General features: G+C 40.4%; 62 protein-coding genes, 1 tRNA gene and 1 pseudogene (1 of these 64 cut by a window edge). 9 read left to right on the top strand and 55 right to left on the bottom strand.

The window, feature by feature from the left end; translation table 11 throughout:
* Positions 1 to 475: 475 nt before the first annotated feature.
* The 16 genes and pseudogenes from ACFSCZ_RS20145 to ACFSCZ_RS12565 form a co-directional block, all read right to left on the bottom strand.
* Positions 476 to 1,183 (bottom strand): LPD25 domain-containing protein, encoded by a 708-nt coding sequence (locus ACFSCZ_RS20145; protein ID WP_417774582.1) that lies wholly within the window; start codon positions 1,181 to 1,183, stop codon positions 476 to 478.
* A 69-nt stretch (positions 1,184 to 1,252) separates the two neighbouring features.
* Positions 1,253 to 2,197: pseudogene (locus tag ACFSCZ_RS20150) on the bottom strand (ImmA/IrrE family metallo-endopeptidase); the annotation flags it as partial.
* A gap of 66 nt (positions 2,198 to 2,263) precedes the next feature.
* Positions 2,264 to 2,824, bottom strand: a complete 561-nt coding sequence (locus tag ACFSCZ_RS12500; protein WP_380774260.1) for a hypothetical protein — start codon at positions 2,822 to 2,824, stop codon at positions 2,264 to 2,266.
* Positions 2,821 to 3,117: a hypothetical protein gene (locus ACFSCZ_RS12505; RefSeq protein ID WP_380774261.1), complete on the bottom strand. Its 297-nt coding sequence runs from the start codon at positions 3,115 to 3,117 to the stop codon at positions 2,821 to 2,823. Before ACFSCZ_RS12505 ends, ACFSCZ_RS12500 begins: the two co-directional genes overlap by 4 nt.
* A 22-nt stretch (positions 3,118 to 3,139) precedes the next feature.
* Positions 3,140 to 3,397, bottom strand: coding sequence for a hypothetical protein (locus ACFSCZ_RS12510; RefSeq protein WP_380774262.1), 258 nt, complete (start codon positions 3,395 to 3,397; stop codon positions 3,140 to 3,142).
* A 281-nt stretch (positions 3,398 to 3,678) separates the two neighbouring features.
* A complete protein-coding gene (gene mobP2, locus ACFSCZ_RS12515) occupies positions 3,679 to 4,902 on the bottom strand; it encodes a MobP2 family relaxase (protein WP_380774263.1) in 1,224 nt (407 codons plus the stop codon).
* Positions 4,903 to 4,911: 9 nt separating this feature from the next.
* Positions 4,912 to 5,367 (bottom strand): hypothetical protein, encoded by a 456-nt coding sequence (locus ACFSCZ_RS12520; protein WP_380774264.1) that lies wholly within the window; start codon positions 5,365 to 5,367, stop codon positions 4,912 to 4,914.
* Positions 5,364 to 5,693 carry a hypothetical protein gene (locus tag ACFSCZ_RS12525; protein WP_380774265.1) on the bottom strand — a complete coding sequence of 110 codons (330 nt, stop codon included), beginning with the start codon at positions 5,691 to 5,693 and terminating at the stop codon, positions 5,364 to 5,366. The genes ACFSCZ_RS12520 and ACFSCZ_RS12525 overlap by 4 nt, the downstream gene beginning before the upstream one ends.
* Positions 5,694 to 6,106: 413 nt before the next feature.
* Entirely contained in the window at positions 6,107 to 7,159 is a 1,053-nt protein-coding gene (locus ACFSCZ_RS12530) for a hypothetical protein (protein ID WP_380774266.1), read from the bottom strand.
* Between the two features lie 24 nt (positions 7,160 to 7,183).
* Entirely contained in the window at positions 7,184 to 8,302 is a 1,119-nt protein-coding gene (locus ACFSCZ_RS12535) for a peptidoglycan DD-metalloendopeptidase family protein (RefSeq protein ID WP_380774267.1), read from the bottom strand.
* A gap of 19 nt (positions 8,303 to 8,321) precedes the next feature.
* Positions 8,322 to 8,963, bottom strand: coding sequence for a hypothetical protein (locus ACFSCZ_RS12540; protein WP_380774268.1), 642 nt, complete (start codon positions 8,961 to 8,963; stop codon positions 8,322 to 8,324).
* Positions 8,964 to 8,965: 2 nt separating this feature from the next.
* The gene (locus ACFSCZ_RS12545; protein WP_380774269.1) at positions 8,966 to 10,915 is read right to left on the bottom strand and encodes a VirB4 family type IV secretion system protein; all 1,950 of its coding nucleotides are present in this window, start codon (positions 10,913 to 10,915) and stop codon (positions 8,966 to 8,968) included.
* A gap of 3 nt (positions 10,916 to 10,918) precedes the next feature.
* Complete coding sequence (locus ACFSCZ_RS12550; protein ID WP_380774270.1) at positions 10,919 to 11,569, bottom strand: hypothetical protein; 651 nt, start codon at positions 11,567 to 11,569, stop codon at positions 10,919 to 10,921.
* A gap of 5 nt (positions 11,570 to 11,574) precedes the next feature.
* On the bottom strand, positions 11,575 to 11,907 hold the full coding sequence (locus tag ACFSCZ_RS12555; protein WP_380774271.1) for a DUF5592 family protein: 333 nt from the start codon (positions 11,905 to 11,907) through the stop codon (positions 11,575 to 11,577).
* Entirely contained in the window at positions 11,904 to 14,462 is a 2,559-nt protein-coding gene (locus ACFSCZ_RS12560; protein ID WP_380774272.1) for a pLS20_p028 family conjugation system transmembrane protein, read from the bottom strand. The genes ACFSCZ_RS12555 and ACFSCZ_RS12560 overlap by 4 nt, the downstream gene beginning before the upstream one ends.
* A gap of 46 nt (positions 14,463 to 14,508) precedes the next feature.
* Positions 14,509 to 15,027, bottom strand: coding sequence for a hypothetical protein (locus tag ACFSCZ_RS12565; RefSeq protein ID WP_380774273.1), 519 nt, complete (start codon positions 15,025 to 15,027; stop codon positions 14,509 to 14,511).
* A gap of 188 nt (positions 15,028 to 15,215) precedes the next feature.
* Between ACFSCZ_RS12565 and ACFSCZ_RS12570 the strand changes: the two genes are divergently transcribed.
* Positions 15,216 to 15,296, top strand: a complete 81-nt coding sequence (locus ACFSCZ_RS12570) for a putative holin-like toxin (RefSeq protein ID WP_380774427.1) — start codon at positions 15,216 to 15,218, stop codon at positions 15,294 to 15,296.
* Between the two features lie 198 nt (positions 15,297 to 15,494).
* Here the strand turns inward: ACFSCZ_RS12570 and ACFSCZ_RS12575 are convergent, their stop codons facing one another.
* The 11 genes from ACFSCZ_RS12575 to ACFSCZ_RS12625 form a co-directional block, all read right to left on the bottom strand.
* On the bottom strand, positions 15,495 to 15,731 hold the full coding sequence (locus ACFSCZ_RS12575) for a YdbC family protein (protein ID WP_380774430.1): 237 nt from the start codon (positions 15,729 to 15,731) through the stop codon (positions 15,495 to 15,497).
* Positions 15,732 to 15,768: 37 nt separating this feature from the next.
* The gene (locus tag ACFSCZ_RS12580; RefSeq protein WP_380774274.1) at positions 15,769 to 18,021 is read right to left on the bottom strand and encodes a VirD4-like conjugal transfer protein, CD1115 family; all 2,253 of its coding nucleotides are present in this window, start codon (positions 18,019 to 18,021) and stop codon (positions 15,769 to 15,771) included.
* A 174-nt stretch (positions 18,022 to 18,195) separates the two neighbouring features.
* Positions 18,196 to 18,378, bottom strand: a complete 183-nt coding sequence (locus ACFSCZ_RS12585) for a hypothetical protein (RefSeq protein WP_380774275.1) — start codon at positions 18,376 to 18,378, stop codon at positions 18,196 to 18,198.
* Positions 18,379 to 18,435: 57 nt separating this feature from the next.
* Positions 18,436 to 18,939, bottom strand: coding sequence for a hypothetical protein (locus ACFSCZ_RS12590; RefSeq protein WP_380774276.1), 504 nt, complete (start codon positions 18,937 to 18,939; stop codon positions 18,436 to 18,438).
* A 1-nt stretch (position 18,940) separates the two neighbouring features.
* Entirely contained in the window at positions 18,941 to 19,864 is a 924-nt protein-coding gene (locus tag ACFSCZ_RS12595) for a DUF6731 family protein (protein WP_380774277.1), read from the bottom strand.
* Positions 19,865 to 20,032: 168 nt separating this feature from the next.
* A complete protein-coding gene (locus ACFSCZ_RS12600) occupies positions 20,033 to 20,257 on the bottom strand; it encodes a phage distal tail protein (RefSeq protein ID WP_380774434.1) in 225 nt (74 codons plus the stop codon).
* A gap of 304 nt (positions 20,258 to 20,561) precedes the next feature.
* Entirely contained in the window at positions 20,562 to 21,419 is an 858-nt protein-coding gene (locus tag ACFSCZ_RS12605) for a toprim domain-containing protein (protein WP_380774278.1), read from the bottom strand.
* Positions 21,416 to 21,544: a hypothetical protein gene (locus ACFSCZ_RS12610; protein WP_380774279.1), complete on the bottom strand. Its 129-nt coding sequence runs from the start codon at positions 21,542 to 21,544 to the stop codon at positions 21,416 to 21,418. The genes ACFSCZ_RS12605 and ACFSCZ_RS12610 overlap by 4 nt, the downstream gene beginning before the upstream one ends.
* Positions 21,545 to 21,564: 20 nt before the next feature.
* Entirely contained in the window at positions 21,565 to 22,536 is a 972-nt protein-coding gene (locus ACFSCZ_RS12615; protein ID WP_380774280.1) for a hypothetical protein, read from the bottom strand.
* 48 nt (positions 22,537 to 22,584) lie between these two features.
* Complete coding sequence (locus ACFSCZ_RS12620) at positions 22,585 to 22,818, bottom strand: pilin (protein ID WP_380774281.1); 234 nt, start codon at positions 22,816 to 22,818, stop codon at positions 22,585 to 22,587.
* A gap of 3 nt (positions 22,819 to 22,821) precedes the next feature.
* A complete protein-coding gene (locus ACFSCZ_RS12625) occupies positions 22,822 to 23,076 on the bottom strand; it encodes a hypothetical protein (RefSeq protein WP_380774282.1) in 255 nt (84 codons plus the stop codon).
* Between the two features lie 552 nt (positions 23,077 to 23,628).
* Between ACFSCZ_RS12625 and ACFSCZ_RS12630 the strand changes: the two genes are divergently transcribed.
* Positions 23,629 to 24,624 (top strand): CHAT domain-containing protein, encoded by a 996-nt coding sequence (locus tag ACFSCZ_RS12630; RefSeq protein WP_380774283.1) that lies wholly within the window; start codon positions 23,629 to 23,631, stop codon positions 24,622 to 24,624.
* A gap of 210 nt (positions 24,625 to 24,834) precedes the next feature.
* On the opposite strand, the gene ACFSCZ_RS12635 is transcribed toward ACFSCZ_RS12630, so the two are convergent.
* The 5 genes from ACFSCZ_RS12635 to ACFSCZ_RS12655 all read right to left on the bottom strand — a co-directional run bounded on the left by ACFSCZ_RS12635 (position 24,835) and on the right by ACFSCZ_RS12655 (position 28,644).
* A complete protein-coding gene (locus ACFSCZ_RS12635) occupies positions 24,835 to 25,305 on the bottom strand; it encodes an ArpU family phage packaging/lysis transcriptional regulator (protein WP_380774284.1) in 471 nt (156 codons plus the stop codon).
* A 76-nt stretch (positions 25,306 to 25,381) separates the two neighbouring features.
* Positions 25,382 to 26,347 (bottom strand): hypothetical protein, encoded by a 966-nt coding sequence (locus ACFSCZ_RS12640; RefSeq protein ID WP_380774285.1) that lies wholly within the window; start codon positions 26,345 to 26,347, stop codon positions 25,382 to 25,384.
* 765 nt (positions 26,348 to 27,112) lie between these two features.
* A complete protein-coding gene (locus tag ACFSCZ_RS12645) occupies positions 27,113 to 27,694 on the bottom strand; it encodes a Rha family transcriptional regulator (RefSeq protein WP_380774286.1) in 582 nt (193 codons plus the stop codon).
* 344 nt (positions 27,695 to 28,038) lie between these two features.
* A complete protein-coding gene (locus tag ACFSCZ_RS12650; RefSeq protein WP_380774287.1) occupies positions 28,039 to 28,356 on the bottom strand; it encodes a DUF771 domain-containing protein in 318 nt (105 codons plus the stop codon).
* Positions 28,357 to 28,407: 51 nt separating this feature from the next.
* A complete protein-coding gene (locus ACFSCZ_RS12655; protein ID WP_380774288.1) occupies positions 28,408 to 28,644 on the bottom strand; it encodes a helix-turn-helix transcriptional regulator in 237 nt (78 codons plus the stop codon).
* A gap of 158 nt (positions 28,645 to 28,802) precedes the next feature.
* Here ACFSCZ_RS12655 and ACFSCZ_RS12660 point away from each other — a divergent pair, with 158 nt between their 5' ends.
* Positions 28,803 to 29,213: a helix-turn-helix domain-containing protein gene (locus tag ACFSCZ_RS12660; protein ID WP_380774289.1), complete on the top strand. Its 411-nt coding sequence runs from the start codon at positions 28,803 to 28,805 to the stop codon at positions 29,211 to 29,213.
* Between the two features lie 224 nt (positions 29,214 to 29,437).
* On the opposite strand, the gene ACFSCZ_RS12665 is transcribed toward ACFSCZ_RS12660, so the two are convergent.
* Entirely contained in the window at positions 29,438 to 29,824 is a 387-nt protein-coding gene (locus tag ACFSCZ_RS12665) for a GNAT family N-acetyltransferase (RefSeq protein ID WP_380774290.1), read from the bottom strand.
* 354 nt (positions 29,825 to 30,178) lie between these two features.
* On the opposite strand from ACFSCZ_RS12665, the gene ACFSCZ_RS12670 reads away from it, so the two are divergent.
* On the top strand, positions 30,179 to 30,682 hold the full coding sequence (locus tag ACFSCZ_RS12670) for an ImmA/IrrE family metallo-endopeptidase (RefSeq protein ID WP_380774291.1): 504 nt from the start codon (positions 30,179 to 30,181) through the stop codon (positions 30,680 to 30,682).
* Positions 30,683 to 30,746: 64 nt separating this feature from the next.
* Positions 30,747 to 31,853 (top strand): site-specific integrase, encoded by a 1,107-nt coding sequence (locus ACFSCZ_RS12675; RefSeq protein ID WP_380774292.1) that lies wholly within the window; start codon positions 30,747 to 30,749, stop codon positions 31,851 to 31,853.
* 136 nt (positions 31,854 to 31,989) lie between these two features.
* On the opposite strand, the gene ACFSCZ_RS12680 is transcribed toward ACFSCZ_RS12675, so the two are convergent.
* Positions 31,990 to 32,061, bottom strand: a tRNA-Arg gene (locus ACFSCZ_RS12680).
* Between the two features lie 224 nt (positions 32,062 to 32,285).
* Between ACFSCZ_RS12680 and clpP the strand changes: the two genes are divergently transcribed.
* The gene (gene clpP, locus ACFSCZ_RS12685; protein WP_380774293.1) at positions 32,286 to 32,882 is read left to right on the top strand and encodes an ATP-dependent Clp endopeptidase proteolytic subunit ClpP; all 597 of its coding nucleotides are present in this window, start codon (positions 32,286 to 32,288) and stop codon (positions 32,880 to 32,882) included.
* A 66-nt stretch (positions 32,883 to 32,948) separates the two neighbouring features.
* Here clpP and ACFSCZ_RS12690 read toward each other — a convergent pair whose 3' ends face one another.
* From ACFSCZ_RS12690 to hprK, 11 genes are all read right to left on the bottom strand, one after another.
* The gene (locus ACFSCZ_RS12690; protein ID WP_380774294.1) at positions 32,949 to 33,206 is read right to left on the bottom strand and encodes an HPr family phosphocarrier protein; all 258 of its coding nucleotides are present in this window, start codon (positions 33,204 to 33,206) and stop codon (positions 32,949 to 32,951) included.
* Between the two features lie 30 nt (positions 33,207 to 33,236).
* Positions 33,237 to 34,196, bottom strand: coding sequence for a DNA-binding protein WhiA (whiA, locus tag ACFSCZ_RS12695; RefSeq protein WP_380774295.1), 960 nt, complete (start codon positions 34,194 to 34,196; stop codon positions 33,237 to 33,239).
* Between the two features lie 23 nt (positions 34,197 to 34,219).
* Entirely contained in the window at positions 34,220 to 35,197 is a 978-nt protein-coding gene (locus ACFSCZ_RS12700) for a gluconeogenesis factor YvcK family protein (RefSeq protein ID WP_380774296.1), read from the bottom strand.
* The gene (gene rapZ, locus ACFSCZ_RS12705) at positions 35,194 to 36,087 is read right to left on the bottom strand and encodes an RNase adapter RapZ (RefSeq protein WP_380774297.1); all 894 of its coding nucleotides are present in this window, start codon (positions 36,085 to 36,087) and stop codon (positions 35,194 to 35,196) included. Before rapZ ends, ACFSCZ_RS12700 begins: the two co-directional genes overlap by 4 nt.
* 713 nt (positions 36,088 to 36,800) lie before the next feature.
* On the bottom strand, positions 36,801 to 37,751 hold the full coding sequence (gene trxB / locus ACFSCZ_RS12710) for a thioredoxin-disulfide reductase (RefSeq protein WP_380774298.1): 951 nt from the start codon (positions 37,749 to 37,751) through the stop codon (positions 36,801 to 36,803).
* Between the two features lie 149 nt (positions 37,752 to 37,900).
* The gene (locus ACFSCZ_RS12715) at positions 37,901 to 39,412 is read right to left on the bottom strand and encodes a tetratricopeptide repeat protein (RefSeq protein ID WP_380774299.1); all 1,512 of its coding nucleotides are present in this window, start codon (positions 39,410 to 39,412) and stop codon (positions 37,901 to 37,903) included.
* A gap of 404 nt (positions 39,413 to 39,816) precedes the next feature.
* Positions 39,817 to 40,341 carry an acyltransferase gene (locus ACFSCZ_RS12720; protein ID WP_380774300.1) on the bottom strand — a complete coding sequence of 175 codons (525 nt, stop codon included), beginning with the start codon at positions 40,339 to 40,341 and terminating at the stop codon, positions 39,817 to 39,819.
* Positions 40,338 to 40,991 (bottom strand): pyrophosphatase PpaX, encoded by a 654-nt coding sequence (ppaX, locus tag ACFSCZ_RS12725; protein WP_380774301.1) that lies wholly within the window; start codon positions 40,989 to 40,991, stop codon positions 40,338 to 40,340. The genes ACFSCZ_RS12720 and ppaX overlap by 4 nt, the downstream gene beginning before the upstream one ends.
* Complete coding sequence (locus ACFSCZ_RS12730; protein ID WP_380774302.1) at positions 40,991 to 41,929, bottom strand: nucleoside recognition domain-containing protein; 939 nt, start codon at positions 41,927 to 41,929, stop codon at positions 40,991 to 40,993. Before ACFSCZ_RS12730 ends, ppaX begins: the two co-directional genes overlap by 1 nt.
* A gap of 27 nt (positions 41,930 to 41,956) precedes the next feature.
* Positions 41,957 to 42,766: a prolipoprotein diacylglyceryl transferase gene (gene lgt, locus ACFSCZ_RS12735; protein ID WP_380774303.1), complete on the bottom strand. Its 810-nt coding sequence runs from the start codon at positions 42,764 to 42,766 to the stop codon at positions 41,957 to 41,959.
* A gap of 33 nt (positions 42,767 to 42,799) precedes the next feature.
* Complete coding sequence (gene hprK / locus ACFSCZ_RS12740) at positions 42,800 to 43,738, bottom strand: HPr(Ser) kinase/phosphatase (protein WP_380774304.1); 939 nt, start codon at positions 43,736 to 43,738, stop codon at positions 42,800 to 42,802.
* A 263-nt stretch (positions 43,739 to 44,001) separates the two neighbouring features.
* Between hprK and ACFSCZ_RS12745 the strand changes: the two genes are divergently transcribed.
* Together ACFSCZ_RS12745 and ACFSCZ_RS12750 are read left to right on the top strand one after the other, a co-directional pair.
* Positions 44,002 to 44,340, top strand: coding sequence for a hypothetical protein (locus tag ACFSCZ_RS12745; RefSeq protein WP_380774306.1), 339 nt, complete (start codon positions 44,002 to 44,004; stop codon positions 44,338 to 44,340).
* 305 nt (positions 44,341 to 44,645) lie between these two features.
* Positions 44,646 to 45,239, top strand: a complete 594-nt coding sequence (locus ACFSCZ_RS12750; protein WP_380774308.1) for an NAD(P)H oxidoreductase — start codon at positions 44,646 to 44,648, stop codon at positions 45,237 to 45,239.
* A 320-nt stretch (positions 45,240 to 45,559) separates the two neighbouring features.
* Here the strand turns inward: ACFSCZ_RS12750 and ACFSCZ_RS12755 are convergent, their stop codons facing one another.
* From ACFSCZ_RS12755 to uvrB, 4 genes are all read right to left on the bottom strand, one after another.
* The gene (locus ACFSCZ_RS12755) at positions 45,560 to 45,916 is read right to left on the bottom strand and encodes a phage holin family protein (RefSeq protein WP_380774310.1); all 357 of its coding nucleotides are present in this window, start codon (positions 45,914 to 45,916) and stop codon (positions 45,560 to 45,562) included.
* Positions 45,917 to 45,919: 3 nt separating this feature from the next.
* The gene (locus ACFSCZ_RS12760) at positions 45,920 to 47,092 is read right to left on the bottom strand and encodes a DUF4097 family beta strand repeat-containing protein (protein WP_380774312.1); all 1,173 of its coding nucleotides are present in this window, start codon (positions 47,090 to 47,092) and stop codon (positions 45,920 to 45,922) included.
* Positions 47,093 to 47,165: 73 nt separating this feature from the next.
* On the bottom strand, positions 47,166 to 50,051 hold the full coding sequence (uvrA, locus tag ACFSCZ_RS12765) for an excinuclease ABC subunit UvrA (protein WP_380774314.1): 2,886 nt from the start codon (positions 50,049 to 50,051) through the stop codon (positions 47,166 to 47,168).
* Positions 50,052 to 50,058: 7 nt separating this feature from the next.
* Positions 50,059 to 52,035, bottom strand: coding sequence for an excinuclease ABC subunit UvrB (gene uvrB / locus ACFSCZ_RS12770; protein ID WP_380774316.1), 1,977 nt, complete (start codon positions 52,033 to 52,035; stop codon positions 50,059 to 50,061).
* 176 nt (positions 52,036 to 52,211) lie between these two features.
* Between uvrB and ACFSCZ_RS12775 the strand changes: the two genes are divergently transcribed.
* On the top strand, positions 52,212 to 52,625 hold the full coding sequence (locus ACFSCZ_RS12775; RefSeq protein ID WP_380774318.1) for a PH domain-containing protein: 414 nt from the start codon (positions 52,212 to 52,214) through the stop codon (positions 52,623 to 52,625).
* 238 nt (positions 52,626 to 52,863) lie between these two features.
* On the opposite strand, the gene ACFSCZ_RS12780 is transcribed toward ACFSCZ_RS12775, so the two are convergent.
* From ACFSCZ_RS12780 to ACFSCZ_RS12805, 6 genes are all read right to left on the bottom strand, one after another.
* Entirely contained in the window at positions 52,864 to 53,112 is a 249-nt protein-coding gene (locus ACFSCZ_RS12780; protein WP_380774320.1) for a DUF2164 domain-containing protein, read from the bottom strand.
* 12 nt (positions 53,113 to 53,124) lie between these two features.
* A complete protein-coding gene (locus tag ACFSCZ_RS12785; protein ID WP_380774322.1) occupies positions 53,125 to 53,349 on the bottom strand; it encodes a hypothetical protein in 225 nt (74 codons plus the stop codon).
* Positions 53,330 to 53,857, bottom strand: coding sequence for an RNA polymerase sigma factor (locus ACFSCZ_RS12790; RefSeq protein ID WP_380774324.1), 528 nt, complete (start codon positions 53,855 to 53,857; stop codon positions 53,330 to 53,332). Before ACFSCZ_RS12790 ends, ACFSCZ_RS12785 begins: the two co-directional genes overlap by 20 nt.
* The gene (locus tag ACFSCZ_RS12795) at positions 53,844 to 54,218 is read right to left on the bottom strand and encodes a hypothetical protein (RefSeq protein ID WP_380774326.1); all 375 of its coding nucleotides are present in this window, start codon (positions 54,216 to 54,218) and stop codon (positions 53,844 to 53,846) included. Before ACFSCZ_RS12795 ends, ACFSCZ_RS12790 begins: the two co-directional genes overlap by 14 nt.
* A gap of 75 nt (positions 54,219 to 54,293) precedes the next feature.
* Entirely contained in the window at positions 54,294 to 54,974 is a 681-nt protein-coding gene (locus tag ACFSCZ_RS12800; RefSeq protein WP_380774328.1) for an HAD family hydrolase, read from the bottom strand.
* 763 nt (positions 54,975 to 55,737) lie between these two features.
* Positions 55,738 to 56,905: the 3' portion of a BCCT family transporter gene (locus ACFSCZ_RS12805; protein WP_380774330.1), read on the bottom strand. The gene runs 386 nt beyond the window's last position; 1,168 of the gene's 1,554 nt are visible here — the last part of the coding sequence; its start codon lies beyond the right edge, outside the window; the stop codon is at positions 55,738 to 55,740.

Consider the following 56,905-nt stretch of genomic DNA (forward strand, 5'->3'; position numbering starts at 1 on the left):
TTGATTCGACACCAACTACAGTAGAGAAGATTTGAATGGCTGGCAAGGTCTTTTTTCTTTTAAATAAAATGCAAAGTTATGTACGTTTATGTTTCATAACTCTGCACTTTTATTTTGCACTACACAGATGCCATTTTTCTACCTGTAACAGTAGAACAATTGGCTTCCTGGATTAGATGTGTTGGTCAAAACCTTTGAAAAAACAAACATTCTAGGTATCATATATACTTCAATCTTAGGCATTATTTTTCCTTCACTATAGTTAATAAAAGGAAAAAAGTCTTATGAAAGATTAAATTTTCCTACGAAAGTTATAATTTGAGCCTTGTTCATCGATGAAGACGTCACCATTGAAGGATAGATACTTCGTATCTTGTCATTATAAATGAGTAAATTTTCTTAGGCTTCTTCCCTTGATTCGTAAATTCCATGAATCCCTTCTTCATCTTTTCTTTGCCAATCTTGAGAAAGTCCCTTATCGTTCCATTTCTTGTATAACTCTTTTTCTGTTCATATTTATCCAATCCTTTTTCTCCGTTTTTAGCAACTCATTCATTACTTCATTTTCCAACGCCTCCCACAATTCCGGGGACAAATTCTTTTCATTCCTTACTTGATGATGGGGATTTAAATAATACCCATCACCAATATCAAGGCGATCCATATTAACCACAGATACTTTTCCTTTATCGTCCAGTTCTTTTGGAAACAGGAGATGATAACGGGTTTTAAAATATCCTATATCCTCACGTACATTTTCCTCTAATCTTTCCATCTTTAAATTCCCCTCTGCATAAGGCATAATTGTATTGGATTTCAATTGATGTGACGCTTCCGACCATTGGATCAATATACTTGGCCGGTCCAATGCATTTGAATCTACAACGGCATACTGCTCTTTGAATGCGTCATTGAAAACATGAAGGAAATCTTTTTTTTTCAAATTTCCTAAGTCTAGCCCCTTTTCCATGGTAATTTCCTTTAATTCATTCATTGAAACATAGCGTTCTTCCGTATTTGATAAATGGCCATATTTAATCAAAAGAATATCTGCCTCGTTATTCGCCACCTCTCTTTCATGCATTCTTTTATAGCCGATAAATTGTTCATAGGCTTCTTCATCAACAGATTTTAAGTAGGTCAAAAACTTTTCATTTTCCCATTCCACAACATTAGAAGTCATCCTATAATTCTCTTGAATCACCAACGCTTCCTCATAAGGATCTGCCTTTTCATGACTAAGCGTCTTTCCTTTTTCCCGTTCCTTGATCAATTCCTCTTCAATGACAGAAATAAAATCATGTGCCGTTTCCCGTACTTCTTTTAATAACCTTTCTTGCTCTTTCAGTTCTTTTCCAGATGTCCAACCATGCAAATACGGTAGAGAATATTCACTTGTATCCAGTCCGAAATAACTGGACACTGTATAAGCAACCATTTCCGCCTGAAATTCTTTTTCCTGTGTAGTATATTGATCATGTGTTTCCTCTGTGTGCAGCACGGCATGTGCCAGCTCATGAGCTAATGTTTTAACATTCTGCAATTCACTGTTTCGGGGGTTTAATGCAACTTCTTTCCGTAATGTATAACTGACGCCTTTAGCAGCACCTAATTCCCCATAGGGTTTTACAATTTTGATTCCATTTTTTTCGGCCACTTTCTCAAGCGCTTGATACATTGATACATAGTTTTCAACGGAGCCTTCCAGCCACCGGTTAGGAAAAATATCCGGTAAATCCTTTGCGGTCGCGTTTGTCTGTGATACATCGAAAACATGGCCAATATCAAAATAGGTACGAGTATACGTCGGTATTTCTTTCTGATTGATTTGCTCTTTTTCCTCTCTGGTTGCAAACTTAAGCTGTACCTCTGTACCTCCCCGTTCAAAATAGGTGGTCCTTTTTGGTACCAGCACCTTGATCCCTTTCTCCCCTTTTTTCACAGTAAACCCTTTGTCCTTCCAAAATTTATAACTGCCAACAGCTTGAGCTCCCATAAACTGGCTTTCAATTAATGAACAGTTATTGGATGAATAATGATGGAACTTCGCCATAAAACTTAAGTATTCTTTTATGCTTTCAGGGCTTTGAAAATATTCCGTAATTCTTTTTTCCATGTTGCTGGTTAAATCCTCAATTTCTTTCCGTTTCTCTTCCCATGTTTTACGCTTATAGTTACTTCTTTTCGTTTTTCCCATTACAAATTAATCTCCTTCCGCTTTGATGAAAAATAAAAAAAGAGCCTCTTTTTAATGAAGAAGCTCTTATCTGCCCAGCTCAAATTTGGTTTTAAGCTGTTTTGATTTCATTAAAGATGGCTCACCATAATATTTTTTAAATGCAAGGCAATCTTTGACGTTTAATGGCTCAAAGTCCAATTGGATCATTTCCAGTTCATCCGTTGAATAATAACCGTTCGTCGAAAAATCCGGGACGTAACCCTCCAGTTCATCTTCCGTTAAAAGATAGACGGTCATTTTATGGCAGCCATGGTCATGCCACCCTCTCAGCTCCAACTGGCCTTTTTTATCATAACCGACCTCTAACGCATCCATTTCAACGGGTCCTATTTGGCCAATGCTTTTAATAAGATCCATTTCTTTCGGATTTCGGGCATCAATTAACTTTCTCCCGTTTTTCCCGCCGTTCCATCGGTCTATCCTGCCGATAAGAGCAACGCCCGCTATAGAAAGCTCACCACGTTGTTCTAATTCTTCCTGAAAAAAATGATTGAAATGCCTTTTCTGTTTCATATTCTCTTGATGAGAAAGGCGCTCGCCGGGAAGTCCGCCTTCTTTAAAATTGGAGTACAGTACTTTTTTCATTTTCTTTCCTCCAACATTTGATCCTGATTTTCACCGGTTCCTGCCAATTCATCCAAAAGGTTTTCCGGTACCTTTGCCTCTAGTAGGATACTTTTTGTTTCCATGTGGATGGGAATGAGGGCTGTTTCATTCTCTTCTATTATTTTTCTTAGGTTGTTTACAGTAGAACCAGCCGCATTTACCGCAACTTCTTTACCAATAATTGAAAAAACAACTGTTTCCCCGCGTATTTCCTTTATCAAACCTAACACCGCATCCATTTGCTTGCCATTTTGCTCAACTGTAATTTTCATAAAAATCTCTCCTACCTAATATTTATCGTAATATCTCGAGTTCATCATCTTTTGGCTTTGTTCTTACATTCGCCTTCCAGCGAGCTCCATTATTGATTTTCAATTCATTAGTAATGTTCTTTTCAATCGAAGAAAAAGGAACTCTTTGTTCTGCTGCCATCAACGTTTGATTTTGCAATTTAAACGACACTTGTAATTCATCACATTGATCCATTGCTAACCGGATCGCTTTGTCACTCTTACTTTTTTCATATTGGTCACCCTCATTCCTAGCCTTCAATTGATTTATTCTCCAAAAATGCATGGACCTCAATGATGCAACTTGTTCAATGATTAAAGAATGTTTCATAATAGACCACAGCCTTTCCTATTTTTGAAAAAAGAAAAAAGGACTCCTGATAAGAAGTCCTAAAAATTGGAGAGTAGGAAAGTGATTCTCACACTATTATTTTATCAACGAAATTTGTTATTAACGTACGGATGAAGTACGCAATGTGTTCTATTACATCCCAACGAGGTTTCGATTCGCCTTCCAAATAGCTTACTTAATGAGTCAGGTTTTCAACGTTCATACCCATCCAGCATCCGATCAAATTCTTCAATGTTTCGATCTTTTTGGTATTCATGATAAGATTTTCTCATATGAAACTGTAAGTTTCGGATGGCCCGATCCAAGTTACATTTTGATTGCCACTTTTTCTGATAATAACTTTTTTGATGTGATCCCTTATAAAGGGGAAGGGACTCTTCTTTTTTGGCAAATGTTTTCATTTCTATAAGTACGGCATTGCCCATCCGTTTTCGTAAATCATCTAATTTTGTTTGTTTGTATTTTTGATAATTGCTTCCTTCTCCGTATAACTCTTTCATGATCTGGACTTCATCATCCAACAGCTTTTGAAATTCTTTCATGTCTCTTTTATGGTACGTCTTTAGATATACATCTACAATTTCGTCAATATAAGGCCGAGCATCATTGATCGTCTGATAACCGTATTGCCATTGGCGTTTATCTTCCGGAAGCTTTAACAACGCTTTTTGAAACAGCCGTTTTGTTTTCCTGAAGCTTGCCAAGTCTACGGTGTTTTCTTTTTTATCGTGCACGGCCCCACGAATAATTTCGTTGATTCGATTACGGCTTTCGCTTCGATCCATTATCATATTGGCTACTTTGGATTTCATTTTATCCAGGGTTCCCTGCTTCCGTTTGGCCCGGTATTGCTCTTCCCACTGATTAGTTTCTTTATTATAAAGCCGTTTCTTTTCACGGGAAGGAAAAGGCTCCACGGTTGCGATATGAACATGGATATTATCAGTATTATAATGAATGGCCGCTGACCACACAGCCGTTTCTTTCATTTGTTCAGCATCAAGCATCACTTTCATTGCTTCACGGACCACATTCTTTATTTTTGCTTCATCCAGTTCCCCTGTTTTAGAGATAAATATTCCCTGCTTTTCCAGCCAGGTATTATCGAAACTGATGACATCTTGCCATAATGGAGAGCCGTTTTGTTCTGCTTTAGTAAAGGCATCTTTTAATTCTATCTTCTTGTTTTCATCCAATTGATCTGCGTCATTTGTAAAAAGGGACCCTTGTTTTTCATCATCCCCCATGTAATTCATATACGAATGAAAGACTTGAAAATCATTTAATTGTTTCGAATCGCGGTCCACCTTTAATACTTTTTTTACGTCTTCCCGGTCAATGTAATCAACATATTTTTTATATTCAGCAGAACTTGGCATTACAAATTTGCTTTTTAAGACAACGGCAGGAGTCATAAAAAACACCTACTTTGTTTGGTTATTATCTTTTTTCCTCTTGCTTTCCCAATCTAATTTCCGCTGCCGGTTATGGGCTATTCGATTTTTTACAACCACTTCAGCTTCCGTCAATTCTTCCGTCTTATACTTTTCTGTGGTGGCCAATTCTTTAAACTCATTTACAATAAAATAATGGTTCCAAAATTCCAACTGCATTTGGACATTTCGATCAATGACATTACCAGTGACCCTTATTCTTTTTAAGTCCTCCTGCATTCCCGAAAGATTCTCAATCAGTTTTTGATCAACCAATTTTTCAATTGCTTCTAACAGTGCAACCCGTTCCTTTTCCCGATTCTCAAAAAATTGCTGAACCATTATTTCAATCGCGTTTGCTTGAGAGGTATTTTCTTCAAAGGATAACTGCTCAATTTTTTGAACGGTATCACTTGTTAAACGGTAACTCTTTTTTAGTTTGGTCATACAATTTCACCTTGTTCCGCAACAAATACTTTCATAAATTCATTGACTTCTTCCTCATTCACATCCATCATCATCATAAAGATGGATTTCATTCGTTGTATCTCTTCGTTATTTTCTTTCATCATATGAATATTTCTTTCCAACACGCTGCCAACCATTTTTAATGCCTCTTCAAACCTGTTTCTCTCTTCCAGAAACACGTCCATATGAGCCAACTTTTCAATGTGTAATTTCAAATACTCATTCCGAGACAAGTTCTTTTTCTTTGCCAATTCATCAATTTTTTTCACCGCAACAACGTCAACGTTTCGCACCTTAATCTCCATTTGTTAAATCCCCTTTCCATGATAGATTCGGTTAAACAGTAGTTGTCTTTTTATTTCCGGCAATGAAAAAGGTTCTCAGATCATGTCTTTAAAGCACATTTTTTTGATCATCCGAACAAAACAACGTTCAAAGATAATAGAAGGAACATGCACAGACATTGCATGTTCCTTTGAAAACATCCCGTACTACGGGACTGTGGAATGAAAAGAGCATAAGGGAAAAATGCCCCCACCAAGGGTGTGGGATTAGGCAGAGCCTAACTTTTCCGTGGGGTTACAAAAAAAGCTAAAGACATACGTTTGTCTGACATTTTCGCTCTGTTTTATAGGATTCCAAAACGAAAATTGCCCCTAAATCACCTAAAACCACACATTTGTCCGACCAGAAAAAAGAGCAAAAACAATAGACTCCGTTAATCCGACTTCGAATCAGCAGACTTTTGTTGATTAGTTTTCACTTTTTCCGGTGGAGGCTGTGCTTTCTTTGGGGCTTCTTTTTTATCTATTTTGGAAGCATTGTTTGATTCCAATTGATCGTTCTGTTTCTCTATTTGACTCTGTTTTGCTTCCTCATCTGGACGAAGAGATTCCAATTTCTTATACAATTTTTCACGTTTCTCTTTTAGCTTTTCAACCTCCTGTTGAGACTTCTCTTGGTCTTTCTTTCCGTTTTCAATCGCTTCTTTTTTTGCGGTAATTTGTGCCATGGACTCCTGCTTTTCTTCTACCGTTTGATACTCCATATTTTTTTCAAGAGTAGCAATTTCTTTTTCAATGGAAGAAATAAGCTTTTGCTGCAAGGGTATTTGATCTTTCTCTATGGCAAATAACTCCTTCTCCACTTGCATAATTTCACGATTAATTTGTTCTGTTTGGTAATCAATGGGTCCTTTCGTTTCTAAATTTTGATTTATTTTGATCTTACGATAATCACCTGCTATGACCAATTCTTTTGGCTTTGGAGCCTTATATACGATTTCATCTTCGTCTTGATCCAAGGTCCCTGATGACTCCATTAAAGTGGCTTTCATTTCATTCTCAAGAATCATCCGATCTCTCTTTTCTCTTACAAACAATCCAATCACGCGGAAATCTTTTGGAACTTTTTTAACCTGAACAACCATATTTTCCTCATCTTTGTAAACAACTTCGACGGGGTAATTTTGCAACGAGTCTTTCTCTTTTGCTACAAAAGAAAAGGATGGTTTAACTTGATCCGATCCGGTATGTTTCGTTGTAATCGAAATTTCCATAAGTTCTCTTTTCGGATTATACTCCCACTTATTTAAGATTAAAGTTGTCTGATCCAGTCCGTTAATTTCTGTATGAAAAGGCGTTTGTACGATGGAATTATCATCATACATCCAAGCTTTGGACGTAAAAAAAGTGATGAAGCAAATGCCTATCACACACAGGAAAAAAACATAAAATTTATTTTCAAGACTCCATTTCATTTTTATTTTCAATGGAATAAACACTCCTTATCTACCCTACTTCTTTCCTAGCAGCTCTTTTATATAAGGCATCGGATCCACTTGTTTATTGTTTATTCGTATTTCAAAATGCAGGTGAGCTCCTCTTGAATCACCAGTGTTTCCAATTTTGCCAACCACTTCTCCGGCTTTTACTTCTGTTCCTTCAGGTATGCCTTTTTCCAGCATGTGACCGTACAGTGTTCTCATCCCGTTGCCATGATCAACAACAACCACATTGCCATATCCTCCATATCCACTTCCCCGTTGTCCAAAAGTGGAGACAACCACTCTACCATCCATAAATGCGACAATTGCTTTTCCTGAATCATTACCGCCTGCGATATCAATACCTTTGTGTAAGCCACCTGAACGTGGGCCATAACCAGATGTGATGTTCTTTGTATGGGGCACTGGCCATGCTTTATCACCAATGACTTCCACTGGCCCAACATCTTCACAATTCATGGTAAAACCACCCAGCTTTGTTGCTATGGTTGTCACATTCGGAACCCAATGTTTATTAAGGCCAGTCGGATCATTTGCAGCACCGATCGGGGCATAGACGTTCCCCAATTTGTCAATCGTGTTTAATCCATCTCTTATGATCCGGTTATATAACGTCTTTGCCATGGCACCCAAGCCTTCTTCAAGAGTAGAAAAATGATACAGCCTTGAACTGCCTGTTTTCGGGTCCATTAATCCTCCAGGATTATTTTTGTTCACCACAGCATTCGATGTTCCAAATCCTGTTTCGTGTAATGCAACCGCCGCAAATAACACTGGGTCAATTCCTTTTTCACCTGATAAAGAAATAATTGTTTCCTGGCTTCCGGCTAATTTCCCGGCTCCCTTAAAGACGGTATCCCATTTCCCTATATCAACTTCTCCCGTTTGTGAACAAGAAAATCCTCCACCTGAAGGCGAGGATTCATTGTTCGATGAACCGGCTGCTATACCAACAATAAGAAGAAACAATAGGAAGAAAACAGCAATAAAAACAAATCCTGAAAATCCTAGCATCCCTCCAATCCATAAGGCAATCTTTGTTTTCAGAGCTTGACCAATAGATCGTAAAATACTATCCATATTTTCTTTGGCTGATTCTCTGACTTTATAAAAGCCTTGAGGTGCCACCTTCGCCCCCTTTCTTGTTTCATTGTTTACTAGATGAATGGTTTTCTTCAGATGGTTCCACTATTTTATGGACCACCCAACTCTTTTTGTAAGGTACCACTGACACATAGAATAGTTGGGTTTGTTTTCCGATATTACTATCGTCATGAACCACATCCCAAGTTGCCACCACTCCAAATCTCATTTCATTTTGGCTTTCTCGTGATGCTGCATGTATGTCCAATTCAGCCACTTTGCGGGAAACCCCATCCCCGGAAGGCAATAATTCTTTTTTTATTGCATTAAAAAAAGACGAACTGGAATAGGGTTTCCATTTCGTCTTGTCGGTGTCTTCTTCCAACCATAAAGTTACAACCTTCTCGGCAGCTTCCTTTCCTTTTTCTACTGCTTCATCACCAAATTTTGAAGCATATTCTGATTCAAAGTCAGGTTCTTCTTCAATGGTTTCACTATCTTTCTCTTCCGCCTGTTCCGTTTCTTGATGGGTTGTTTCTTGCCCTGTCTGGCTGATTAATGAATCATCGGGGAAAACCGTATTTGTAAACGAGCCATCAAATTCAGGACTTTCTTTCCTGCCGAATTGATTGGTTATAATTATCCACAAAAGCACAACACCAATAATGAACACAATGGTAAACTTTGTTTTCGTCGCTTTATCCATTGTTACATTCCTCCACGGAACAGTGCCAATTCTTCATCGGAAGCTTCCACACTAAACAATAAATTTCCCACACCGGTAATCGAAAGCAGGCAATCTCCTTGCTGAAACTGAGGGACTTGAGCAATTTCGGATTCACTCATTTGACCTTCAAAAATGGTTCTCAATGCATCCAACGTATTTGAATCCTGCTGCATGATGAATTTGTATTGGGTGAGTTCAAACAAGGTACGTATTTTTGTGACCACCTCCGTATCCGAATGATTCGGAACAAAGTCTCGGATGGATTGACTGGCAAGGAGCAGTCCGCCAAAATACTTTCTGGCTTCCCTTGCAAAGTCTGTTAAAAAGCCGACGGCCAACATATTATCCGCATTGACCATCCGATGGGCTTCATCAATAATGACCATAAATCGGACGGCATCATCCTCATCAAAGTTCTCATCTTCATAAATAGCTTTCATTTGCGGAGCACCAATTTGAATGAGATTATCCCAGATGAGTGTTAAAGCATTATACATTTGGGCATTAAAGACGCTTTTCTCCAACCGGGTTAAGTTCCGGATGGAAAAGAAGATCACCTGTTCATTCGTGAATTCCGGTAATGTCGTATGGCCATTAAATAAATAGGAATAGCTATGAACCAAGTTATCTATCACCAATTCAATTTTTTCTAATCGATTTGCACGGGATACGGATAGTTCGCGCCGGATGATTCTCTTTTCAGGGACCTCGTACAGTTCATTTCTTAAATACGAGAGGAAATTGCTGAAAATGGGATACTCATTATTCTCCAGGTTTGTTACTCCGGTTGTATGAATTTTTTCTGTAAAACCAAGATGTTGATAGAAAGAACGAAGGATTTTCTTGAACTCCTCAATCTCTTCCATTGATGGATTATTTGCTAAAAACTCATAGAATGTGGCTACTTTTGATAAGTGCTGCATAAAACTTATTTCTTCATTTTTAACTGAATCCCCGCCATCCTCTACTTGATATATTTGTAAAGGATTGATTACTCCATGGCTTCCATCTAAACTAATGGTTTGACCGTTCAATGCATCAACAAGTGTGGTAAATTCCCCCGTTACATCAAAGCCGCGTATGAAATTTCCACGGCAGGCATTGTCCATTGTCAGCTTTTTTAACGCTGTTGACTTGCCCGCACCCATTGTACCCACTACAACCCCATTATAAAAACGGCGCTTTTTGTCTTTGTGAAACAGATCAAAGAGAACATTTCCGCCGGTGAAAGAGGCACCTAAGTAACTGCCTTTTGGATCATTTAGTTCTGAAAAGTGGAAAGGCAGCCCAGCTGCGAGTGAAAGAGCCGGGATCCCCTTTCCTTCCCTTTTATTAGGGAAATCCTGCTGTTGATCATACGGCAAAAACATTGATTGCCATTCCCAACTGGATTCATTTAAAAATATTTGCCCTTTAAATCCAAGTGAGTTTAATTCCGTTATCACAGATTGAATCTTTTGCTCCAATTCCATAAGCGTGACAGCATGAACAAACAGACGAAGATGAACAAGTTTGACTACTTCACCCATTTGACTGATATCCTGATAGAGCCCTTCTAATTCGCGATAGCTGTTTTGTGCATCAATCCGTTCCGAGTCATGTTTTGAACTCTGAAAACGAACCTGTTGTTCCAGCATGCTTTTATTAATAGAGCTGACAGCTTCATCTTTATCCATTGTTGCTACATCTTTGATCGTGATCACGTCCCGCATGGCCATGATTTTTTCTAACCATAATTCATTTGCTGCACTTGGGTAATCCCAAATATGAATGCACGCTTCATACCCGTCTCCCTTTTGAATGTATTTATCTTTAAAGTTAATTCCACCCATCGGTTGAATGGCCGCCAAGAAGGAAGGATCAAGCTTAGGCTTTTCTTCCTTCGATTTTACAGTTTCTGCTTTTTTCCCTTTGATCACTTTCAATTTCATCACCTACAGTTTGGAATTTTGATTGTTCATTACAAACAGCACGTCTTTTTTCTTTTCAATCGGCAATTCTTCTAAAGGAAACGTCTGCTGCATTGCCCGAATGAATTGTTTCTTTTGATCATGTAATTGTTGAGGAGTATCGGCATATAAAAAAAGAAAGAACTCCCGGTTAGTACGTTCTTTCTCCAAGTAATCCATTTCAAATAATTTTCGTTCAATAAATTGCAAACGCAATGGATCGATGGTTTTCTCTTTTTTCCTTAACCAATAGGCTTTTTGTTTTTCCGTATTTGCGGGAAAGTTTAAAGCGACTTCTTTAAATGCCGGAAAATAACTTCTTAACAACCGTGCTTGGGATAATAACATAAATTGCAAATCCCCATCATTCATGGAGTACAAATCTTTTGTGGTAATCTGCAAAATGTCCATCACACCGTTTTTCATTAAAATGTGATCTTCATGTATCTGTAAAAAAGGCAGAACTGAAGGGGTCTGTCTTAATACTTTTTCTTTCCTTACTTGTTTCTTTCGTGTTTTTTCTCTTTTCTTAAACCTAAGACGCTTCAACCATTCTTTTTTCTTCTTTTGTTTTTTGAAAGGAGCAGGATGAACCATTGGCGTAACGACCTCTTGTTCTTTTTTCAATTCTCCCATGGCTTTTATCTATCCTCCCCGTAACGCTCTTCTTGAAGCAATACCTCATTCAAAAGCTTCTGGTTATCCAATGAGTGGTATGCTTGTCTGTTATGTTTAAAAAGCAAATAGAAGGACATGTAGTTTTTCAAACCCGGATTGTTTCTGGATGGCAGGACAATCCACAACAATATTGCCCCACTCATAACGAAATATGGAATTGTAAAAACGCTGTGAACTAAATCACGCAACATAGTAAATATAAAAAAGAAGCTAATCAACAAAATGATTAGCTCCTTCATTTCCAATCCGAAAAGTTTAGGCTTTGATCTGATCTCTTTAGGTATTTCATACTTCATTCGTTATGCTTCCCCTTCCTGTTCATGCGGTGTCCTGGTGGTATCTTTATTTGGTGAACAGCCGAATTCATGGACTGCTTCAAATTATTTACACGGGTATGTGTTGCACTTTTCGTTTTATCTATACCTGTTTGCAAGGTTTGTGTAGGATGAACGACCGCTCTTGCAGTTTGTATGGCTGCATTTCCGGATCCTCTGCCTAATCTTCGGATACTTTGCCCAAGGCTAAAGCCTGAATTTCCCGCACGTACAATTTGCTCCTTTGCCTGCTGGATATGCCGGTTCCCGCCAGCCAATGTATTTGTATGGTGGACCTCTTTATGGCCATACGATTTACTTTGTTTAGAAAGCCCAGAAGATGGAGCGGTAGTGGTATGGTGTACTTTCTGGCCGCCTGGACTGGATAGGACGTATCCGCTTTTCTCATCATCTGATGGTGTCTCTACAGTTCCTTCCGTGTAAATTCTATCTTGATTGCTCCCTGTTGGTAAAATACTACTATGGCTCGGTTGAGCAGAGACATTTGAGCTGGTTAAATGTGCACTGTGGCTTGATTGCATATTTTGTGAAGTTTCCATATCGGCTGCTGATCCAGGAACTAAAATTCCGGATGCTGTTTGGGCATATCCAGACGGTATATTTTGTTGACGTTGTCCTTGACCTATCCCCACCTGTGAAGATGCTTCCACTGATTGCCTCTTTGATTTTAAAGAAGTCCCTTTTCCTGCAGAAACCGGCCCCTTCATTTGTCTTTCTGTGCCCTTGATGTTAGAGGACTGGATTTTCGAGATTCCATTTTCTTTTGCATGCACCGATGATTGTGAGGGAATTGCACCGTTTACATAAGGTTCGCTTGAATTTTGCTTAGATTGAGAAGCCGAATCCAACTGCTCATTACCAGAAGCAGATATTCCATCTTTTATACCCTCATCCGCCATTTTTGGTGAATCCCCGTTTCCCTTCATTTTTTCACTACCATGCTTAGAAATTTCTCCTTTTGCGGCTATTCCAGGCATTGGCTTGACAGGGACTCTTCTTGACCGTCCTGCCATTTCTTCCGGCGTTTTACTGGCTATACCTGACACTGTACGCCTGGCAAAATTCGCTCCGCCTGCTAAACCTGTCGTAGCCTTTCCTGCAAGCCCAAGACCTTTCTCTATTCCTTTCCCGACAGCTTTGGTACCAGTACCGGCTAGTCTGGCTCCTGCATACGCTCCCAGCATGGCTTGATATCCGCTTCGTAAACCGGCATCAATACCAAGCATCCGCTGAACAATATCCGGTGCATCAATTAACGCCCAAGCACCGGCAATAAGCAAAAGAAGAACACCCACACCGCCAATGCTCCCCTTCAACCCGTTTGCCCACGAAGAATACAGGATAAATAATTTTAACAGCATGGTCATAATAAAGATAACCGCAAAGGTGTTCATGATTTCGACCAACACCTTCTTTGTACGTTGACCGCCGGTTAAGTCAGTTGCGGCAATAAACATCCCAAATATTTGGTGGAAAGCTAAATCAAAGATGGAACGACCGATTTTGATTACTGTAATCACTAAGGCTAGTGTGGTCACTAACAAGGAAACTATTAGTACACCCCAGTTCACATGATATCGATAATAACTTTCACGCCCCATTTTGGTAGACGGTACTGTATTTTTTTCTAACTCGACGATGGTAAAGTCATCGCCATACCCAGTGGAAATTGATTGAGTTTTTAAGGCCTCATATGCTTGCGGTGGGTTCTTGTCTTTCAATTCTTTAACCCAATTCTTTGTTTTCCACTTGAGTAATTTGGCCTCATCCTCGTGGAAATCTAATTTTTGTGTAACGGGTAAATACGGTAAACTTTTTTCAGATAATCGATTGGCATACGTAAAGTCTGTTGTCCCTATTCGACTATCTTCTTTACTCATAGGTTTAGGAGGTAAATACTTGTCGCCGTCTTTTTTATTGGAAAATTCAAAATTACCTTCCGCATAATATAATACATCTGCTACATTACTTTTCACGAGTTCATTTGCTAATTTTTTATTTTCAGGATTTATTTGTTCTACCCCTAAATTTGTAACTTTTCCCATATTGACCATTAGATCAGGAATAACTACAATAACACACAGTGCCAAAATTACATTTATAATTACTTCATTTCTCTTTTCTATTTTATTGAACATAAATTGAAATCCAAGAACAAAAAGTGCAATAAAAAATACGCCCCATACCACGGGTCGTGCCATCTCCATAAATTCTTGGATTGGACCAGATGAATAAAAGTCATTCAATGTGATCACTTTATCAATAATTCCTTCAACGAAACTATTCAACCAGGCTAGTGAGAAAATCGCACCCGCGCCGATTAATCGAATAAAATCTTGTATAAACCACCCATGATCTAAGTGCAAAATATACTCCATTTCTTTATGCAGCTTAATTAATTGTTCATCCGAAGTTTTCCTCTCTGCGAACGCTACATCAAGGTTTAAAAAGACGAAGGAGATAAATACAACTAAAATAGAAAAGAAAATTAATAAAGGTTTTTTTTTAATACTCATAAATATCACCTTCCAATCAAAAAAGAACCTACCACTGTAGATTCTTTTATTCGTGTTCCAAATTTATATTATTAGTTTGTGCGTATTCCAAAATATTGTCGACTCCATTTACAATATCATCATCATTCATAAATGTTAATGATTCACTAGCCATATTCCTTACCATATTTTTTGTAATAACACTTCCAGTGTATATTTTTGAACCATTATTAATTAAAACCAAACCATCATCTACTGGTTCCCAATCTATTTCTGCTTGAGGGTGTGTATGTTCCCTTCCCCATTCTATAAGCTTTTGTTCATCTTCTCCTTTTAAATTCACGTAAAACCCCGTAAGTCCTTCCTGTTTTAATGAGTCGTCAAAGGCTTCGATTAATTTTGTATCTTTAACATCTTTTTCATCTGCAGCAAAAGTCAACAACAGAAATGTCTCCTGGTTATCCAATTTCTCTTCTAATTGCTTTAAGGTTAATTCATTCATACCCTCTTCTGGTTTACCGCATCCTGCCATCACGAGCAGAACAGCCAATACTGCACCAAAAGGGAATAAAGTTCGTTTTGCCATGTTATCCCCCCGAAGTTAATTTTGCTTTGATTATATCAAAATTAACTCGTAAAATAGGAACCTTTTGGAAATATGAATAAAAAGTAACAACTTATAGGACATGGGTTGTGTTATACTTTTGCTAGTACAATAGAATCGGCTCTCTCAAGGGCGGTCTGGCTCATCCCCAATGAAAGGGGGTGAGGCTGATGACAGTATTTGAAGCGCTATCACTAATGATAGCTTTCGGTGCCTTGGTCGCCATACTGTCTCAAGACAAAAAGAAATAGACCTCCCTTGAGACCTCGCAACGTTTCGGGGATGGTCTATTCCTGTAACCATAGAGCCTGCCACTCTTTGAGAGGCGACTATTGTACTTGACCGTGAGTGTTACAGCACTTGCGGTCTCTTTTTACTTTACGTACTTCTTACCCTTTTTATAACACATTTTAACATCAATTACAATAAACGAACCAAAATGATCATGATTATCCTTGATGGAGTAAATGCAAGTCCCTTGATAACATGGGAATCACTTCTCCCAGTTGAAATAATTCTTCAGGCATTAAGGTTAATCCTTTCCCAATATCCGATTTATTTGGCGGCCACCAACGGATATCATATTTTGGTTCATTTCCATTCCAGCTTACCAGATTCAACTCTTTTCTCCAGCCGTTTTTTCCTTCCTTAAGAACGGCTATTTCCTTCAATATTTGAAACTTCATTCTCACTTCGTCTGCACCTCCTCTTTTTGAAATAATATCAAACTGCTCCTTTTACCTGTTTCCTCAATGCCTCTTTTTCATCTAATTCCAATGGCTCCCCGGTTTCCTCGATGCTTTCCTCCTGTTCGCGCCTTTTTTGCTCCTGTTTTTCTCTTGCTTCCCTGATCTTTTGATCCCATTTCTCTAGAACAGCGTCAGGAAGACATTGGCTTAGGCTTTTATATATTTTGTAGATGATTGGACCGGACAGGGATGTTTCATAGGTTAAATAACTCAGCAGATGCAAAAAGGACCATTTATCTATCTCGTCCTCATACTTAAACGTTTCACCGCATGCAATAAACACTTTCCTTAAATCCGTTTTCAGTTTAAGGAAGTCATCCCGTCCCATAGCATCTACCATACGCACAAATTGTTCCTGTTCATTTTTTGAAGTAAAGACCATTTGCGATAAATTCAAATCGTGGTATGTCGTGGACATAATTGGAAGTTCTAATATGGACCGGCTGTTATCAAAATCATCGGCCAGGTATTCCCACCGAAATTTGTGCGAAGTCACATCTTTATTAAAAATCGGTTTTGGAACGATTTTACGGCGCTTGTTATCCTGGCGTTTGTTGGCCCGAACTACTACCGATTGTCCTTCTTTTAATTGCATCAATTCATCCGGCATCATCAGAGGCCGTTCCTTGACTGATTCGCTATGAGACTTGTCGGAAGACAGTAATTTTCCGTTCCGGCTGACATCTGTGATCGTTTTTGTCCCAATTAGCGAGCTAAACTGCTTGGCCGTTTGCTCATCCTTTGTGAGAATGTATATCTGGTTTGAACAGTTGCCGATGATGGTATCCGCTTCATCCCCATATCGGGACTTTATCTGAGAATAAGCTTGTACAATTAAATGGAAACGAAAACCACGTCCAGCACCAACAGTCACCATACCGGACATCCCTTCAACAGTTGGCATGTTTCCAAATTCATCCAGCAAAAAATGGACCTGACGCTTTAACTTCCCTGATGGACTCATTGTCGCTTTTTCCGCATTCACGCGATACAGCTGGCTGACAAAGATACTGGCCAACACATGATTCGACTCATCAAAGTCAGGTGTCACCATAAACACCGCAACAGGCTTGTCACCAAAGCCTACATCGGTTAAATTCATGCTGTTATAGCTTGTAAGCTTTGCGTTAGGCTCCAGCGCAAATATCTGGAGCTTATCCATTGCGGTTGAAAAAATACTGGCTCTTGTATTACCGGCAGCGAAGTTACTTGTCGCATACATCATCCTTGCCGGATTATTGTCTTCCCTTGCTCTAAAAAACAAATCTAACGCATTATTGCCTTCTTCATCATTATCGCCGCCTTTCGTAGAAAGAAAGTTTGCCACTGAATACATGTTGACTTTTTCTTCTTTTCCTGTAGCAATGGCATCCTCGGTAAGTGCTAAAATGATTGCAGTTACCAAGGACTTTGCCGAATTGGACCAGAACGGATCTTTTGCATTCGGATCATGATATAGGCTGTACGCCACACTATTTGCATATTGTTGGGCTAAACTCGGATTCCCTGTTTTCCAGGCGTCAACCACCAAATGCAAAGGATTAAATCCCATGCCCATAGATTGCTGAATAAGATTGAACACGTGAACTTCATAGCCACGCTTAATTAATGTGTCATAACTGGCAGCAGCCAACTCCCCTTTGGGATCGTTGACAACCAAGGACGGTTTATTTTTTGCCCGACTTAACACATCCAGCATCGGAAAGACAAAGGTTTCCCCTTTCCCGGATCTTGTAATACCAATGACCATCGTATGAATTGGCCCTTCATCAATCAATAAACGATAAGGACGATATTTTTCTTGGAGCCCTGATATAATGACTCCCCCATTGCCGTCATACTCCTCTTTTGCTGCAGGAATCATTTTATATTGCTTCTTCAATGCCTTGACCTTCTCAAATTCGCTCGTTCCATGCTGTCCTTTGTTCAAAGACTGATAATTCATTCGTATATTAAAAAGAAACTTAATCAGCCCAATTCCAACAATCAAATAGAACCCGGCATAAAACCATAGAACATCTGTCTGAAAATGCAAAAAGCTTTCCCATGGAATGGAAAAGCCAACGTTTTCAGGATCTTTTGCGAACTGTTCAATAGCAAGAAGCAACTTTTGCAAAAAAGCCAAAACAAAATTAGCCAAGAAAAAGGAAACAATTAAAAATCCGATGGCAAATAAGAATATTGCCTTCGGACTCGTCAATCGCTCTAATAGTTGCTTATTTTGCATATTCCTTTTCCACCTTCCCTTTTTAAAATCTCCGCCCCAAACTTCGAGTATCTTCCAAATGGCATCCACACATGAAATGTAATAAAAATTTGTCGTTGCTTTTTCGAGTGATCAACCGTGCCAGTCCAGCTAGTGCCTTGCAGGGCAGCATTAAGCGTTTCCTGCGCTTCCTTATTAACAAACCTCTTCTTCTTTGACATGTTTGGCGTATACAACATCAGCTTCGATGCTAAAGGAAAAAGGCTCATCAGGAACGCCGTTCAATTGATCCTTAAATAGCGTACTGACAAGCCCTGTGGAATCGGAAATGACTGTGAGCATGTTGTCGTCTTGGCTAAATATATAAACCTCTGGCAAAATATCACCTCACTCTTTTAAAAAGAGCTTAATTAGGACTCCTTTACTATCAATCTTTTAAAAATTCTTGTTTTTTACTTCTCCAGGCTCAAGATCTTTTTTTGTGGGAACGTCCGAGTTTTTGAAAAATATTAAAAAAGATATTAACACGAAAAGCGTACTAAAACTAAAAAACAAGATTAGTAGGGAACTCCAAATAGCATTGATCGATCTCATTACAACTAGCGATATTAAAATGTTTTCCAACAACACTTGATAAACGATTGTGGTAATTACTGTCAAAAAACCAGTTATTAATGCTAAAGAGGAAATAATAATAAACTCTTTTCTATAGTGTCCGTCTTCCATGATGTCTTTTACGATTTTTGTATTAAATATTGATGCTAGTACACTTAGACACGCACCGTAAAAACCAAGGCTAATACTTGTTAACAACAGAACACCTTCCAATGCTTTCTCAAAACCTCGGAACACAAAAAGCGGACAATAAAAAAACACTAATATACCTACTGCAACAGAAATCAAAAATGACAAAATTATGAAACGATAACTAACGCTCATTTCACCTCATCCTTAATATTCTATTCTTATAACCCCCATGAGCTTCCTCGTCGTATAGTCTCACCATATCTTCGAAAACTCTTATTGAATTTAATTGTCTATCAGTTTCTAAATTAAAGGTTGTTGACGCTTCTAATTTATGATTTATTAGATCAATTGGCTCTACAGGTGATTCCTCATGTTCTCGAGATCGAATTCTTAATTTCTGAACCTCCGGGTCATCAATAAATTCTTCTAATAATTCAACTGCAAAGTCTGATTCGATTTCGCCAGCTCTTCTTGAACTAGAATTAAGTGTTATTTCGACAGACGCAACACCATTAGGCCGTCTATTATAAAGACTTTCCAAAAGCCCTAACGCTTTCTCTCCTACTACTTTGGTCGTGATCTTTCGATATGCTGTTTGTCTAAAAGCTCTTCTTCTGGCTGTATCATCAGATATCATCGCTATTGAAAAATTATTTCCTGCTTCCGCTTCAACAACTAATGATTGAATAAATGAGCTAATTGCAGAAGGTCCTAATGAATCTCGATTTCTTTGTATCATTAAAACATGATTTTCCGGATCATATAAAACACTCACTTCATGTCCAATATATTCATCATCATCCAAATCGAGCATTTCAGACTCTCCATGCAATGTTGTTCTGTTGGGTAAAGTGTAACTTAATCGCTCAAAAGTTAAATGATAATATTGGGTAGCATAATCAACGGAAACATCCGAAAGTCGTGCAGGTTCAAAATTATACGTGTATACTCTTTTGTACTCTTGGTTACCTTGGGCCCCTTCCTGTTCTCTCCCAGTTACATATTGTTGTCTAATATGCTCGAAGATAGGTACTAAGTTAAAACCAACCACATTACCATCTTCTCTTTGTGTAATTGGTTCAAAAAAGTTAAAACCTACTCTTTTAATAACAGCCATTTATTAATCCCTCCCCCCTAATCATCAAATTACTCATTTCGACAAGCAGGAGGGAAATCCTTCTTTTTCTCTTCCTAATATATGAGTGTTACCCTAATAAAATCTCTCCGTATAGCTTAACTCCGTTAGATGACTTGCCTTGATCTGCACCGCCCCCGGATCCCCAGCTCAAACCACACTTTCCAGCGCAATTGATACAGCCAAATCTTTGTCGTTTAAAAATATATCCCTTGTCTCGTAATCAATCACCAACACGTCACCTGCTATAAAATTATAGTTTAGTATGATCTTGCCGCCTTTGTTCTTTCCTGTGACAGCATCGGCAGCCTCCCTTGCCGCACTAGCAACAGCAGATACCTTAGACTTAATTCCGTTAATAAATCCCTGAATAATATCTTTTCAGATTTGTACCAGGTCAATGCTTTTAAGTGTGTTGACACTGTTATCTTTGACACCACGGATCTTTTCTAATGTCTTTGATTTCAGTTCTTCCCATTTTCGGATTTTGTCACTCACTAGATCACCTACCAAAGAAATGACTTTGTATTTCAATTCGTTCCATTTTCGGATAGCTGAAGATACTAAATTTCCATGATCCTAATTATTGCATTATTTTCAAAGAATCTCATATGTTTGATGCAGTTTGCTTTAATGAATATAATAAATCGGTAAGGGTTTTTTTGTTTTTTAATTTATTCTACCTTTCCATGTCAACAACTCTTTTTTTTGAAGGTTCTAGGTTTCTTCTTTTTGCTTCAAATGAATGTTTTACGTCATTAAATGCCTCAGTAAATTTCTTTTTATCAAGGTTTAAATATTCATTAGCATCTTTTATACCAACCGGAAAAGGAAAAATTTGATATCCAGCCTGTATTTGCTCCAATGTATCGATTATCTCCTTTGTTGCCTTTTCCCCCGCTTGATCTGCATCTAATGCCAGAATGATGTTTTTATCCTGGAGCAGTACTTTATTTTCCAAAATAAATTGACAAAGCTTTCTGGTCTTGGCCGCACCGGTCAAAGCCATCAGTCCAACAGCAGGATCCACTTCACGGAAAGAAGCAGTATCTAAAATCGCTTCACTGATGACCAATGTGTTCGGTTTGTTAGGGATGTCAATAAAAAAGTCCCTCGTTTCTTTTGAGGGATTTACAATCAATTGAAGCTCTTTTGGTTCTATACAAGGATCAATACTGGACCGTAATAATATGCGATCTAAATGTCCATCGTCTCCGTAGATTGGAAAGATTAAATTCCGTTTGCACATCCAGTCATTTGTTGAATAATTCTTGGAAAAAAGCTCTTTTCCTATTTCAAACATTTTTTGAACGTAGGCCTCATTTATTAAATCAACTATAAACGGCCTCGTCGTTTCTTTTGAGAGCCCTCTATATCCGTTATCAAGTGTAGGACTTTCAAAATGATTCTGCATATGCTTTAGGAACCGTGTCATCCAGTCAAGGGCTTGGGCCTGCTTTTTCGTAAGACTTGGATATTCCTCCGATATAGGTTTGAGTGACCAAACTTCATCCTTCTCTTCAAAATGCAAGATCATACGCTCACCACATTTGTTTTCACGGTTACATCGAATAAAACTTGGATTGTTTTTATAAATGAATGCTTCTTGTTGCTGGCATTCAGGGCATGTGCATAGGAAGTATCTTCCTTTGTCTTTTGCATTTAGGTCCGCCAAGGCTTCCTCAATGTTCTGATACAGTAACTTGTTCCTGTTCTGCATCCAGAATCACCTTTCCGTCAAATTCCATTATTTCAGGCAGTTTCTCCCAGTATTTTTGGATGACTGGAGCCAATACCAGTGATTTAACCATTTCGTCTGTTTTTAGCACGGTCCCTTGAAACAAAATCTTATCGTATTCTTTTAGGAATGCATTATTTAATTCAGCATGCAATTCATAAGCATCTGAAAATCCCATTTCCCTTCCTAAAAATTCAAACAAAAACGTCTCCAACTCTTGATAGGGCCGGAAACGTGGATAAAGAGCATCTATTCGTTTTTTCGATACTGATTGAAAACTGGCGGCGGCATACCGAACAAACTTTGAAAAATATTCATCATCTTCAAACCAAAACTCTACTTCTTTATTAAGTCCCGCGTCATTAATGAATGTTTTATTCTGCCGGACCTGTTTGACTATAGTTCGGTAAGATGAATCAATAGAAGTGATGATCTCTTCCAAATAGGAATAAAAGCCTGTTGCTACATGTGGATAAACTTCATCAAATAACTTTTTCAACTTGTCAACTTCCAGAACTAAAGGAAATGGTACCAAATCAGGCTTTCCCAAAACCTGATCAAACCTAATGGCAAAAGTTTTGAACTCTCTATTTAAAAAAAGCTGACGTTCCTTTTCTGCATATTCCTTAAATTTTTTTACGTGCTTGCGCTGTTCTTTATTAGTTTTACACAATGCTTCTTCCAGTTGCTTTTCAAGGGATTGTTCTTTGTCAAAACCCATTTGAGTTACCAGTACCTTTTGACCATTCATCCACAATTCAACTGTTTTCTGTTTTACCGTTCGCTTTTCTTGATCAAGCCGTATTTTTATTTTCTGGACAATTTCATTTGCTTCACATAAAAGGTAATTCCGTTCTTCATCCAACTCCCGGTAATATTCGCCTTCCTTACCAAATTTAATAATTAATTCCCTCATCCTGACACCCTCTTTCTTCTTTAAAATAACCCGATTGCTCTTTTTCTATTAAAATCCAACCACACGCCCTGAGAACCAGCTAACAAGAGAAGCAGCCAAATAAACAAGGGCAAATCCGATGAATACATTGACCATCCATCCTGAATACATATCTTTCTTTTGAGGATCTCTGGCAAATGTCCATAAAAGACCGATTACCACCAGAATTAAACCGGCTAACACAGGTGCCACCGGTTTAATCCCGTCCGTAATATTTCTTATGGTTGTAATAACCTGATTCATAGATCAATCTACCTCCCTTGCCATTTCTGCAATGAAATCTTTATTTGATAAATTAAAATGAAGAACAACTTCCTGATGTTTCTTATGGAGCCATTCAAAGTAGGAAACCTCCTGCCCTTCTAAAATTCCTTTTGCTAAAGCTTCAAACTCTTGAAAGCCCTCTGGTTTAACATTTGATCGTTTTTTCTTTCGTTTTGGTTTTGTTGTATTTCTTTTTCCTGTTGGTTCATTTTGAACCGATCTTTCCTCAGTATTCATCGATCAACTTCCTCCTCGTTTTATATAAATACATAATGGCTACAGGCTCTGATTGCGTTTCATATAAACTCTTTCAATTGGTAAATCCCTCCCTCTTCGCTTAACGGCAATAAAAAAAGACCCATCCAAATCGGAAAGGTCCTACAAAGGAAAACCAAAACTGGCGCTCGCGTCCGCCTAATCCTTTGATACTAACAATATAACACGGTTTTTAGAGATTTTTGTACGGTTCGAGTTCGTAAAAAGTTCAAATGGAGTACACCAAAAGTGTCAAAATAGAAGATGTTATAAAGTTGGACTACATTAACACCCAAGCCAAAAATCCATTTCTTGGTTAGAGACATTAGGCTTAAAAACAAAAGCCAACTAGCATTCGATTTTCTGTACTTTTCAAATAGACTCAAATTTTCCAGCAAAGAAGCCGGTTGATTGTTATAATTGGAATAGATATCCTGTTAGGTAGTAGTAAGAATAGATAATTCAAAAAATTCATCAAAAACTAAATGCTTTCACATATTTAAGAGAAACTTAATAAAGCTAAAGGAGGCTCATATGAGTATTAAAACGTACCAAAACAAAATTCAAAATTTGGAAAAAGAGATAGGTAATATTGAAAAGAGCATCGGGAAAGAGCAAGAAAAGATAGAAAAAGCCTTGAAAGCCTTACAACGTACCAAAAGCCCATCGATCCGCAACACTAAACAAAGAGAAATGATAACTGCTCAAAAAAAGGTTGGCGAACTCAAAGTTAGGAAAGCCACCAAATTAAAATCTTTAAACAATGCATTAGAACAATTAAGAAGAACGGAAGAAAGAGAAACAAAAAAACTTCAAACTGCCGAATTGAACCATAATAAAAAGATTACTGATGAGTTAAAAAAACAACAAAGAATTAGTCAAGAAATATCAGCCCACCCTATTACAATTAATTTCGAAGCATTACCTGATAAAATTAATGTCCTTTTCTTAGCCTCAAATCCTTCTGATCAAGATTCATTACGATTAGACCAGGAAATTCGATTAATACAAGAGAAGATTCGTGCATCAGACTACCGCGATTCTATTAATCTACAATCTTGGTGGGCAGTTCGTTCGAACGATTTATTACAAGCCATAAATGAGGTAAAACCTCATATTATTCATTTTAGTGGGCACGGTTCTCCAGATCATGATATTGTACTGGAAACAACTGAAGGAACTACCAGTCTTTTATCGAAAGAAACTGTCTCACTTTTAATGAAGACGATGTCCGATTCAATAAAACTTGTGATTTTTAATAATTGCTTTTCTAGTGGACAAGCGGCAGCGGTGACTGAGCACATTGACTGTGCAATTGGAATGAATGAAGCCGTCTATGATGATGCTGCAAGAGAATTTGCTGCACAATTTTATTCGGCTATAGGATTTGGCAAGTCTATACAAAATGCTTTTGAACAAGGTAAATTAGCGTTAACCTTAGCCGGACTTGAGGGAGAGGAAATCCCGGAGCTTTACACAAGAACTGGCCTAGACCCTAGTGAAATAATATTAGTCAAACCACCCTTATAATATAAATATATATAGAATATGACCCCAATCTCACAGATGGAGGTCATTTATTAATTCAATTCTGTCTAGTTCCAATAACTTTTTGCAGCTTAAAAAATGATACTTTACTTTTACAAAATTTTGTACTTGAGTTGTAACATGTCTTACAGGTCGCTCTTCAAAGTCTAGAAAATTAATCTCTTAATTAATGATTTTAAAAATAAATCTCTACTATTTTAATCCATTTATTAAAGCCAATCCTAACCAATACAAAGATTCTTTTTTCTTTTGATAATACTGCGTTCGTCCCAAATGCATTTCTTGATAGACTAAATCATCCGGTGTGTATTTTCCATCGTATCCTCTCTTCAAATACTTTTTCTCTATGATTTCTTGATGCATTTCCGGCAATTTGTTTAACCCTTCATGAAAAAAGTGAAGCCACTCTTCGGCAGTTAGTGTCTTTAAAGCAGTAGACTCTGTTGAGCTATGAAAACCGTTGGAATGAAACGGCATGTCTGAATAACTGCTTGTAATTGATGGAATCTTTGTTGTGTTAGCAATGAGTTTCATTCGGAAGTACTTTCTGATCCATTCCCCTAACACATATTCAATCACACATTCCATTTCTTGTTCTTCCAGCTTTTTCATATCGGATTCAGATTGAATTTTATTAGAGTATAACTCAAAGGCAAGCTGCATATCGTTTCCTTACCTCCTCTAAATCTTTAATGATCTGTACCAGGCCTAGGTCTTAGTTTCTTAACAGCAATGTTTACTAGTCATCTTCATCGTCCAACCAATTATAAAGGACTCCTGTATTTTGATTTCGGTAGTTTTGTTTCCGGTCCGCCATCTCCTTGGTCAACAATTCAAATATGGCTGTGTAAATATATCCGGACTCATTCTTCACATTTTGCTCCTTCTCAATTTTTCTAACTGCCCGGCTAAAGGCTTGAATAATTTGATGTTCAAGTTCGCGTTCATGCTCTAACCAAATTACGCAGTCCGTTTCTTTTTCAACGTTATGTTTTGCAAGAAGGATCATCTCATAGTATTTTTTTGCTTGTTCCGGTGATTCAGAGAACACCTGAAGCACCCTAGCTAGTCTTTTGGGAATTCGCTCTTGGTTATCATAAAACGCCTGCTCCATGTATTTTTCTTTTAATTCTTCTTTCTTGTCTTGTGACAAAGAATCAGGAAAATCAAATTGATTATGCAGAGCATCGTCAGTATCTATTGTATCTAGATCTTTATCTTTATACTTAATCTCTTTATTACTTAATTTATTATATGTTGATTTTGGGAAGTCCATTTTGGGAAGTCCAAAATCAACATTAGAAGCCGCACTTTTTTTGGAATGTTGATTTTCAACATTTGAAGATTTCTTCCCATCCCAAACCGAACACCCCTCTTTTTCTTCAATTTCTCGGATATCCTCATCAGTAAATTTCTCTTGTGAATGATAGTAAACGTATTCAAACTTTTTTCCGACCCTTCTCCTTAGTTGAACTACATAATTATTCTCCACCAACTCGTTCCAGGCATTTTGCACAGAGGTACGACCGTTTTTAGCATATCTTTGATATAGTTCGGTTTTATAGATCGTCCAGCTATCAGGCATAGCGGTTAAATTACTCAGTAGCCCAATGGCCTGTAAACTCAAATTTTCTACATCATGCAGCATGTTTCTGTTTATAGACTCGTAGCCTTTACTTTTGAATTTTTTAACATTTCCACTCATAAATTCCCACTCTCCAAGTTTGGCGAATCATATTTTCTGTGTCCGTCCCCTACTCATAATTACCATTTGATCCTCCCAATGATGGATGAATAACTCATTACGCTTACACATACTACAAAATGTGTTGCAATCAATTCCGTCAAAATAGACAATCTCACCATGCAGAAATTCCTTTTTACACCTTGAACAGATTTTTACTCTTGAATGGTTCACATAAGTTCCTCCTAACGATCTATCATTTGATTATTATTCCCATCTTACCTTCCTTGATCATACGGGCTATATCTTTTTCGTACTGCTTAACTTTTTCCTCCGGGATCAGCAAGTCAATTTCTCTGCCTGTATTACTTGTTTCAGAATCTAATAGAAATACCCTTCCACTGTTTTCAACCCGAACAGTTTGGCCGTCTAAGAGTTGAAATCGAAAAATCGTTCTTTTCAGCCCTTTGACTTTAAACAATCCAAATGAAAATGGACCTTCCGGCATTTGTACATGAGTTACAGATAAATGATTTATGTCTATTTACCTCCCCTGTTTCATGACCGAATCGTCTTACTTCAGTTTTTGTTTATGCCTCAAAAACTGCTGCATATTGTCTTCCCTTCCAGATCAAAAACAACAAATACACCTGAACATTCATAATATTTCATTGAACACAATTGCTCTGCTGCCTTTTCAAAAAGGATGTCAGCTATTTTTATTAAGCTACAGTTTGAGCACAGTAATTTTCACTTCCCCTTTACTCACCAAAATTGGTGAATACGTTAATTGGGCCGACTCTCCAATTTTGAAGAATCCCAATTTCGAATAAACTCAAGGGCCTCTTTAAAATCATGTCTTCGAATATCACGATAGGAATTGACACCATAGCGATTTTTTAAATCGGAATAAATCCTCGAAAAGTATTTCCTTCTGGCACCATCCCTTAATAATGGATAGTGAGTATGAATAACACGGCAAACAGCGTTTTGGATTTCCTTCTGTTCTTTTGATAACAACGTTACTTTATTACTTTCCAATACGTGGCGTGTCCGGTTAAATTCGGCTATGTACATTTCTTTAAATTGCATAGCCTTTTCTCCTGTGTATCCCATGGCCAGCATGGCAAATCCATCAAACGTCATTATGAAACTCGGCATAACCCTACCCTGCTTATTTTTGTAAGACGACTCTCCATAATTGGCTTGTCTAAAGTCAACCGAACACTTTAAATTGCGAATGTCACGCAGAACCTTGTCGTGCCCTTTTTGAAAAACTTCTGCAACCTTTAGGCTGTCTGTAAAAACGCTATTACCTTCAACAAAAACAAGCTCGCTATTTACAACGTCTTTAACTAACTTTGTCATGACATACTCTCCTTCTGGGGTATCGCCCTTTATGAGGAATCATTTCTTTTTTAAGAAACTAGGGTGGCTTGCAAAATCAATTACAATTCCTTTATTTTTCATTTCAGAAACTAAGCGTAATAATCTAGACTTTCGATCATGCGCGGAAACATTTATTCCATATTTTACATTCAATTTGAATCATTCCCTCCTGTCATTCACCATTTTTGGCGAGTCCTAAAATATGTTTTTTATTGATCTTGACATGCTATACTTTTATATAAACAACCAGTAAACTATGGTTAGTATGATTCTGATAGGGCTTGGTCTGTTAGATACAATACACGACCATATATGCCGTATAGTTACCTGAAAATTTGATTAAAATGCTTATCCAAAAATTCGGCCATTTTAATTGCTTGAAAAGACCATGTCTGCCCTTTTGATTTCGGGTAATACACAAAGCCCCCATTTTCAACATCCAGTATCATCCTGAACTTTGACGGGTAGAGGATACGTTCTTTAATCCACTCATGCTTTTTGCCTGTTCGCTTTTCAAGATCTTTCATGGTCCAGTACACGCCTTTAAGCTCTTGCTTCTTCAATTCCTCCAGCTCGATCTTTGAAATTAAAACCGAATCGCCGGGGATTGGAATGGTTAAATTCACATTAAGTTGCTGCATCGTTCAACTCCCCTTTTTTATTTGAACTATATTGCAGAAGGCAGAATAAACTTAAGCTGTAGGTTGTTTGCATTTGCAAACACTAATTGCAAAAAAAATATCATCGAACTGTACTTCTAAGGTATCGCATATTTTTTTGGCAGATCCCGGACTTGGGTTCCTTTCGTTATTCTCGATTTGACTAATTAATGCATGGCTAAGATGTGCCCGCTTTGCCAATTCTCGTTGAGAAAACCCTTTTTTAACCCTTGCTTCTTTAAAAGCAACAATATTAACTTTTATGTTCATTTTCTCACCTCTTTCCACTTACGTTTGCTTTTGTAAACATATTACCATTTTTGTACACATTTGTAAACACTTTTTTATAAAAAATGCTGCACAAAGACATTGTTGTGCATTTGCTTTTGTTATCATAATGTTATCAATTGTAAACGAGGAGAATAGTTATGGAGTTTAGTAAGTATTTAAAAAAGCTAAGAGAGGAAAATAAACTTTCAATTCGACAGCTCGCATTGTATTCCAATGTTTCTCCTGCGTATCTATCACAAATAGAAAATGGATCCAGAGGGACTCCATCTCCTGAGGTGTTAAAAAAACTTTATAAGCCTTTAAAAGTTCCTTACGAAAATTTATTGAGAGCAGCCGGATATATTGATGAAGAAAAAAAAGGTCCATATAATACAAACTTTAATCCCCTCTCCGAAATCAACGAGCTGGTAGAAAAGTATGGCATTGAACAAATGGGCTTCTTTGACATAGAAGAGTGGAAAAACCTTTCTCCAGAAGATGTAAGGCTGATTGAAGAACATTTTAAAATGATTGTGAAGCTAGCAAAGGAACGAAATAAGAAAAAGTAGAAGCACCTGGAACCGGATATTGTTCCGGGTGCTTTTTAAGGTAAATGAAAAAAGACCTGTAACCAATCAAAGTGCAAGTTGGCAATAAAGTTGTTAAAAATCTAAGCGTTTATTCTACAATCGCGCCCTTATTCTGGAATAATAGCCGATGCATTACTGCTACTCATCATAAATTTTTGTATGTAACTTGAACGATTTGTTGTTCACCATTCTCTTAAAAAAACTTATAAGTTTCCATCCCGATTTTTTCTGCAACTTATATTATTTAGGGTCGTATACGAAAGTATTTTTGGATAGTTTAAAATATTAAATGCATATTCCTTACAGGCGGATGCTGCCTCGGTAGCATACCCCTTATTCCAATACTCTTTAATAATGTGAAACCCGATTTCTGGTAACCTCTCTCCATCAATGTTTTGTATTGTTATTCCACAATCACCGATAAATGTACCCCCATCTTTTAATATAACTGCCCATAGTCCATGTTTATCTTGCTTATAATTTTTCATATTCCATTCAATCCAATCTTTAACCTCTTCATGATTAAAAGAATGATGGTAATATTGCATGGATTCTGGGTCGGAAAGCACCTTCGATAATTCGTTATCCATTTTCAACTCCCTTAGATATAATCGTTCCGTCTCAATTATCTTCAAAATGATCCCCTCTAAGCATTTAATTTTCTGTGCCACAATCGGCCCGATTGCTGAATATCATCACTGGTTTTTTAACCTTAACGATCTCTATGGTAATTCCTAACAACTGGGTTTATTTCAGATAATTGGAACTAAAACTGTTACATTTACCCTATAAAAATAAAACCAAAGTCCTCAAAAACTATTTATATTTAATTCCATTTTTTAATTGCACTCATTAAATACCACCAACTAGTACCAATATTTGGGCATTTCCTCATCTTGTAAACAAGAACGTACGTTTGTATAATTTCCACAGGAGGGATTATTATGCAGACATTGACCCGTATTTATCCGACTACAACACTTGAAGACTGGGTAACTGATTTTTATTCGCGTTTATCCATTTATCGGCCAGAACAAATTGATATACAGCTAATAGCGAGCCGATTTAGGATTTATGTACACACCAAACCGATGCCTTCTTCTCATCAGATTGTCGGCCGATACAGGGGGATTACGCTTGATAGCCGTGAAAGCAAAGAAATTCAAAGGGAAATGTTTTTTCATGAGCTTTGCCATATCCTGCGTCACTATGGAGTGCAAACTATGATGCCGGACGCTTTTCGTGAACTCCAAGAGTGGGATGCCAGAAATTTCATACGGTACGCGGCCATTCCGCAACACATGTTACAGTATATAAATTTTGAAGACCCTTACGTGATTGATCAAATGTCCAATTTATTTAAGGTAACTCCCGAATTGTGTGAGGAGCGGCTAAAACAAATTAAAAACCGATATATTTGTAAGGCAGCAGAAAGGCTCGCTCCATAGAAAAAAGAAGGATTTAAAGTCCAATGGATTTCGATTATGATAGTTTATGAGAGGAGGAAAATAAATGGCCAGTTTTACAAAGAGAGGGAAAACATGGCAATATACAGTCAGCAGAAGGATCAACGGTAAATCAAAGCCAATACGGAAGGGAGGATTTAAGACCAAAAAAGAAGCCCAAGTGGCTGCTGCCGAGGTGGAAGAAAGTTTGCGAAAGGGGTTAGTCCCATATTTGCGTCTGGAACCATTTGATAAGTATTTTGAGGAATGGATTGATCTTTATAAAAAAGACGTAAGCCGGGTAACGATAAAGCGTTATAAGGATACGTTAAGAACGATTCAAGAGTATTTCGGACACAAACCTATCCAAGACATTTCAAAACGCGATTATCAGGCATTCCTGAACGAATACGGGCAAACGAGGGCTAAAGAGACAACAAGAAAGCTAAATAACCATATCAGGGCTTGTGTAAGGGATGCCATTGATGAAGGAATAATCCGTGTTGATTTTACACGGGGAGCAACCATCACCGGCCACGTAGAGGCAAAAAGACCAGAAGAGAAGCACCTAAATTATGAGGAAAGTAAAGTATTATTGAATGAATTATACAACCGTCTTGATCGTGCTCTCGCTTATTATTTATTATTGCTTGGATTAACCTCTGGAATGAGGTATGCAGAAATGGTGGGCTTAACAAGAAAAGATTTCGATTTCAAAAACAATGTTATCAATGTGGACAAAACTTGGGATTATAAGACCGGGGACGGCTTTGCCAAAACAAAAACGGATTTATCGAATCGCAAAATAAAAATGGACGCTAGAACGATGGCAGCATTTAAAAATTTATTCAATGAAATGCCTTCTAATATTCACGGGTTGGTGTTTTTTAATCCAGGAAGTAAAAGCAAAGTGATTACTAATAATAATGCGAACAAAATGCTTGAACGTATGTTGAAAAAGTTTAAAATAGAACCAATCACCATACATGGATTGCGGCACACACACGCCAGTGTATTATTGTATCAGAAAGTTTCGATTTATTATGTCTCCGAACGATTAGGCCATTCAACGATTGATACAACCATGCGGCATTATGCTCACGTGATAAAAGAGTTGCGGGAAGAGGACACCAAAGCAGCTATCAGTACATTCGAGAATATGAGGGTTGTGTAAAATTTGTGTAAAAAAGTTTCAAAACCTATCGTTTTAAATCGTATTCTACAAAATAAGAAAAACACCGAAAACATTGGTATAACAACATTTTCGAGTGTTTTATGACGAACCAGACTTATTACATATTTACTTGGTACGCCCTCGACAGGAATCGAACCCATATTTCAAGAACCGGAATCTTGCGTGTTATCCGTTACACTACGAGGGCATTTTTTTATCATACGATATTAAATTATAATCGATTTTTTTCAAGCTTGCAACCCTTATTTAGTTTAAATTATGTACAGATGGTTATTATGGTTTGTATAATATTTAATTCCCCATAAGAAACAAAACGTTTGACCTTTATTGACCATGGTTGTATGATAACAATACATACAAAGATTTCCACATGAAAATCTGCCAGTCGGCTAATGAATGAGGAGGAGACAAATGAATTTAATTCCAACTGTTATTGAACAAACAAACCGAGGGGAACGGGCATATGATATTTACTCCAGGCTGTTGAAAGACCGGATTATCATGCTGGGGAGCGGGATAGACGATAATGTTGCCAACTCGATTGTCGCTCAGCTTTTATTCCTTGAAGCGGAAAATCCTGAAAAGGATATTTCCATTTATATTAACAGCCCGGGCGGCAGCATTACAGCGGGAATGGCTATCTATGATACGATGCAATTTATTAAGCCGGATGTACAAACCATCTGTATCGGCATGGCGGCTTCCATGGGAGCTTTCTTGCTGGCAGCAGGTACCAAGGGGAAACGATATGCTCTGCCAAACAGTGAAGTGATGATTCACCAACCTCTTGGAGGCGCGCAGGGGCAGGCCACTGAAATTGAAATTGCAGCCAAAAGAATTTTGTTCATGCGTGAAAAACTCAATAAAATTTTGTCTGAACGCACCGGCCAGCCGCTTGAAGTGATTGAGCGTGATACTGACCGTGACAACTTCATGACAGCTGAAAGAGCCAAAGAATATGGACTGATTGACCATATTATTGACCGCAATGAAGGAATTACTAAATAAGAATGTATTAAGGGCTACCCCTCAAATATCAGAGACTTTGATAGGGATAGCCCTTTTTCTGTGGATCTAGCGATCATTTTCCACAAATTCTGCCAGAGTGTTAATCGCTTCGTCTTCATCTGGTCCATCGGCAATCAGCTTAATGGTCGCTCCTGTACCTGCAGCCAGGCTCATCAGACCCATAATGCTTTTGGCATTCACTTTTTTGCCGTCTTTTTCAATAAACACATCTGATGAAAAACGGTTAGCTTCCTGAACAAATTGTGCAGCTGGTCTCGCCTGAAGACCTGATTTTAATCCTACAGTTACTTCTTTTTCTGCCAATTTACTTCCTCCTTCGATTTACACAAATCGTTATTTTTTATAAGCCAAAAGAGATGGATCGCCAGATCGGAGCTTTTCTGCAATTTCATCAATTTTTCTCAGGCGGTGGTTGATGCCTGATTTGCTGATCTGGCCGCTTGAAACCATTTCACCCAACTCCTTGAGGGTTACATCTTGATGAGTCATTCTAAGCTCTGCGATTTCCCGAAGCCTATCCGGCAAATAATCGAGCCCCACGGTATCCTGTATAAAGCGAATATTTTCAACCTGTCTCAAAGCTGCGCCGATTGTCTTGTTCAAATTGGCTGTTTCACAGTTCACAAGCCTGTTGACCGAATTGCGCATATCCCTCACAATGCGAACATCTTCAAAGCGAAGGAGTGCATTATGCGCTCCGATAATGTTTAAAAACTCGGTGATTTTTTCAGCTTCCTTTAAATAAGTAATATACCCATTTTTTCTTTCTAGCGTCTTACTGTTTAATCCAAACTCGTTCATAAGTTCACATAGCGACTCGCTATGCTCTTTGTAAATGGATGAAATCTCCAAATGATAGGAAGATCTCTCCGGGTTGTTTACCGAACCTCCGGCAAGGAAAGCCCCCCGAATATATGAACGTTTGCAGCATTTTTTCTTCAGGAGTTCGGGAGATATTTCCTGTATCGCCAAAAAATTGTCCCCCAGGATCTTCAGATCTTTTAATATTTCTTCTGCGTTCTCTTTTAAACGAACAATATAAACATTATTTTTCTTCAGCCGCATTTTCTTTCTTACAAGTAATTCAACAGCTGCGCGATAATTTTTTTTAATTAAGGTATAAATTCTTCTGGCGATAGCTGCATTTTCTGTTTGAATATTGACGATTAATTCCCGATTGGAAAAAGACAATGAGCCATTCATTCTGACCAAGGCGGAAAGCTCCGCCTTGGTACAACAATCTTTTATCGTCAAATTTGTCAGTTCTTTTTTTGTTTCCGAGGCAAAAGACATTGCTGCATCCTCCTTTACCAACGTTACGTGCTGGCAATCCGGCTCAAATCTCTCCCGATCAGTGCGTAGAGTATTTCTGCGACAGTATCTGTATCGTGGCGAATAAACCCTTGTTCAATCGTTGCAATCCGGTCCTGTACAACTTCCATTCCCAAGGCTATTAACTGATCTACATCAAAATAGACCGGAATGGCCATTTCTTTTTCGTACCGATGCTGGAGAGCGGGCGGGATCTCCTTGTTATTCACGATAATCGTATCAATGAAAGAGCAACCCATATGTTCGTACAAAGCCTTCACATGCCTGCTGGCCGTAAATCCCGTAGTTTCCCCCGGCTGTGTCATCAAATTGCAAATATATACTTTCTTCGCCTTTGCATTGCAAACTTCCTCCCCCAGCCCCGGTACAAGCAAGTTAGGAAGGATGCTCGTATAAAGACTGCCGGGTCCGACGACAATTAAATCGGCTTCCTGGATTGACTGAATGGTCTCAGGCAAAGGCTTAATGACTTCGGGCGTCAGAAAAACACGCTTGATTTCTTTCCCGGACTCGGGGATTTTTGACTCTCCGGAAACAATTGTCCCGTCCATCATCTCCGCATGCAGAACAACACTTTGATTAGCAGCGGGAAGCACTTTTCCATGCACATTAAGGACACGACTCATTTCTTTGACAGCCTGCACGAAATCTCCAGTGATGGACGTCAATGCTGCAATGATCAAATTTCCCAATGAATGGCCGGAAAGCTCATTGGCAGTATTAAAACGATGCTGAAACATCTCAATAATCATCGGTTCAGCATCAGATAAAGCTGCGATGACATTTCTAACGTCACCCGGCGGCGGAATGGAAAGTTCAGACCTTAATCGTCCGGAGCTTCCACCATCATCAGCTACAGTCACAATGGCCGTGATATCAACCGGATAATTTTTCAGGCCTCTCAGTAAGACAGGCAACCCGGTCCCTCCGCCAATGACAACAATTTTGGGTAAAGCCGTCATGTGGCAAGTTCCTTTCTCTTTTGGATATCACGGTGTGTCATCCGGATATGATAGTCATTTTCAAAATATTGGCCGATATATTCCGACAATGCTACAGAACGGTGCTGTCCGCCTGTACAGCCGATAGCAATGACCAGCTGGCTTTTGCCTTCCCGCTTGTAATGAGGAAGCATAAATTCCAGTAAATCTGTTACTTTCGCAAGAAACTTCTGAGTGTCATTCCATTTAAGAACGTAGCTGGCCACCTCATCGTCGAGCCCCGTCTTTGGTTTCATATGTTCAATATAATGCGGATTCGGCAAAAATCTCACATCAAATACCAAATCAGCATCAATCGGAAGCCCATGTTTAAAGCCAAATGACATGACATTCACCATAAAAGTTGCCTGTCTGTTTGCGGAAAATTCGGTGAGGATCCGTTCACGCAATTCCTTCGGCTTCATTTCGGATGTATTATAGATATACTGTGCCCGCCCCTTCAGCTCTTCCAATAACTCACGCTCCTGCCTGATGCCTTCAAGCGGAAGCCCCAGGGGAGCGAGCGGATGGGACCGCCGTGTTTCTTTATATCTACGGACAAGGACAGCATCATCAGCATCCAAGAATAAGACCTGCGGGGTTACCCATTTGGAATCGGATAATTCATCGATGACACGAAGCAATGTATCGAAGAACTCCCGGCCGCGCAAATCCATGACTAGCGCCACCTTATTCATCTTATTACCGGATTCCTTCATCAATTCCAGAAATTTGGGCATCAATGCCGGCGGCAAATTATCTACGCAGAAAAAACCTAAATCTTCAAAGCTGTGTATGGCTACCGTTTTTCCCGCACCTGACATGCCCGTTATGATGACTAATTGAATATCTTCCATAGATCCGTTATTCATGGATCTCATCCTCTCTATAATAAAAAACAGGGGTTTAACATATGTATATGCCAAACAGCTTGGGCGCTCCTCGTTATTATGCGTAATTTTACAAGATACTTGTAAAATAAGGCGCTCTCCTACATAATTATACTATTTTCCTTCAAAGAAAGACAGCATCACTGGAAAGATTCACGATAATTTCAAATGGAAAAGCTGATAGTATTCGTACAGAAGGGATCTCTAGTATAAGTGACCGAAGTCATCCGTTTATTCGACAAAAATAACGGTTGCATTCAAATTTACAATGTCTTTTAACCTCGGACTGTAAAAGAACCAGTGTCAACGCTTATGCCGGCTGCTTCCGTAACGGGAGCAATCTCCCATGCAGCCTTGTTTCATTGGTGGCACCTGTTTAAACCATGACTATGCGGATCCGAAAAGATTGAGGAACTTCCGGCGGTGCCTGTGTCTTCCATCTTCCAATCGCCGGGAATAAGGGTGAACGAACCGCAGATCAGACAGGAACTGTTTTCTCTAATTCATTAATGTCTGCACATCGTCCATCTTGTAAAACGGTGCTGTTTTTCTTCTTCAAGCAAAAAAAGCACAGGATTTCTCCTGTGCATCCAAAAGGGATATTGTATAAAAAGGGGGTCAATATCTCATTTATTAATATACACTCTTTTCATTTCAGCACTGTTACAAACAGATTAAATGGGCGTTACGCGTAATTATTTATTTGCAAGCTCTTTGTCTTTCAGGCTTTCAATATAAATTTGGGCACTTTGCGCAGCAATGCCTCCATCGCCTGTAGCCGTCACAATCTGTCTTAACAGTTTGTCACGAACGTCTCCGGCAGCAAAAATGCCCGGGACTCGGGTTGCCATATTTTCGTCTGTTTCAATATACCCGGCTTCGTTCGTAATGCCAAGGTTTTCCACTGCATGCGTCAATGGATTCATTCCGATGTATACAAACATTCCGTCTGCCTTAAATTCTCTTTCCGAACCGTCTTTTGTAGAAACAAGAGTGACAGAACTTAATTTACCGTCTTCTCCGTTTACTTGTTTCACCGTGTAGTTCCAAAGAAAATCAATTTTTTCGTTAGCAAACGCACGGTCTTGAAGGATTTTTTGAGCCCTGAGCTCATCCCGGCGGTGAATGATTGTTACTTTGGATGCAAAGCGCGTCAGATAGGCGCCCTCCTCCACAGCCGAATCACCGCCTCCGATAACGACAAGTTCCCTTTCTTTAAAGAAAGCACCGTCACATACAGCACAATAAGATACACCGCGCCCGGTATATTCTTCTTCTCCGGGAACGCCTAGTTTTTTGTATTCAGCACCTGTTGCCACAATCACAGCATAAGCCTTATACTCTTTATCGCCTGCTTTAACGATTTTATAAGGATCCCCATCGACGATTTCTTTAATATCTCCATACGCGTATTCGGCACCGAATTTTTTGGCATGGTCGAACATTTTAGTTGCCAAATCCGGTCCTAAAATATGGTCAAATCCAGGATAGTTTTCCACATCCGCCGTATCGGACATCTGTCCGCCCGGGACACCGCGCTCAATCATAAGGGTAGACAAATTAGCCCGCGCTGTGTAAACAGCTGCCGTCATTCCAGCTGGACCTGCTCCTGCAATAATCACATCATAAATTTTATCTTCTGCCATCATTCTACACTCCTTTGGATATTAAAAAGGGTTGTTGTTCTTGATAAGTTTCCCCTAATGAAGAACGATTTTTACATTAAAATATTTTTAATTAATTCCCTTGATCATATCGTATTAAAGTATTTGTCATACGTCCAAACATATGCTCATTAAAGATAAAGTTCTATTTTTGTGATATATTTTCTTAATGTGGCAGGAGAAATTCCATATTTTTTTGCCAGATCCCTCTGGGTTTGATGGCGGCCGCTTTCCTTGCCCCATACGTATTCAACAGCCGCTGCAAAGGCGGGAGGATTGGCAAATTTTCCGCCGGTCTCCACCATCTTCTGAAAAAAAGAAAACCATATCTTCAGAAGTGCAAAAGCTTTGTCAGGGGCATCTCCGTGTTTTTCAAACAAGACAGCCGCAGTCTCATGCGCTTTATCCATCTTCATCTTGGCATGAATGGATTGACGTTTTTCCACCTGCAAGATCGTCGCTAAATATAATTTTTCGGGATAGGAAAATTCCTCAATCGACTTAAATGACGGATGGGTCAGCAGCGCCGATTTTCTGTCCGAAACCGAAATGAAAAAGATTGCAATGAGCCGCTCCGGAATGTCCTCGCTTCGAAGTAATTTCATAAGAGCCGTATCCCCGTTTCGAGTCAGCTCATCTTCCTCCAGCGCTTCATTCCATGGTTCTGATCCGGCTTTATCAGGTTCCAGGGTAACCAATTGATCCCATGCGGATTTGGCAAATTTTTCATTCCCTGTAAAATGAGCTGATTTCGCGAGCCAGTAATAAAATCCTGCATTGCCGGGATATCCTGATTTATGGAGCTGCCTCAGCATGAAATAGGCCTGTTCATATTGCTTTGTCAAAGCAAAAGTGGCACCGAGTTTATAGCGATGCTCAGGGATCATCGGTTCAACCTTTTTCAGCTGATTCAGAAGGAGTTCCAGCTCCTCAAATTGCTGCTCATAGTAATAAAATACAGCCAAATTACATAAGGCATGAAGGTTGCCCGAATTATGTGAAATTACTTTTTCCGTCAGGGAGAAAGCTTTTCCCGTCTCTCCTTCGTAAAAATAGGCCAATGCCAAATTATTATATGCAGGCCAAAAGTCAGGATAAGCCCGGATCATTTTCTCCAATATGTTAACCGCTTCCGCATAATTGCCGCCTTCAAGCAGGGATTTGGACTCTTCCTGCATATAAAGAAGCTCCTCTTGCTCTTTTAGGGCCGAAAGATTATCATCTTCATTAATTCCGATCCATTCAATCAGCTCGTTGGCTTCGTTTGCGAATTCACCGATTCCGTCTTTTTCCAAATATAACTTCGCGTACCGGTATGCCTCCGTGTACATCCCCATATGGGCATAGTTATTCGCTAAAAAGTAATAGCATTCTGTCATCCGTTCATCCAGCTCATTCAATATCATGTGCAGCAGCTTATTTGAGGTTTGATAATCACCTGTTTCTGTGTGCACAAGAGCCAGCTGGCAGGCAATCATAGGCTCCAACGGTTCCAGCTCTAGTGCCCGCTGCAAATATTTTTTTGCATTTATAAAGTCGAAACGGTCATATGACTGGAGACCCTTATGAAAATAGTAATCTCCTGTCGGCAAGAAATGATAAATTTTTGCCCGCTCTTTTCTCTTTTTCGGGTATCTGGACATCGTATTTCCTCCGTTACTATCGTCCTGTGTCGCTTTTTGTAGTATAACATACAAATTTACCGGTTTGTACGTCAAAAAACGAATCTATCAAATTCATACGCAAAAGAGAAGCATAAAAGAACGGATGACTTATCATTTAACCGTTATCCTCCTAATTAAAACATGAAAAGGTTCTCCAACTGTTCCTCCATAGCCCAAACTGGAACCGATACATCCGGTCGCACGCTCCGATTTTTTTAGAAACCTGTTCTCCTGAGATAGAGAATTTGTCCATATGAAAAAGGCTATCCTGTATCGGACAAGATAACCTTTGTTTTGCGGCTATTTTATTTTACAAATACACATTCAAATCTGCAGTAAAAGTCTTGAGAAGTCTCCCTGTACAAGACCTGCTATACTCACTTTTAGCCATGAAACGGATCGGCTTGACGCCGTTTATCCATTTCTTCTTTTGTATATATGATTTTCATCGGATTGCCGCCAACGAACGAGCCCGCCGGGACATCTTTATGGACGAGTGTTGCTGCGGAAACAACCGCCCCGTCTCCTATGGTCACACCGGGCAGGATGGTAGAATTGGCTCCGACTAATACCTGATTTCCGATGACAACCGGACCAAGTCTGTACTCATCAATTAAATATTCATGAGCAAGAATGGTGGTATTATAACCAATCACCGTATTACGCCCGACAGATATTTTTTCAGGAAACATGATATCCGGCATAACCATCAGTGCAAACGAAGTTTTCTCTCCCACTGACATATTCAGAAAAGTGCGGTACATCCAATTTTTCATTGCCAAAAAAGGGGTGTACCTGGCAGCCTGGATCACCACAAAGTTACGTACTACTTTCCAAAACGGAACCGTTTTATAAATGTGCCATAAAGAGTTGGCACCTTTTACCGGAAAGCGTTCCGTATTTCTCATTGGATGCCCACTCCGACAATATCGAGTAAATCAGGCATGGTTTCCAGCATATAATCCGGATTATATTGTTTTAAGTAATCAGCGCCTTTGACAGACCAGGAAACACCGCAAGTATACGTTCCGGCATTTTTTCCGCCTAAAATGTCATGGTAGTTATCACCGATCATGAGCGCTTCTTCCGGCCTGGATCCGAGCGCTGCCAAAGCTTTGTTAAGAGGTTCAGGATCAGGTTTTGCCTTTTCCACATCGTCCAGCGCTATCACAACATTGAAAAATTCATCCAAGTTGGCCAAAGCAAGCCCTTTTAACACAGTATTCCGCATCTTTGTCGAAACGATGGCCATGCGAAATCCATTTTCATGCAGGGTACGGATGGTTTCATATACTCCTTCAAACTCGCGGACGAGCAAATCATGGTTTTCCATGTTGAATTTGCGATACATTCTCACCATGTCCCCGGCATGTTCCGGATCCACACTGGCAAAAGCATCATAAAGCGTCGGGCCCAAAAACGGGAGGACGTCCTCCCTCTTGAATCTTCCAGGATAATATTTATCAAAAACATGTAAATAGGAGGTAATGATCAATTCATTGGTATCCAGTAAGGTTCCATCCAAATCAAACAACAGTGTATGAATATGATGATCCATTATACAACTTTCCCTTCTTTAGCAGACTCTGCCTGTTTCCAGATGCCTGCTGCCATCCATGTCAGCAGGACAGCAGTAACCACCCGGATGAGTAACAGAGGCAATACAGGTATTCCAAGCGGGATAAAAATTAAAGTATCCTCGACCACCGCATGGCAAGCAACCAAGAAAATAAAAGCAAGCGTGACATCTTTTTTGCTTACGCCATCTTCTTTGATCGCCTGAATCATGACGCCGGCACCGTAGGCAAGACCGAATACGAGACCTGAAGCCATGGTCGTTGATGTATTCTCTTTCATTCCAAGCAAGCGTGTAAACGGGGAAACCCAGCGTGAAAAGACATTCAGCCATTTAAAGTCTCTAAGGAGCCGGATTCCGATCATAAGCGGGATAACAATGACGGCAAGCTGAACAACTCCCAGAAAAGCTTTTTTGAGTGCAAGCAGAAGGATCGCAGCGGCCCCTGCTGCCGGTTCTTCCTGCACCGGGACCATCCCGTATTGGGCTAACTCCTGTCCGCCGCTCCAAACCAGATGGATGGTCACAGCAGCCAGAACAGCCAATCCAAGGCGCACAGCCAAAATCAGCCAGATGGGAATCCCCACCTTCATGGCAACAGATGACTCAATCAGCAAATTATGTGAAAAAGACAACATGACAGCAATGATAAAGACTTCTTTGACCGTGAGTTCAAGGGACATGATGCCGGCAATTCCTGCATACAAGTTTAAGAAATTCCCCAAGACAAGTGGAATAGCGGCATCCCCGGGGAGTCCAATCAGTTTCATCAATGGTTCAACCTGACGGATCAACCACGGCAAAAACGGGGTGTGCTGGAGCAGAACGACAAATAAGGTAATCGGAAAAATGACCTTTCCAAGCATCCAGGTGGTTTGGACACCATGAATGGCCCCACGTTTAATAGAATGTAGTACCATTTCATTCTCTCCATATCTGTTCATTGATCATTCATAATAGCGGGCATTGGCCAGCCCGGCTTTTCTTCGATATACCCACAGAGCGGCAGCTGCAGCAATCAGAACAAGAGAGATTACCTGCGCGATTCTTAGCGTATCTGTCAACATCAAACTGTCCGTCCTCATGCCTTCTACAAAAAACCGTCCGATTGAATAGTAAATGACGTATGACAAAAACAGTTCTCCGCGCCGCAGATTGACTTTTCTTAACAGGAGAAGAATCGCAAACCCGACTAAATTCCAAATGGATTCATATAAAAAGGTCGGATGATGATAGATCCCATTAATATACATCTGGTCAATAATAAATTCAGGGATCAGTAAATTTTCCAGAAACTCCCGGCTTACTGCCCCTCCGTATGCTTCCTGGTTGATAAAATTTCCCCAGCGGCCGATGGCCTGCCCAAGGATAATGCTCGGGGCGGCAATGTCAGCAATTTTCCAAAATGAAATATTTTTATATTTGGCGAAGACAATGGCGGTTGCGACCGCTCCGATCAGGGCTCCATGAATCGCAATGCCGCCTTCCCAAACTCTGATGATATCTTCGGGATGCTGCGAGTAATAATCCCACTGGAAGATGACGTAATAAATACGGGCGCTAACAATAGATATAGGGATTGCCCATATGAGGAGGTCGGGGAAAGTATCTTTATGCAGTTGATGTTTTTTCCCTTCCCTCATCGCGATCAAAAGCGCAAGCGCGATTCCAAGGCCGATAATAATTCCATACCAATGGACCGTAAAGGGACCTGCTTGAAAGGCGATGGGATCGAGCGGCTGAATATCCGGATCCATAACTTCAACTCCAATAGTCTAGATTTTTCTGCCTCAGTCGAACTGGGCTTTTTCTTCTTCGGTCATGATGTCAGACAGCCTGTCAGCAAACTGCTTGGCTGCATTCATCCCCATCCGCTTCAACCGGAAATTCATGGCGGCCACCTCAATAATGACAGCTAAATTTCTTCCGGGGCGAACAGGAATCGTCAACTTTGTAATCTCAGTATCAAATATTTTAATGGTCTCTTCATCAAGCCCCAGTCTATCATATTGCTTCTCTCCATCCCAAAATTCAAGATGGATCGTCAAAGTGATTCTTTTATGAGGACGAACAGCACCTGCACCGAACAAAGTCATTACATTGATAATGCCAAGACCTCTGATTTCCAAAAGATGCTCCAACAGCGGAGGGGGGGTCCCTACAAGTCTGTCCATATCGACCTGACGGATTTCCACACAATCATCTGCCACAAGCCTGTGGCCTCTTTCAATCAGCGCAAGCGCCGTTTCACTTTTTCCTACACCGCTTTGACCTGTGATCAGCACGCCCACTCCGAAAATCTCAACCAGGACTCCATGAACCGCTGTGGTGGGAGCCAATTTATTTTCTAAAAAGTAAGTAAGCCTGCTGGAAAAACCCGTAGTTTTCATCGGTGTCCGCAAGACTGGCACGGAATGCTGTTCAGACACTTCAATTAATTCTTCAGGTACTTCCATGCCCCCCGTTACAATAATACAAGGTGTTGCATCCGTACAAAGCTGTTTCATTCTATATTTTCTTTCCCCAGCCATGAGCATTTCTGTAAACTTGACTTCGGTCCTCCCCAATAACTGTACGCGCTCAGCCGGATAATAATGAAAAAATCCGGCAATTTCTAATCCGGGCCGGGAAATATCACTCGTCGTGATCGGTCTGTGAATTCCTTCCTCGCCACTGACCAGTTCCAAATTGAACTCCTTGATGATATCTTCCGTACGAACTTTTGCCATCAGAATCCCTCCCTTATCCAAAGCTCCTGATGTGAAAATTCTGATTCTCCATCAAAAAACTGTACCTTGTCTATTTTAGCACTATCTGCCCAGGAAACTCTACCTTTCGAAATTTTTTATGGAAAAAGACCACAGGAGAAGACTTGCGGACGGGACCACAGATGAGAAGGAAAACTGCACCTAATACCTATGCATAATTTCCCAAAAAGAGGCAGAGCTTTGGACAGGCAGCTGGAACGCTGGGCGAGAGAAAGCTTTTATAAATGAGTTGGGGCGGTTATAAGAGAGTGGGAGCAGTTATCAGAGAGTGGCAGCCATTATTAGAGAGTGGGAGCAGTTATCAGAGAGTGGCAGCCATTATAAGAGAGCGGGAGCAGTTATCAGAGAGGGGCAGCCATTATAAGAGAGCGGGAGCAGTTATCAGAGAGTGGCAGCCATTATTAGAGAGCGGGAGCAGTTATCAGAGAGTGGCAGCCATTATTAGAGAGCGGGAGCAGTTATCAGAGAGTGGCAGCCATTATAAGAGAGTGGGAGCAGTTATCAGAGATGGCAGCCATTATAAGAGAGCGGGAGCAGTTATCAGAGAGTGGCAGCCATTATAAGAGAGTGGGAGCAGTTATCAGAGAGTGGCAGCCATTATAAGAGAGTGGGAGCAGTTATCAGAGAGTGGCAGCCATTATAAGAGAGCGGGAGCAGTTATAGAGTGGCACTCACAACAACGCCCGTCTATACGGAGTTTTTCTTTATTCAGTGGGAGTTTGACAGACGGTTACGCGGGAAATTTTGTTGACGGGATCTATAAATGAGGGTATGGTATATGCATTAATTATCATAAAAGTCAAACCTTTTAATATAAAGTGAAGGTGTATAGACCGATGGCAGACAGAAAAACAGGAGGAATATCAGTATGAAGTTACTTGTCGTTACAAGCCACCCCAGACCTGACTCACTCACAGCAAACATTGCAAAAAGGTTCACTGCAGGCCTGTCTGAAGCAGGCCATGAATATGAAGTTGCCGATTTATATGCCGAAAAGTTCAATCCACTGCTATTCCCGGAGGATGAACCTGATTGGGATCATCCGAACAAGATATACTCTGAAGAAGTCATACGGGAAATGAAGCGGATTGAAGCCAGCGAAGCATTGGTTTTTATCTTTCCTGTCTGGTGGTACAGTCTTCCTGCTATATTGAAGGGATATATTGATCGGGTCTGGAATTATGGATTTGCATATGGTCCAACTAAATTGCCCGTTCAAAAGATAAGATGGATTGCTATGGTTGGCTTTTCAGAGGAACAATTTAAAAAACGGGATTACGACCGAATGATGGAACACCACCTGAACATCGGCTTGGCGGATTACTGCGGGGTAAAAGATTCAATCGTGCATTTTATGTATAATACACTCGGAGAGTTTGAAAGAAATGCGGAAGAGGAGAAAGAGAAATATTTTGCAGGGTTATTGGATAAGGCTTATCAGTTGGGTGCATATTTTGGATAGAGAATCGTGTTAACTCTTAGTCTGGCAAGTTGTCTAAAATTCCAAAGGTGATTATAGTAAAATGCAAGAGATACAATTGTTAAGAAGCCGGAGTTACGCAATACTCTTGCCGGGAAGGAATTCTGCTATTTTCATGTTATAAAAAAGAACTCCTGCAACCCAAAGTTGATCCTCTTTTAAAAGCTTGATCTTTTCTAATACCGACCCCTTCGGCTAACACCTTTTTCATCAAGACCAAAAAACCCGGTCCGGCCAGAGGCCCCCCTTTAAGGAGACTGTGATCCTGAATCCTTAAAGGGGCAACCAAATGGCTGTCCGGGTTATTTTTTTCGATCATCGTTTAATATTGTTTTTTGAATAATGAGGTTGATCAGTACCATAATGACAGCGATCAACAGTGCCAGCCCAAACCCATCAATATCAAAGGAGCTTCCCATGATGGCATCGGTAAGGGAAAGCGTGATGGCATTGATCACCAGCAGGAAAAACCCCAGTGTGAGGATGGTGATCGGCAATGTTAAAAGGATAAGAATGGGCCTCACCAGCATGTTCAAGATCGAAAGCACCAGGCTTGCTCCTGCAGCAGCTCCAAAGCTTGATACATGGAAACCCTCAAAGTATCCGGCAAATGCGAGGAACAAGGCAGCGTTGATCAAAATGCCTGTCAACCACCTCATGAATTATTCCCCTTTTGATTCTGTTTCTCTGATATACACAGAGCCGGTTTTGGTATCTGCTTCCAAATGCATTTTTTGGCTGACCAAACCGTTCCGTTTAAACCTGAGCTGCTTTTGGATCACTTCCCTTTTTTCTTGCAGGACATCAACGTCTTTTAAATCAAGGTGGTAACTTCCAAGATTGGAGCGGGCTTCCCCTTCAATCGTTGCAGCTTCCGGCACATTCACATAAATATTGCCCGTCACAGCTTTGGCCTCTAATCGTTCAGTCCCGGTGTCCTCCAATGTACAATGAATGTTTCCGTTGAATGACTTCAGTTCCGCTTTGCGGCAGAACCCTGCAATATCGATCATACCATTGACAGTTTCTGCCTCTATATCATCGACATTGACGTCACGGCCTTTAATTTGGCCATTCATTGTATCGATATCGAGCTTCTTTCCGGAAATTCCGGTCAAGTCCACTTTTCCATTGGACGTTCGTATGGCCAATTGCTCCCCTTCCAGAAGTTCTCCGGTCACTTGGCCATTAAAAAGTCTGGCAGAAATCTTTTTATACATTTTTTTGGGGACATAGACAGTGGTTTCCACTCGCATCCATTTGGACCGAGTTGCGAAACAAAGGAGACCATTTTCCTGGGAGAAAACGGCATTGTCCAGAAAATAGCTGCGGCCCTCGTCACGGTCTTCCACCCGGAATACTTTTGCCTGGCATTCAACGCGAAACTCCGGCTGATCCCAGCCAATGATGCGGACAGGTCCGTTGGCCACATCTACATCAATGCGGTCAACTCCCTCATCAGCTTGCTGAAAAACGTGGGATACTTCTACACTCTGCGTGATCTGCAAATCAATATCCTTAATTTTCTTCAGAGCCGAATTAACAAAGTCGAAGATTTTTTCGCCTGCCTGCTCAATTTGCGAATAAAAATGATCATCACCGGTACCGGAATCTTTTGATTGGCTTTGTTGCTTTTTAGAGGCTTTTCCGGCTTCTCCTGAAGCATTCGCTGATTCGGACGCCGTTACCGCCTCTCCCGCTTCCGGAGCGGAAGAATGGATGACTTTGCTTTCTGAATTCCCGTTTTCCAAAGCATCCAGCAGAACAATGGCTTCCTGGGCAGACAGCTTACCTTCTTGTACCATTTCAAGTATTCGTTTTCGATCCTGGTTCATGGTCAATCCTCCTATTTTATCATCTGTCTTGTTATACGAGATGATCGGAAAAATGTTTCATTTTCGAAAAAAACTACTCGGCCATAGCTTGCTGTTTAGTTTCTTTTGAACGGATGAGCCGTTTCATGCGGGCTAGATCCCTTTCCAAAATGGGCTTTAAATATCGGCCCGTATACGATTCTTTGCAATCTGCTATTTCTTCAGGCGTACCTGTTGCAACAATCGTTCCGCCTCTGTCCCCGCCTTCGGGACCCAGATCAATCATATAATCTGCTGTTTTTATCACATCCAGGTTATGCTCAATCACCAGAACGGTGTTCCCTGTATCCACAAGACGCTGCAGGACTCCCAGTAAACGTGCAATATCATCTGCATGGAGACCTGTTGTCGGTTCATCCAAAATATAAATGGTACGTCCATTGGATCGCTTATGCAGTTCGGATGCCAGTTTTACTCTCTGGGCTTCACCGCCGGAAAGTGTAGTTGCGGGCTGTCCCATTTTCATATACCCCAGTCCAACGTCTACAATCGTCTGGAGCTTTCGCTTGATTCTGGGGATATTCTCAAAAAATTCCAAGGCATCTTCAATTGTCATATCAAGCACATCAGCGATATTTTTCCCTTTATATTTTACTTCCAGCGTTTCCCGATTATACCTTTTGCCAAGGCACACTTCACATGGCACATACACATCCGGCAAAAAGTGCATTTCAATTTTTATAATCCCGTCTCCTCGGCAGGCTTCACATCTTCCGCCTTTTACATTGAAACTGAACCGTCCTTTTTTATAACCGCGTACTTTTGCTTCGTTCGTAGAAGCGAAGACATCGCGAATATCATCAAACACGCCAATATACGTGGCAGGGTTGGAACGCGGGGTCCGGCCGATTGGTGACTGATCAATATCAATGACTTTTTCAAGATGTTCCAAGCCTTTTATGTCTTTATGAGCACCTGGCTTTGCTTTGGCTCTTTGGAGATTCATCGCAAGGGATTTGTGTAATATCTCATTAATCAGCGTACTCTTTCCAGAACCCGAAACCCCGGTTACCGCAATAAACAGCCCCAATGGAATCTTAACATTGATGTTTTTAAGATTGTTTTCTTTCGCTCCAACGATTTCAATGAACCGTTCATCGGGAGTACGGCGTTCCGCAGGAAGCGGAATAAATTTTTGTCCCGACAAATACTGACCGGTCAGTGAGCCCGGGTCTTTCATTACTTCTTCAGGAGTTCCGCAAGCCACGACATTGCCGCCATGGACACCTGCACCAGGGCCAATATCCAGCAGGTAATCTGCGGCAAGGATCGTATCTTCATCATGTTCCACCACGATGAGGGTATTTCCGATATCGCGCATGCTTTTCAACGTATCTATCAAGCGATCGTTGTCCCTCTGGTGTAGACCAATTGAAGGTTCATCCAGCACATATAAGACACCGGTCAGACGAGAACCGATCTGAGTAGCGAGACGGATCCGCTGAGCTTCCCCTCCGGAGAGCGTCCCGGCTGCCCGGCTCAATGTCAGGTAGTCCAAACCGACATTCACCAAAAATGTCAAACGTTCATCAATTTCTTTTAAGATTTGATGTGCGATCTGCATATCTTTTTCTGATAATTGAATCGTGCTGAAGAATCGTTTGGATTCCTGGATCGACAGCTCCGTTACCTGGCCGATATGTTTATCCTCTATTTTCACTGCAAGTGTTTCCTCTTTTAATCTGTACCCTTTACAGCGATGGCAAGGCTGATCGGCCATATATTTCGCCATCTGTTCCCTTATATAATCAGAACCCGTTTCATGATATCTGCGCTCGACGTTCCGCATTACACCCTCAAAACGGATATTGGCATCCCTAACTTGGCCAAAATCATTTTTATAACGGAAGCGAATCAGTTCTCCGCCCGAACCGTATAAAATTTTATCCAGTTGTTCTTCAGGCAAGTCTTTAACCGGAACATTCATATTGATCCCATAATGTTTGCAGACTGTCTTCAACAGCTCCGGGTAGTACTGAGAGCTGACGGGAATCCAGGGAGCAATGGCCCCTTCATTTAAAGTCAAAGAAGGGTCTGGAATGACCAAATCCTTATCCACTTTCAGTTTGGAACCGAGACCGTCACACTCCGGGCATGCACCAAAGGGACTGTTAAAAGAAAACATCCGCGGCTCCAGTTTATCGATAGAAAAACCGCATTCCGGACAGGCATGCTGCTCGCTGAACAGGAGTTCTTCCTCACCGATCACATCAATGACTACTTTTCCTTCACCAAGGTCCAGAGCTGTTTCCAGTGAATCCGCCAGCCTGCTCTCTACACCTTCCTTGACAACAATCCGGTCGATGACCACCTCAATCGAATGCTTTTTATTTTTATCAAGTGAAATATCTTCGCTGAGGTCCAAGGTTTCACCGTCAACCCGTACACGGACATAGCCTTGTTTCTTAATATTTTCCAATACCCTCACATGAGCGCCTTTTCTGCCGGAAATCACGGGGGCCAGGACCTGAATTCTCCCCCTTTCCGGGAATTCCATGATCCGATCCACCATTTGCTCTACCGTTTGGGATTCTATTTCGATGCCATGGACCGGGCAAATCGGTTTACCCACCCTGGCAAATAACAGACGAAGATAATCATATATTTCTGTAACCGTTCCGACAGTTGAGCGAGGGTTCCGGCTTGTTGTTTTCTGGTCAATAGATATCGCCGGGGATAGTCCTTCAATACTGTCAACATCCGGTTTATCCATCTGTCCTAAAAACTGTCTGGCGTAGGCGGACAGCGACTCTACATAGCGGCGCTGCCCTTCTGCATAAATGGTGTCAAACGCCAAGGAGGACTTTCCCGATCCGGAAAGCCCTGTGACGACAACCAGTTGATCCCTGGGAATCGTGACATCAATATCTTTTAAGTTATGGACACGTGCACCGTTCACTTTTATTTTTTCTAGTGCCATCGTTGTTTCATCCTTCCGCTTTCAATTCCATAATGGCATCGCGCAGCTGAGCTGCCCGTTCAAAATCAAGCGCTTTTGCAGCTTCTTTCATTTCCTTTTCCATGGATGTAATGAGTTTTTCTTTTTCCTTTTGTGATAATTTTTTCGTATTTTCATAAGTGTACTCTTCGGTTTCTTCGGCGGCAACCGTAGCCCGGATCAGGTCACGGACATCCTTTTGGATGGTGGTTGGTGTTATACCGTGCTTCTTGTTATATTCCTTCTGGATAGCGCGCCTGCGCATGGTCTCCTTTATCGCTTGATCCATCGAGTCTGTTATTTTGTCAGCGTACATAATGACGTGGCCATTTGCATTTCTTGCTGCCCGGCCAATCGTCTGTATAAGCGAACGTTCCGAGCGGAGAAATCCTTCTTTATCCGCGTCCAGGATGGCAACAAGCGATACCTCCGGTATATCCAGTCCTTCCCTGAGAAGGTTGATTCCCACCAGCACATCATATTTTCCAAGCCTTAAATCACGAATAATTTCAATCCGTTCCAAGGTTTTCACTTCAGAGTGCAAATACTGAACTTTCACTCCAACCTCTTTTAAATAATCTGTCAAATCTTCCGCCATTTTCTTTGTCAGCGTTGTAACGAGTACACGCTCATTCTTTTCAATTCGATCATTAATTTCTCCGAGCAGATCATCAATTTGCCCCTCAATCGGACGAACGTCGATCGTCGGATCAAGCAATCCGGTCGGTCGAATAATCTGTTCAACCATTTCCGGTGTTTTTTCCAATTCATAGGGACCCGGAGTCGCAGATACAAAAACGATTTGTTGAATATGCTTTTCAAATTCCTCGAACTTCAGCGGCCGGTTATCCAGGGCAGAAGGCAGGCGAAAGCCATGATCAACCAATACTTGCTTCCGGGCCTGGTCTCCGTTATACATACCGCGAATTTGAGGAAGAGTCACATGTGACTCGTCTACAACAATCAGAAAATCATCCGGGAAATAGTCTAGAAGCGTGTAAGGGGTAGCTCCGGGCGGTCTTAGCGTTAAATGGCGGGAATAGTTCTCAATCCCTGCACAAAAGCCCATTTCCCTCATCATTTCAAGATCATAACGCGTTCTCTGTTCCAGCCGTTGCGCTTCCAGCAATTTATCCTCCGACCGTAAAACTGCGAGTCTTTCTTCCAATTCCTGTTCAATATTTCGGATGGCAATTCTCAGTTTTTCTTCGGCTGTTACATAGTGGGATGCCGGGAAGATAGCCGCATGTTCGCGTTCGCCGGCAATTTCTCCGGTTAATGCATCCACGACGCGGATCCGGTCAATTTCATCACCAAAAAACTCTACCCGAATGCATTGATCTTCCCTTGCAATTGGAAAAATTTCCACTACATCCCCGCGTACCCGAAATGTCCCGTTTGTGAATTCAATATCGTTCCGTGCAAACTGCAGATCGACGAGCCTGCGCAGCAGCTCATTCCTTTCAATTTCCATGCCAGTCCTCAGCGACAAAACATGATCCCGATATTCTTCTGGATTACCGAGACCATATATACAGGAGACACTGGCAATGATGATGACGTCCCTTCGTTCAAAAAGAGCCGTCGTAGCCGAGTGCCTGAGCCGATTGATTTCATCATTGACACTGGAATCTTTCTCAATGAATGTATCCGTCTGCGGAACATACGCTTCTGGCTGATAATAATCGTAGAAACTAACAAAATATTCTACTGCATTTTTTGGAAAAAACTCTTTAAACTCACTGTAGAGCTGTCCTGCGAGTGTCTTGTTATGGGCAATGACAAGCGTCGGTTTATTCACTTCTTTAATCATATTGGATATTGTGAAGGTTTTCCCGGTACCTGTTGCTCCTAAAAGCGTCTGAAATTTTTTCCCGGATTGAGATCCCTCTATCAGACGTTCGATCGCCCTCGGCTGGTCGCCAGCAGGCTTATAATTCGATACGACTTCAAACTCATTTTTCACGCCGGCATCCTCCCGTTTTTCTATATCTATATAGATCAATCATTATTAAAAATATGGCATACAGTCATTTTACCACAATCAGGCTAATCATAACCACAAGTATGCGAACGTATTTTCGATCAACTTTTTGAAACTTTGGGATGTTCGTTTCGTATGAAGGTTGTGAGGTGTGTTCTATGGAATTTTCATCGCGAAGAGATATTTGGATAGGAAGTGTTTGGTGGGCCAGTATCGGTCTGTTCATTTGGCTTCTTTATAAATCCTTGTTTGTTGAATTGGACTTATTGGGACTATTTTTTTCCATCATCTTTATCGGTTTCTTTGGCTGGATATGGTTCCATACGAAATACATCATATCAGGGGATGAACTCTTTATTATATTTGGCCCTATTAAAAAAACGATCCCTATACATGATATACGATCTGCCCGTTTCACCACAAATCCGATAAGCTCCCCCTCTCTTTCCATTTACAAGATCGAAATTAACTATGGAAAATACGATACCATTTCCATTTCCCCCAAACGCCGCGAAGATTTTCTTGAGCACTTGCTAAGGAAAAACCCGCACATCAAACGGATCGAAGTATGAGAATAGGGAGGCTTCCTCTCGAATCACATGGTGAAGATCCTTTTTTATCATCAGAATTTTCTCCTCCCTGACCGTCAGATCCGTTATTGGGATTTTGCGTTCCCTCTTACATATCAGCCTAAATTAGAACAAACGTACACCTCAGGCGGCGCCATTGCTCTCGTTTCTATATGTATGGGCAAAAAGAGGTCAAAAAGAAAACTGCCTGAGGAATCTTGCAGCATCCCCGGCAGCTCTTTTAATCCGCCAATCTTTTTTCCAAAGCGTATAAATCTTCTTCCAGCATCTGCATCCTTTGCTCGGCCACATCTCTGGCATCCCGAATGCCTTGGTTGTAAAACACAGGCCCGAGTCTTTCTTGAATAAATTCCAGACAGATTTCCGCACCTATCTCACCTATTTCTTCGTCTCTTTCATCCAGGAAAAAAGCCTGTATGTCTCGTATCATTTCACGTTTTTTCTCCTTGGGAAGTTGAGGCATCAACATCTTATTCTCTCCTTATAAAAATATCAGCGGCATGACGGACAACACGGAAAGCAATACAGGAAAAGTCAGCGTTAGCCGCATTCCTGTTTCATTCATAGATATATCCGGAAGCGGAGCTGTGTCAAAAAGCCAGTTGGCCATCCGTTCCCATCGTGATTTTTGGATGGAGAATTCCGGTACTTCCACTTGATATTCGTCCAGCTTCCGAAAAAACTCTTCATCGCTCTTCTTGCTCATATTGATCCACCTCCAGATCTTCCTTTAACTTCTGCATAGCATGATGCAGTCTTGACTTTACCGTGCCGAGCGGAATCCCGAGGATACCGGCTGTTTCCTTTTGGGTTAAATCATGATAGTACGTCAGCAGTATGACCGCTCTTTGCTGCTCAGGCAGTTGCTGTACAGCTTTTTGCACCGTCATCTTTTCTTCTGCCGGCATGGGCGGTGTCCTATCCATTGCTAGAAAAGGTAGCAGAGAACGTAATTTTTTCCTCCTGTTCAGCTTTGTTGCCATTGTATTATAGGCAATTTGGAACAAATAGGTTTTCAACCTTCCTTTTCCAGGTGAATACCCATCATATTTCAGCAATTTTTCAAAAGTATCCTGGACAATATCAATGCTGAACTGCCGGTCTCCGGTATACCTGAAAACAAACCGATACAATGGTTCCCTATATGTTTCATACAAATGCTCAATCGATACAGCTGTATCATCTTCCAGTCTAATTTCCCTATTTAAACTCATGTGGCCACCGCTCTTTAATTCCCTTAAATACATATATCAGCTTGGTTACCAGCCAAAGAAAAGTGATCATACTAAATACAACGGACTGATGAATAAAATATTGAATAATCGGGCTGTTGATCGTGTCTCCTCTCAAAAGAAACAGCAGCAGTCCAAATATATTAAGCATGGAATAAATGGCAGCAATGACGATAATCGTATCCCAGCGGGTCCATTGGAAATATAAATCTGTTTTTGTAAAGTCAATGTTTCCCCATCGATCCCGTACCACTTTTTTGTTCATGGAACCTATGACTCCAGCAAAAACAGAACCAAGCACCGCAACTACAATACTGCTGATCACCCATCCTGTCACCGGCATTTGTTACACTCCCCTTTTTGATTCTTTCAACTATTGATACTAATGGGAGTACAAAAAGGTTCAATACATGTACGATTAAAAAAGAGAGGCCATTTGATGACTGGAAGAAATAATTTGGATCACTTGTGTGAAAGGCATATCTGCCATGGAATCCAGCCTTAAAGCGTGTCCCTCAAAGTCAAGATGGCTGGTTACCGGATTAGGAACAGCCACTGCATGCAAACCCGCACCCAAAGCTGCCTGCAGCCCGTTTTTGGAGTCTTCGAATGCCACGGTCTTCCCCGGATCTGCCTTTAATGCACTCACAGCTGCCTGATACAATTCCGGATCTGGTTTAATACGGGTTACGTCTTCAGAAGTTTTAATAGCATCAAAAGCATCCAATAGATTAAAGCGTTTTAACCATCCTTCCACCCAGTCCCTGCCGGAGCTGGTCGCGAGTCCAATTTTCAATCCAAGTTGTTTGGCTGTACGAAGATAATCCAGCACGCCTTCCCTCAGCTCCACATTCTGAAGAAGCTGATGATGAACCCTCTCTATTTCCTTCATAATCTCTTCATTCGAAAAGAATAGTTGTCGATTTTTTCGCAGATGGTCAAATAAAACTTCATTATATGTTCCAACACATAAGGCAAACTCCTCTATGGGAAGTTCGTAACCATATGGGCGGAAAGCCTGGCGGAACGCCTCATACCAAGCCGACTCCGTATCCACCATTAAACCATCAAAATCAAACACGATCGCATGTATTTTCATCGTCATCCCCCATTTTTCATCAGGCGCACGCCGAGGCCTTGTTTCTGAGATACAAACTGTGATGGGCCAATTCCCGACCGACAAGCGATGCCGAAGCGGCGCCCAATCATCACGCCGGTTACACTGATGAAAAAAAAGACCTTCCCATGAATTTCGCTGCCATTACAGCAGCAAGTTTTCTGCATCAGTGTAATAACATATTATTATACTACGATTATATAGCATTAGAGAAAATTCATGTTCGTATTTCTGTTGCATGCTTCAGAGAAATTCGTCGTCCCCGGTTTATGCTGCTCAAGAGGTCTTAAAACTTAATAAAGTGATCGTATGATGTATCGAATGAAAGATACTGTTTAAAACACTCAACGCTGATGACCCCTTTTACATATAAAAAAAGCCCGAACCTCCCGAATTCCAGTCAAGAATTCCCAAATGGTTCGGACCCTTTCTCTCCGGCTTGCTGTTCTTTTTCGCCTTTAAGGAGTTTCATGTAGCCGGGGACGGACGATTGCAGTTCTGTTCAACATATCTTTTATTCTTTTTACTGCGGTTGGTCTGTTGCTGTGTAATCATTCTTCCAAAATTTCCATGTTCAGAGCAAACGGGCAGCATCCTTTATATTCATTCCGTTTGGAGCAGAAAAAGGTCAACAGCAAGGTGAAGCAGACCGATCGTTGAAACACAATCTCCTGCCTTTCTTGTTGCACATGAATGCTTTTTAATGTAAAAATCGATACAAACACTGAGTCTTGCCATTTGCCTCTTAAACCGACTTTCTAACTTTAACACTTTCGTCATCAATCTGTTCGGAAGCAGAAGTCTGATGCAGGGCATCAAAAGTTTCATTATTCAATTCCCTCATAAACGAATAGATAACGGCCAGCATGATCACGGTAAATGGCGAAGCTACGACAATTGAAAATGTCTTCACAGCTTCCAAGCCGCCGCTTAATAAGAAGACCACTGCAGCCATGGAAATGATTAATCCCCAAAGACCCTTTAGTAAAACGGGCGGGTTCAAATCACCTTTCCTGCTGTACATCCCAAGGACCACTGTGGCCGAGTCTCCGGATGTGACAAAAAAAATCAACATGAGAAAAATGGCCAGCACGCTAATGACAGGACTGAATGGAAAGTAACCAAAGAACTGAAATAAAGCGGCTTCTATATTGGTATTAATACTTTCCAATAAAGCAGAATTTCCCAAGTCATGAATCATATGCAGCGCAGATCCTCCCATAACGGAAAACCAAATAAAGCTTACTAATGAGGGGATACATAGAATACCCAATACAAACTGTCTGATCGTTCTCCCTTTAGATATACGTGCGATAAATGAGCCGACAAAAGGCGCCCATGTTGTCCACCATGCCCAGTAAAATACGGTCCAACTGGTGATCCATGCATTGTCCTCTGAACTAAATGGAGCAAGTCTCAAACTCATACTTACTATATCATTTGCATAGCCGCCCATGGCTGTAAAAAGGATGTTCAGTATTTTATTTGCCGGTCCCACGCAAAAAATAAAAATGATCATTCCCAAAAATAAAGCAATATTTAGGTTGGACAAGTATTTAATTCCTCTATTAATCCCTGTACAGGCCGAAGTAATAAATACTGCAGTAGCAATGATGATAATCATAATTTGTGTGGTTAAACTATCAGGGATTCCATAAAGTGTGTTTAAACCTGCGGAAATTTGAAGTGTGCTTAATCCAAACGTCGAAGCAACTCCAATCGCCGTCACGAATGTTGCAAGAATATCAATGGTTTTTCCTGCCGGGCCGTAAATTTTATCTTTGAGAACCGGGTAAAAAATTGAACTGATTAACGACGGCAATCCCTTTCTAAACTGAAAATAGGCCAAAGCTAGCCCGATCACACCATAAATGGCCCATGGGTGGATCCCCCAGTGGAAGAAAACATGTTTC

Origin of the sequence: Siminovitchia sediminis, assembly GCF_042680885.1 — a bacterium.
Classification (GTDB): domain Bacteria; phylum Bacillota; class Bacilli; order Bacillales; family Bacillaceae_C; genus Siminovitchia; species Siminovitchia sediminis.

Bases quoted from the DNA above. Each gene is read 5' to 3' on its own strand.
- ACFSCZ_RS20145 (WP_417774582.1), bottom strand. From the start codon at position 1,183: ATGACTTCTAATGTTGTGGAATGGGAAAATGAAAAGTTTTTGACCTAC.
- ACFSCZ_RS12500 (WP_380774260.1), bottom strand. From the start codon at position 2,824: ATGAAAAAAGTACTGTACTCCAATTTTAAAGAAGGCGGACTTCCCGGC.
- ACFSCZ_RS12505 (WP_380774261.1), bottom strand. From the start codon at position 3,117: ATGAAAATTACAGTTGAGCAAAATGGCAAGCAAATGGATGCGGTGTTA.
- mobP2 (WP_380774263.1), bottom strand. From the start codon at position 4,902: ATGACTCCTGCCGTTGTCTTAAAAAGCAAATTTGTAATGCCAAGTTCT.
- ACFSCZ_RS12520 (WP_380774264.1), bottom strand. From the start codon at position 5,367: ATGACCAAACTAAAAAAGAGTTACCGTTTAACAAGTGATACCGTTCAA.
- ACFSCZ_RS12525 (WP_380774265.1), bottom strand. From the start codon at position 5,693: ATGGAGATTAAGGTGCGAAACGTTGACGTTGTTGCGGTGAAAAAAATT.
- ACFSCZ_RS12540 (WP_380774268.1), bottom strand. From the start codon at position 8,963: ATGGATAAAGCGACGAAAACAAAGTTTACCATTGTGTTCATTATTGGT.
- ACFSCZ_RS12545 (WP_380774269.1), bottom strand. From the start codon at position 10,915: ATGAAATTGAAAGTGATCAAAGGGAAAAAAGCAGAAACTGTAAAATCG.
- ACFSCZ_RS12550 (WP_380774270.1), bottom strand. From the start codon at position 11,569: ATGGGAGAATTGAAAAAAGAACAAGAGGTCGTTACGCCAATGGTTCAT.
- ACFSCZ_RS12555 (WP_380774271.1), bottom strand. From the start codon at position 11,907: ATGAAGTATGAAATACCTAAAGAGATCAGATCAAAGCCTAAACTTTTC.
- ACFSCZ_RS12560 (WP_380774272.1), bottom strand. From the start codon at position 14,462: ATGAGTATTAAAAAAAAACCTTTATTAATTTTCTTTTCTATTTTAGTT.
- ACFSCZ_RS12565 (WP_380774273.1), bottom strand. From the start codon at position 15,027: ATGGCAAAACGAACTTTATTCCCTTTTGGTGCAGTATTGGCTGTTCTG.
- ACFSCZ_RS12570 (WP_380774427.1), top strand. From the start codon at position 15,216: ATGACAGTATTTGAAGCGCTATCACTAATGATAGCTTTCGGTGCCTTG.
- ACFSCZ_RS12575 (WP_380774430.1), bottom strand. From the start codon at position 15,731: ATGAAGTTTCAAATATTGAAGGAAATAGCCGTTCTTAAGGAAGGAAAA.
- ACFSCZ_RS12580 (WP_380774274.1), bottom strand. From the start codon at position 18,021: ATGCAAAATAAGCAACTATTAGAGCGATTGACGAGTCCGAAGGCAATA.
- ACFSCZ_RS12590 (WP_380774276.1), bottom strand. From the start codon at position 18,939: ATGAGCGTTAGTTATCGTTTCATAATTTTGTCATTTTTGATTTCTGTT.
- ACFSCZ_RS12595 (WP_380774277.1), bottom strand. From the start codon at position 19,864: ATGGCTGTTATTAAAAGAGTAGGTTTTAACTTTTTTGAACCAATTACA.
- ACFSCZ_RS12605 (WP_380774278.1), bottom strand. From the start codon at position 21,419: ATGATCTTGCATTTTGAAGAGAAGGATGAAGTTTGGTCACTCAAACCT.
- ACFSCZ_RS12610 (WP_380774279.1), bottom strand. From the start codon at position 21,544: ATGCAAAAGACAAAGGAAGATACTTCCTATGCACATGCCCTGAATGCC.
- ACFSCZ_RS12615 (WP_380774280.1), bottom strand. From the start codon at position 22,536: ATGAGGGAATTAATTATTAAATTTGGTAAGGAAGGCGAATATTACCGG.
- ACFSCZ_RS12620 (WP_380774281.1), bottom strand. From the start codon at position 22,818: ATGAATCAGGTTATTACAACCATAAGAAATATTACGGACGGGATTAAA.
- ACFSCZ_RS12625 (WP_380774282.1), bottom strand. From the start codon at position 23,076: ATGAATACTGAGGAAAGATCGGTTCAAAATGAACCAACAGGAAAAAGA.
- ACFSCZ_RS12630 (WP_380774283.1), top strand. From the start codon at position 23,629: ATGAGTATTAAAACGTACCAAAACAAAATTCAAAATTTGGAAAAAGAG.
- ACFSCZ_RS12635 (WP_380774284.1), bottom strand. From the start codon at position 25,305: ATGCAGCTTGCCTTTGAGTTATACTCTAATAAAATTCAATCTGAATCC.
- ACFSCZ_RS12640 (WP_380774285.1), bottom strand. From the start codon at position 26,347: ATGAGTGGAAATGTTAAAAAATTCAAAAGTAAAGGCTACGAGTCTATA.
- ACFSCZ_RS12645 (WP_380774286.1), bottom strand. From the start codon at position 27,694: ATGACAAAGTTAGTTAAAGACGTTGTAAATAGCGAGCTTGTTTTTGTT.
- ACFSCZ_RS12650 (WP_380774287.1), bottom strand. From the start codon at position 28,356: ATGCAGCAACTTAATGTGAATTTAACCATTCCAATCCCCGGCGATTCG.
- ACFSCZ_RS12655 (WP_380774288.1), bottom strand. From the start codon at position 28,644: ATGAACATAAAAGTTAATATTGTTGCTTTTAAAGAAGCAAGGGTTAAA.
- ACFSCZ_RS12660 (WP_380774289.1), top strand. From the start codon at position 28,803: ATGGAGTTTAGTAAGTATTTAAAAAAGCTAAGAGAGGAAAATAAACTT.
- ACFSCZ_RS12665 (WP_380774290.1), bottom strand. From the start codon at position 29,824: ATGGATAACGAATTATCGAAGGTGCTTTCCGACCCAGAATCCATGCAA.
- ACFSCZ_RS12670 (WP_380774291.1), top strand. From the start codon at position 30,179: ATGCAGACATTGACCCGTATTTATCCGACTACAACACTTGAAGACTGG.
- ACFSCZ_RS12675 (WP_380774292.1), top strand. From the start codon at position 30,747: ATGGCCAGTTTTACAAAGAGAGGGAAAACATGGCAATATACAGTCAGC.
- clpP (WP_380774293.1), top strand. From the start codon at position 32,286: ATGAATTTAATTCCAACTGTTATTGAACAAACAAACCGAGGGGAACGG.
- whiA (WP_380774295.1), bottom strand. From the start codon at position 34,196: ATGTCTTTTGCCTCGGAAACAAAAAAAGAACTGACAAATTTGACGATA.
- ACFSCZ_RS12700 (WP_380774296.1), bottom strand. From the start codon at position 35,197: ATGACGGCTTTACCCAAAATTGTTGTCATTGGCGGAGGGACCGGGTTG.
- rapZ (WP_380774297.1), bottom strand. From the start codon at position 36,087: ATGAATAACGGATCTATGGAAGATATTCAATTAGTCATCATAACGGGC.
- trxB (WP_380774298.1), bottom strand. From the start codon at position 37,751: ATGGCAGAAGATAAAATTTATGATGTGATTATTGCAGGAGCAGGTCCA.
- ACFSCZ_RS12715 (WP_380774299.1), bottom strand. From the start codon at position 39,412: ATGTCCAGATACCCGAAAAAGAGAAAAGAGCGGGCAAAAATTTATCAT.
- ACFSCZ_RS12720 (WP_380774300.1), bottom strand. From the start codon at position 40,341: ATGAGAAATACGGAACGCTTTCCGGTAAAAGGTGCCAACTCTTTATGG.
- ppaX (WP_380774301.1), bottom strand. From the start codon at position 40,991: ATGGATCATCATATTCATACACTGTTGTTTGATTTGGATGGAACCTTA.
- ACFSCZ_RS12730 (WP_380774302.1), bottom strand. From the start codon at position 41,929: ATGGTACTACATTCTATTAAACGTGGGGCCATTCATGGTGTCCAAACC.
- lgt (WP_380774303.1), bottom strand. From the start codon at position 42,766: ATGGATCCGGATATTCAGCCGCTCGATCCCATCGCCTTTCAAGCAGGT.
- hprK (WP_380774304.1), bottom strand. From the start codon at position 43,738: ATGGCAAAAGTTCGTACGGAAGATATCATCAAGGAGTTCAATTTGGAA.
- ACFSCZ_RS12745 (WP_380774306.1), top strand. From the start codon at position 44,002: ATGAGTTGGGGCGGTTATAAGAGAGTGGGAGCAGTTATCAGAGAGTGG.
- ACFSCZ_RS12750 (WP_380774308.1), top strand. From the start codon at position 44,646: ATGAAGTTACTTGTCGTTACAAGCCACCCCAGACCTGACTCACTCACA.
- ACFSCZ_RS12755 (WP_380774310.1), bottom strand. From the start codon at position 45,916: ATGAGGTGGTTGACAGGCATTTTGATCAACGCTGCCTTGTTCCTCGCA.
- ACFSCZ_RS12760 (WP_380774312.1), bottom strand. From the start codon at position 47,092: ATGAACCAGGATCGAAAACGAATACTTGAAATGGTACAAGAAGGTAAG.
- uvrA (WP_380774314.1), bottom strand. From the start codon at position 50,051: ATGGCACTAGAAAAAATAAAAGTGAACGGTGCACGTGTCCATAACTTA.
- ACFSCZ_RS12775 (WP_380774318.1), top strand. From the start codon at position 52,212: ATGGAATTTTCATCGCGAAGAGATATTTGGATAGGAAGTGTTTGGTGG.
- ACFSCZ_RS12780 (WP_380774320.1), bottom strand. From the start codon at position 53,112: ATGTTGATGCCTCAACTTCCCAAGGAGAAAAAACGTGAAATGATACGA.
- ACFSCZ_RS12785 (WP_380774322.1), bottom strand. From the start codon at position 53,349: ATGAGCAAGAAGAGCGATGAAGAGTTTTTTCGGAAGCTGGACGAATAT.
- ACFSCZ_RS12790 (WP_380774324.1), bottom strand. From the start codon at position 53,857: ATGAGTTTAAATAGGGAAATTAGACTGGAAGATGATACAGCTGTATCG.
- ACFSCZ_RS12795 (WP_380774326.1), bottom strand. From the start codon at position 54,218: ATGCCGGTGACAGGATGGGTGATCAGCAGTATTGTAGTTGCGGTGCTT.
- ACFSCZ_RS12800 (WP_380774328.1), bottom strand. From the start codon at position 54,974: ATGAAAATACATGCGATCGTGTTTGATTTTGATGGTTTAATGGTGGAT.